The following is a 57,671-nucleotide window of genomic DNA, read 5'->3' as shown; positions in this document are numbered from 1 at the left end:
GCTGCAGAAAAAGCAGTTCGTGCTGCATTACCAGCCACAGGTTGACACCCAGCGCCGCATTTTTGCTACCGAGGTTCTGCTGCGCTGGCAACATCCGGAACATGGCCTGGTCCCCCCGGGCAGATTCATCCCGCTGGCCGAGGATACCGGGCTGATCGTTCCGATCGGGAAATGGGTGCTGGAAACTGCCTGCGACCAGCTCAAGGCATGGTCCGTCGATGCCCGCACCCGCGAACTGCAGGTGGCAGTCAATGTCAGCGCACGCCAGTTCCGTCAGGCCGATTTCATCGAACAACTTCACGAACTGCTGGAGGGTAGTGGTGCCGATCCGACCCGTCTGAAACTCGAACTGACCGAAAGCCTGGTACTCGACAACGTGACCGACACGATCGCAAAAATGAATGCCATCAAACTGCTCGGTGTCACCTTCTCGATGGATGATTTCGGGACCGGCTATTCCTCGCTGTCTTACCTGACACGCCTGCCCCTTGACCAGCTCAAGATCGACCGCGCCTTCGTCAGTAGACTGCCTGACAACCAGAGTGATGCGGTCATCGCGCAAACCATCGTCACCATGGGGCGCAGCCTTGGCCTGAAGGTGATTGCCGAGGGCGTGGAGAGCGAGGCGCAGCGCCAGTTTCTTGACGCTCATGGCTGTCACGGCTATCAGGGGTTTCTCTTTGGTCGCCCCTTACCCGTCGAAGCATTTGAACAGTTGCTGCAATCAGGCAGTCCTTGGGTTACCCGAGGATCAGCCTGACAAACCAGGCGACAGGAGCAGCTTCCTGATTGGCGCCGGCAGCGCTGCAGCAGAGACATCCTCCAGAGGCAACCATTCCCACCGTGCTTCGCCGGCCACAAGCCCGATAAGGTCAACGTCGCAGCGCAACACGCTGATCGTCAGACGAAAATGGGTAAAGACGTGCCTGATCGACGGTAGCAGCGACCTGGCCAGGATCCTGCAGCCCTGGCGCTGGGCAAAGTCGTCGGCAGACTCGCCGACCACCACCGGCAAGCTAAGCAAACCGCCCCAGATGCCGCTCGGCGGCAGGCGCTCGAGTAGCACTCGTCGGCCATTGGTGAACAATAGAACGCTGCTGGCACGTTCAGGAAGGGCTTTTCTCACTACCCGCTGCGGCAGTTCAGCCTGCCGACCATCCCGACAGGCGACACAGAGCAACTTCAGCGGACAGGCATCACAGACGGGTTTGTCCCGGGCGCAAACCGTCGCGCCCAGATCCATCATGCCTTGCGCGTAGGCCTCGATGCCGTTTTCCGGGAGCAGCGCTTCCGCGAGTGCCCACATCTCGCGTTCATGCTGCGCGGCGGAGTCGCCGCGCTCGACCCCGAAGCAGCGTGCCAGAACACGCTTGACATTGCCATCGAGGATGGCCGCCCGGCGACCGAAGGCGAAGACGCTGATCGCCGCCGCGGTAGAGCGCCCGATGCCCGGCAATCCCGCGTTGTCGTCAGGATCAGCAGAGAACTTGCCGGCACGATCGGAGAGGACGGTTTGCGCGCAGCGGTGCAGATTGCGTGCCCGCGCGTAGTAGCCGAGACCAGCCCACATTTCGAGGACGCTTTCGATGGGCGCTTCAGCGAGCGCTTGCAGCGTGGGAAAACGCGCCAAGAAACGATCGTAGTAGGGAATGACAGTCTGCACCTGCGTTTGCTGCAGCATGATTTCGGACAACCAGATGCGGTAGGCGTCGCGAGTCTGCTGCCAGGGAAGGTGATGGCGACCCTTCGCCTGCTGCCAGGCGATCACCCGACTGGCGAAGTCCAGCCCTACTGTCAGCCGAGGTTCAGCAACCATGCGCAGCACAATCGTGTCGACAGGCGAAAGCTGCGCGGTGATAATTGCGCTCTCAATCTACTTGCCCGCCCCGGACAGTCTGTGGTGTGAAGCGACCTGAATGAACGGCGCAAAAAGCTTGCGATGCGTTTTTTGCTGGCACCATGGCTATGAGTGGCATCGTGGAACTTTCGGATTGCGTTACCAATGGTGAATCCTAGCACGCCCGAACAGCGCATCCGGTTCGCCTGATGCGCCCACCTCTCGACTCTCCCGAAAGCTCGGAAACCGCAGCGACGATTGCCGATCTGCCCTGCCTCGACACCAGGACTGACCCAGCGACAGCGGCGAGCGACCAGATCTGCCGCGACTTCCGCGATGCCCTCGGAAGCTTTGCCACCGGCGTCACCGTGCTTACCACGCTGACACCAGACGGCAGACCGATCGGCGTCACCATCAGTTCCTTCAACTCGGTTTCCCTACAACCGCCGCTGATCCTCTGGAGCCTTGCCTGCGATTCGCCGCGGCTTGAAGCCTTCCGCAATGCCAGCCATTACGCGGTCAACGTACTGGCGGCCGATCAGGAGTGGGTCTCGGACTCTTTCGCCAACCGTGAGGACAATCGCTTCAGCGGCGTGAGAGTAAGCAAAGGACTCGCCGATGTGCCGCTGATCAAGGGCTGCGTGGCCTGGTTCGAGTGCAGCAACGAAGCACGCTATCCAGGGGGAGACCACCTCATCTTCCTGGGTCGCGTCCAGCGCTTTGCCCGCGGAGAGGTCGCAGAGCCGCTGATTTTCCATGCCGGTCGCTATCGGCGATTACGCGGCGACTCTGGCCAATAGAATCACAACGTCAGCAATCGACTTTCCGGATACCACCGTCGAACACGCTCGCTGGGGTGTTCAAGCGCAGCCTTTGTTTTCGACTGGGTATGCTCGCCATTATCTCTCGCCCACAATCACCAATGCCCCCTGGGCCACCGCTTCCGAAGCGCGTGAATGTATTTCCGTTTTAGTGTATAAGAGCGATTTTGTTCAAGGAGGAATCGTCAATGGCAAGCTACAGGGAACTACTCGCACAGCGCGCGGTGTTGGAAAAAGAAATAGAACAAGCTCGGCAAGCGGAATTGGCGGATGCCATTGGTCGGGCAAAGCAGTTGATTTCCGAGCATGGTTTAACGGCAGCGGATCTCGGCTTCAAAATGGCCGGCTCGACAGCAGGAACGGCGATTGAGAAAAAGCGGACCACGGTTGCCGTCAAATACCGAGGTCCCAATGGCGAAACCTGGTCGGGCCGCGGCAAGGCGCCGAACTGGCTGACAAGCCAGGAAGGACAGGGGCGGCATCGGAACGAGTTTCTCGTTTCCCCGTGACAACGTTCTGTACAAGACATCCAGGGGCCGAAAGCTGAAACGACTCAGCATTCCCGGTGATACGGCTCTGTTCCCGGCCTGCCGAAGCACACCACGAAATAATAATCAGCGGACCACGGCTGAAAGATGAATATCCTGGTTACCGGCGGTAGCGGCTACATTGGCTCGCATGCCTGTGTCGCCTTGCTTGGGGCAGGCTACGCCGTGACCGTCGTCGATGATCTCTCGAACAGCCGGATCGAGGTTATCGATCGTGTGGCACAGATTGCTGGCCAACAGCCGTGCTTTTTCGAGGGAGATGTCCGGGATCGCGAGTTGCTGCGACGGGTATTCTCGGCATCGCGAATTGATGCGGTCATGCATTTTGCCGGCTTGAAGGCGGTCGGTGAATCAGTAGCGCAGCCTTTGCGTTATTACGACTGCAACGTCGGTGGCGCCATTGCACTTTGCGAGGTAATGGCCGAGGCGGCAGTCAAGACCCTGATTTTCAGTTCCTCGGCAACCGTCTATGGCGACCCGGCTTCGGTCCCGATCCGCGAGAATTTCCCGCGCTCGGCGACCAATCCCTATGGCGCCAGCAAACTGATGATTGAAGACATCCTGGCCGACGTCTCGCAGGCCGATCCCGAATGGCGGATTGCCCGCCTGCGCTATTTCAATCCTGTGGGTGCACATGAGAGCGGCCTGATCGGCGAGGAGCCGACTGGCATTCCCAATAATCTGTTGCCCTATGTCGCGCAAGTGGCTGCAGGACGGCGCCCACAATTGCATGTTTTCGGCAATGATTATCCGACGCCTGACGGTACCGGCGTGCGCGATTACATTCACGTCATGGATCTGGTTGAAGGCCACCTCGCTGCGCTGAATTATCTATTTGACCAGGGCGGTCTGCTGACGGTCAATCTGGGTACGGGTTGCGGCTACTCGGTACTCGACATGGTGCGTGCTTTCGAGGCTGCCAGCGGCCGGCCGGTCCCGTACGCGCTGGCGCCACGCCGGCCGGGTGACGTGGCGGCATGCTATGCTGATCCGCAGCTCGCCGCCGACCTTCTCGGATGGAAGGCCCGGCGTGGCTTAGACCAGATGTGCAGTGATGCCTGGCGCTGGCAGCAGCAGCGCGCAGCGACCTGATTGCCGACCATGGCGACCTACGCGATTGGCGACATCCAGGGCTGCTTCGACTCGTTCCAGCACCTCCTGGAAAAATGCCGCTTCGACCCGGCAAGAGATCGACTGTGGCTGGTTGGCGATCTGGTCAACCGCGGACCCCGGTCGCTCGACACCCTGCGCTTCGTGCGTGATCTCGGCTCAGCAGCGATCACCGTCCTCGGCAACCACGATCTCTACCTGCTCATGGTTGCCGCCGGATCCGGCCGGCGCAGCAAGGGCGATACACTGGACGAGATCCTCAAGGCAGCGGACTGTGAGGAGTTGCTGGACTGGCTACGGCAACGACCGCTCTGCCACCGCGAAGGCGGGTTCTGCATGGTGCACGCCGGGCTATTGCCGCAGTGGACAACCGCCCGGGCACGCGCGCTGGCTAGAGAAGTCGAGGCTGTACTTGGTGGCCCGACCTACCGCGATTTCCTCGCCAACATGTGGGGTAGCGAACCCGCCGCGTGGAGCGAAGACCTCGCGGGCTGGCCCCGTTTGCGCGTGATCGTCAACGCGATGACCAGAATGCGCTTCTGTTCGCCAGAAGGCGTAATGGAATTCAAGGCCAAGGGCGAGTTGTCCGACGCGCCGGCTGATCACCTGCCATGGTTCGAAGTACCCGGCCGGCGCAGCGCCGCTGACGTCATGGTGATTGGTCATTGGTCAGCACTCGGACTGAGGGTTGAGCCCAGACTGCTGGCACTCGATTCGGGTTGTTTCTGGGGCCGTCACCTGACTGCCGTGCGCCTCGGTGACCGCGCGGTCTTCCAGGTTGACTGCTCGACCCGTGAGGCCCAGGACCAGACCAAGCGTGACCCCGGCGAGGACGCCTCGGCTCGCCTCTGACAGCGCTCATCGCTTGCCGGCTTGCACCCTCTCTGCCAACACGGCTAGAGATCGCGGGTTGCCGCTTGACCATAGCCTGCTAGAATCCCTTCAGCATTTCCCCCGGAGGGTCGCATGGGCATCGGAAGACCAATCAGACAACGCGGACTGACACCGATGGTCGCCCTGGCGGCGGCGGTCGTGCTGGCAATTGCCGGCTTTCTCGCCATCGGCCATCTGCCAGGCGATGGCAACAAGGAGCCAGGCAGCGATGGTGTCCGCTTCGAGGTCGTCGATGGCGCGCACCGGGACCTCGATGGTTCCCCGGCGCTGGCCCTCTCGTTCAGCCTGCCGCTCGACGCCAGGGCCGATTACGACCGCTTCGTCCAGGTTTTTGAAATGCCGGTCGACGCAGCGAAGACGCCGGCGGCGCACGACGGCGAGGACGAGGCCGCGGACGACCAGGGCGCGGTCTCGGCGTCCGAGATGGTCGGTACCAGCAGCCGGACGCCGGCGGACACCGCACTAGAAGGTGGCAAGCCGGTGGCCGGCGCGTGGGTGGTCGGCGAAAACCCACGCCTGCTGTTCTTCCCGCACATCAAGCCGCAGACTCGCTACGTGGTGCGCGTCCAGCCCGGGTTGCCCGCCAAAGACGGCAGCAAGCTGGACGAGGAATCGCGCTTTTCGATCAGGACCGCAGCCGTTGCGCCGGCGTTCTACTTCACCAGCCGAGGCATGGTCCTGCCGGCAGCCCAGAGCGGTGGCCTGCCAGTGACGACGGTCAACGTGCCGGAAGTAGACATCCAGTTCCTCAAGGTCGATCCCGCTCAGCTCGCGAAGTTTCTCGAAAGGGTCGCCGCCCGACCCTTTCGCGGAGCATCTGCTGAGGCTGGGTCGGGCGAAGAAGGCGACGGCGAGGACAGCAATGCCGACGGCTATTTCCACAACCCGGGCAGCCGTCTGAAAGGCGCGGTCAACAGCTGGGAGCTTGATCAACTGCACAAACTGACCAGCAGCGTCTTTGTCGGCCGCTTCCTCACCGAACAGAAGGCCAATCGCCGCAGCGTAACCTTCATTCCAGTCGAGACCATCCCGGCGCTACGCGAACCCGGGGTCTACGTGGCAGTGATGTCGCAGCCCAACCGCTTCCGTGGCGACTACCAGACGACCTACTTCTACGTCAGCGATCTTGGCCTGCATCTGCGGCAGTATCCCAGTCGCGGCGCCGACGCCTACGTCAGTTCGCTGACCGACGGCAAGGCCCGGCCTGGCGTCGAGGTGAGCTGGGTCGATGGCCAGGGCAAGACGCTGGCCCGCGGCGAGAGTGACCGTGATGGCAGGGTGGCGCTCGCCGAGCGGCCAACAGGCGCGCATGTGGTAATCGCCAGGAAGGACGGGCAGATGTCGCTGATCGCCCTCAGGGAGCCGGCGCTCGACCTGGCGGAGTACGACATCGCGGGTATGCCCTACGTCGCTGTACGCCTGTTTGCCTACAGCGGCCGCAACCTCTACCGGCCAGGGGAGCGCTTCGAGGTCTCGGTGATCGCGCGTGATGCCGATGGCCACCCGGTCCCGCCGCAGCCGATTCAGGCGATTCTCCGACGCCCCGATGGCAAGGCGCAGTGGACAGCAAGCTGGCAGCCCGACACCGCCATTGCCGGCTACTACCGGCACACGATGGAACTGCCGGCCGATGCTGCCACCGGCTCGTGGAACCTCGAACTGCGTGCCGACCCAGCGACGAAGCTTGCCGGCACCAACATGCAGTTTGCCGTCGAGGAGTTCCTGCCGGAGAGAATGCAGCTCGACCTGACCACCACCAGCGAACGCCTGAGCGGTGAAGCACCCTGGCCATTCGATGTCAGTGGCCGTTACCTCTACGGTGCACCGGCCGCTGGCAACCGCTTGCTCGGCGTGGTTACCAGCGAGCGCAACCGCAATCCGCTGGCGCCCAAGCTGCCTGGCTTCATCTTCGGTGACGCTGACGAGGATGCCGTCAGGACGCGGGGCGAGCTGCCGGAAAGACAGCTCGACGAGCAAGGCAGGGCCAAGGTCGAGGTCGACGTGGATGCAGTCGCCAGGCGCCACTCACCATTCACCGTGCGGGCGACGCTGAGCCTGCTTGAGAGCGGTGGCCGGCCGGTGGTGCGCAGCATCGAGCGGGTCTACTGGCCAGCACCGGTTCTCGTCGGGCTGCGGCCGTTGTTTGTCGGCGCCTACGCGCGCGAGGCTGCGCCGGCCGATTTCGAAGTCGTGCGCGCGGCTGCGGACGCGACGCTGAAGGCCGGAACAGCGCTGCCGGTCCGACTTTTCCGCGAGAACCGCAATTACTACTGGCGCTTTGACGATCAGCGCGGCTGGAATTCGGGATTCACCGAAACCGACGAGCTGGTGACAACGACACTGGTTTCGGTACCCGCCGGCGGGCGCGGCAAGCTCAGCCTGCCGGTCAAGTACGGACGTTACCGGGTCGAGATTCTCGACCCCGAGACCCGGCAGACGATGCGCTACCGCTTCTATGCCGGGTGGTCGGCAAAGGACGACGAGACCCAGGGTGTACGCCCCGACCGGGTAGCGCTCAAGCTCGACAAGGCGGCCTATGCCGTCGGCGACACGGCCCGCCTGACGATCACGCCGCCGCATGCCGGCGAAGCGCTAGTAACGGTCGAGGGCGACCGGGCGCTATGGGTCCGCCGGCTGGCGGTCGGCGCCGACGGCGCGACCATCGACATCCCGCTCGACAAGGCCTGGACGCGTCATGATCTCTATGTCTCGGTGATGGTGCTGCGACCCGGCAACAGCGGCGAGAAGGTAACGCCGGCGCGTGCCCTGGGACTGCTCCACATACCGCTGGATCGCGGCGCCCGAAAGCTCGCGGTCAGTCTTGAAGCCGTGCCGACAATGGAACCCGAGCAGCCGCTGAAGGTCAGGGTCAAGGTTCCCGAAGCCAAGGGGCAGCGAGCAATCGTGACGCTATCGGCAGTCGACGTCGGCATCCTCAACATCACGCGTTACGCCAGTCCTGATCCTTTCGGCTTCTTCTTCGCCAAGCTGCGTTACGGCGCCGACGCCTACGACGTCTATGGCCGGCTGATCGAAAGGATGGATGGCCAGAGAGGCAAACTCAAGTTCGGCGGCGACGCCGCGCCGAAGCCCACCCGCAGCCTGCCGAAGAAGGTTCGCCTGGTCGACCTGTTCAGCGGCCCGGTAGTACTCGATGACCGGGGTGAGGCCGAGATCTCGCTGGCAGTGCCCGATTTCAATGGCAGTCTGCGGCTGATGGCGGTCGCCGCGACCAATGACCGCTTCGGCATGCAGGAAGCCGAAGTCACCGTCGCGGCACCGCTGGTCGTCGAACTGGCGATGCCACGCTTTCTCTCGGTCGGCGACAGCGCCGTGCTGGCACTCGATGTGCAGAACCTCGCCGGCAGCCCGCAGGAGGTAAGGATCGCACTGAGCAACCGTGACGGCCTGTTGATCAAGGGCGGGGAGCAAGTACTAACGCTCAAGGATCAGGAGAAGCGGATCCTGCGCTTTCCGGTCGAAGCGGGTCGCGCCATTGGCCTCACCGAGGTGCAGGTCCAGGCCGACAGCCCGCGGGTGAAAATCCGGCGCAGCTTCCCGCTGCAGGTGCAGGCGCCAACGCCGCGACAATCGGTGGTCAAGCGCCTGGGCGTCGCCGCCGGCGAAACGGTCGAGTTGCGTGATGCCGAGCTCGGTGGCTTCCTGCGCGAAAGCGTGTCGGCGACGCTGGCGATTTCGGACCGCGCGCCGATCGACGTCCGCAGCGCCGTCCAGGGCCTGCTGGCCTATCCTTACGGTTGTGCCGAGCAGACGACGAGCAGCGCCTACCCGCATGTCTTCATCGATGAAGCGGCGGCCAGGCAGTTCGCTCTCAAACCCTTCTCGCGGGCCCAGCGTGCCGAGATGCTTGACAAGGCAATTGGTCGACTGGCCGGCATGCAGGCGCCCAATGGCGGCTTCAGCCTGTGGGGCAATCCGGGGGAATACCAGTACTGGCTCTCCGCCTATATCAGCAACTTCCTGCTCGACGCGCGCGAACAGGGCTTCGACGTCCCGCCTGCAGTCGAGAAGCGGGCGCTCGAGTTCCTGCTCAAGGGGCTTCAGGAGGGGATTGCCGGCCTGCCGACGGCAAACGTCAAGTACAACCAGAACTCGATCTGGAATGACACCCGTTACGCCGGTTCCGGTCGCTTCGCGGTACTCGCCTATGGTGCCTATGTGCTGGCGCGCCAGGGCAAGGCGCCGCTGGCGACGTTACGCCAGTTGCACGAGTCCGAAGCGGCGGCCTACTCCGGCCTGTCGCTGGTACACCTTGGTCTGGCGCTCAAGCTGATGGGTGACGAGACACGCGCCAGGAGTGCGATCGAAGCAGGCATCAGGAAGCCACGCGCCGGCCCGGAGCACGCCTGGTGGGGCGATTACGGCAGCAATCTGCGCGACTGGGCGATGATCTACAGCTTGCTCGAGAAACATCAGCTCAAGCCCGAAGGGCGCGAGGATCTCGTCAGCCAGGTGGCTGGCGCTATGGCAAGCCAGCGCTACTACAGCACGCAGGAGAGGCTTGCGCTGTTCCTGCTCGGGCGCAGTTTCGTCACCGACGCGGGCAAGGAGTGGAACGCCGAGCTGCTGGCGAGCGGGCAGGCTCAGCCGATCGCCGGCAAGGGCACGCAGTTCAAGGCCCTGTCAGCCGGCGAACTGGCCGCCGGGATCAGGATCAGGAACCCTGGCAAGGAGCGCCTGTTCGTCGAACTCACCTTCACCGGCCATCCGCTCAGGATGCCTGCCGCGCGGCGTGATGCCTTCGATCTGCAGCGTGACTGGTTTACTGCCGACGGGCAGCCACTCGGCAATCGCCCGCTGCGCGTCGGAGAAACAGCCATCGTGCGCTTGCAGGTGAAGACCGCCGGACGCCACGCCAACGGCCTGGTGGTGGACCATCTGCCGGCCGGACTCGAGATCGAGAACGCCAACATCGTTCAGGGCGAGCAGTCGGTGGTGACCGTCGGTGGCATTGATCCGCGACAGGCGATGCAGAACAGCAACATCCGTCACGTCGAGTTCCGCGACGACCGCTTCGTGGTCGCCGCCAGGCTCGCCGATCAGATGCCCTTCTTCTACCGCGTGCGGGTTGTCACCCCCGGTCGCTTTGTCGTGCCGCCGAGCTACGCTGAAGACATGTACCAGCCGCAAATATACGGTCTCGCTGGTGGCGACGAGGTGCTGCTGATCAGCGACGGCAGCGCGGAAAAAGACGCTGGCACGAAGAAGTGAGACGGGCTTTGCGGCTGGCGTTGGCCGCCACGCTGGCGCTGTTGCTGATCGCCGACCAGCTTTTTCCGCCACCGCTTCCCCGAGGGTCAGCGCCGAAAGCGCAGGTTGTGGTCGCGCGCGACGGCACGCCATTGCGTGCGTTTCCGGACCGGGCGCACATCTGGCGCCACCCGGTGCAGCTCGCAGAGGTGTCGCCGCGTTATCTTGAAGCGCTGGTGGCTTACGAGGATCGCAGCTTCTGGTGGCATCCCGGAGTCAATCCCTGGGCCCTGCTGCGTGCCGGCGCGCACTGGCTGGAGCATGGCCGCGTCATCTCCGGTGGCTCGACGCTGACCATGCAGGTTGCCCGCCTGCTCGAACCGATGCCGCGCACCCCGGTCGGCAAGCTGCGCCAGGTCGCCCGCGCCCTGCAGATTGAGCTGCGCTGCTCGAAGCGCGAAATCCTCCAGATCTACCTCAGCCTCGCGCCGATGGGCGGCGTTCTCGAAGGGGTCGAGGCAGCCAGCCGGGCCTACCTCGGCAAGCCGGCACAGCGCCTGACAGCAGCCGAGGCGGCGCTGCTGACGGTGTTGCCGCAGGCACCGTCGAGGTTGCGACCGGACCGCTACCCGCAACGCGCGCGGAGCGCGCGCGACAAGGTGCTGGAACGGATGGAATCACGCTGGGGAGCAGCAACCGTTGCCGACGCCAGGCGCGAACCCGTGATCGCCCAGACCGTTCGCGAGCCATTGCTGGCGCCGCTCTTTGCCGAACGCCTGCGGCGGCTGCAGCCAGGCGTGGCAAGGATCGAAAGTACCCTCGATGCCGGCATGCAACAGACCGTCGAACAACTGCTGTCATCCCGCCTGGCAGTGCTGCCACCGCGCGTGTCGATGGCAGCGCTGGTAGTCGACAACGGCACGCTGGAAGTTCGCGCCTACGCCGGCTCGGCCGATTTTGCCGACGAGGCGCGCTTCGCGCACGTCGACATGGTACAGGCGGCGCGCTCGCCCGGTTCGGCACTGAAGCCGTTTCTCTACGGCCTGGCGCTCGACGAGGGCCTGATTCACTCCGAATCGCTGCTGGCCGACGTACCGCAGTCGTTCTCGGGTTACCAGCCGGGCAATTTCCAGGCCAACTTCAGCGGTCCGGTCAGCGCCTCGGAAGCCCTGCAGAAATCGTTGAACGTGCCGGCGGTCGAGGTTCTCGAGCGGCTCGGGCCGCAACGCTTCGTTTCCCTGCTGCGCCGTGGCGGCCTGAAACTCGAGCTGCCGCGGGGCACCGAACCTAATCTCAGCGTCATCCTCGGCGGCGCAGCGGTCAGGCTCGAGGGCCTCGTCGGCGCCTATACGGCGCTGGCGCGTGGCGGGATCAGCGGCCGACCGCGCTTTCTGCCCGACGCCCCGCACGAAGAGGCGCGGATGATGAGCGAAGGTGCGGCGTTCATCATCCGTGACGTCCTCGAATCGGGAGGCCCGCTAGCTCGGCAGGTCGAAGGCGGCGTCGGCACGCGCCGCGGCATCGCCTGGAAAACCGGTACCAGCTTCGGCTTCCGCGACGCCTGGGCAATCGGTGTCAGCGACGGGTTTACCGTCGGCATCTGGGTCGGGCGCCCTGACGGCACACCGAATCCCGGCTTCTTCGGCGCCAACATCGCGGCGCCCTTGCTGGTCGATGTCTTTTCGGTGATCGACAATTCGCCACCACCGGCGAGAATTCAGCCGACCAGCGTCTCGTCGGCGAAAATCTGCTGGCCACTAGGCGCCCGTAGCGAGACCACACCGCCGGAACTGTGCCATCAGGAAAGGACCGCATGGCTTCTCAACGACACGGCGCCACCAACCTTTCCCGACAGATTGCGGGGCAGCGCCGCGCGCTACACCGACTACCTCGATGCCGCCAACGCAATGCGCGTACGCGCCAGTTGCGCCACCGGCGAGATGCAGGCGGTGGAAATGGCACGCTGGCCGGCAGCCCTCGAACCCTGGCTCGATACTGCAACGCGCAGGAAGGCGCTGCCACCCGCCTGGGCGCCGACCTGCAGCAGCACACCGGCTCCCGAAGGTGGCTTGAAGATCGTTGGCGTCAGTGACGGTGAAACGATCCGTCGCGCCGCCAACGGGTCGGAGCCACAACTGCGTCTCGAAGCGCGCGGCAGCCAGAACGACCTGATCTGGTTGCTCAACGGCCGCCAGCTCGGCCGTCTCCCGGCAAATCGCGCCTTGCAGCAAGAATTCGCCGAGGCGGGACGCTACCGGATCACGGTCATGGACGACGCTGGCCGCTATGACCGGGTCGAGATCAGTGTACGCTGAGCGCTGTCGCCCCCGCGCAAGGCGGGCGCGGCGCCAGGCTTTCGGCGGCCAGGCAAACGATCAACCACTGTTTACCGGATCATTCGACGGACTCTGCCTTCTTGCCGGTGCGCGCAGCCCATGGTGGATATCCTGGACGTATGACGTGCCGTCAGCTTTCGTCCGCGGAACCGAGCGGGCACACCGATTTTGGCAAACACTTTCCCTAGGCTAACACGTGTTCGAGGTCGTACTGGTACACCCCGAAATACCGCCCAATACCGGCAATATCATCCGGCTTTGTGCCAATACCGGGGCGCGGTTGCACCTGGTGCAGCCACTCGGCTTCGAGCTGACGGAACAGCGGCTTCGGCGCGCCGGCATGGACTATGCCGAGCTGGCAGCGGTGCACGTTCATCCCAACTGGGCATGCTGCTGCAAGGTGCTGGCCGAGCTCTCACCACAGGGTCAACGCTTTGCGCTCACCACCAAGGGCACCCGTCATCCCGCCAACGCGGACTTTCGGGCGGGCGACGTGCTGGTCTTTGGCTGCGAGACGCGCGGGCTGCCAACGGAAATTCTCGCCGAGTTCGGCGCCGACCATTGCCTGCGCCTGCCAATGCTGCCGGACAATCGCAGCATCAACCTGTCGAATGCCGTCGCCGTCACAGTCTATGAAGCCTGGCGCCAGATCGGCTACCCTGGCGCGACTTGACAGCGCAGGCTACTCGCCGGGCGCTTCTCCCCTACTCGTCCTCGAAACCAATGTCGCGCGCCATCAGGGCGGCAACCCCTTCAATCGGCGTCATGCTGCCGTCGAGAACGGCACACACCCAGTCGGTAATCGGCATCTTGATGCCCAGCGCAGCAGCACGGCGCTGCACTTCGCGTGCGGCGGGCACGCCTTCCGCCACATGGCCCAGTTCGCCGGTGATCTGGTCAATCGGTTTACCGGTCGCCAACAACAAGCCAACGCGCCGGTTGCGCGAAAGATCGCCGGTACAGGTGAGAATCAGGTCGCCCATCCCGGACAAGCCCATGAAGGTGTCAGCGCGTCCGCCCAGCGCCTTGCCAAAACGGGTGATCTCGTGCAGTCCGCGAGTCAGCAAGGCGGCACGGGCATTCATGCCCAGCCCGAGGCCATCACAGACGCCGGTGGCGATTGCCATGACGTTCTTTACCGCGCCACCGACTTCAGCGCCGACGACGTCATCGCCAGCGTAGATGCGCAGGCGTGGACAGCGCAGATTTTCGGCGCAACGGAGCGCGAAGCCGGCGTCGGCCGACGCGATCGTCACCACCGTCGGCAGGTTCCGTGCCAGTTCATCGGCAAAACTGGGGCCGGTGAGAACGCCACACAGACGCTCGCCGAGCACTTCGCGCACCACCTGGTGGGGCAACAGTCCGGTACCTCTTTCCAGGCCCTTGCAAAGCCACAGAAAGGGCGTCCCGATCCGCGCATCGCGCAGGTGCTGTAACGTCGTACGCAAACCGGCGAGCGGAGCGGCGATCAGAACCAGGTCGGCGCCATCGGTGGCCAGGGTGAAATCGGCGGCCAGCGCCAGCGAGGCAGGAAAGCGATGCCCCGGCAGGTAGCGGCTGTTTTCACCGGCAGTTCGCATGCTTGTAACCTGGTCAGGATCGCGTGCCCACAAGACGACGGAATGTCTGTGGGCGAAAGCGATGGCCAGGGCAGTGCCCCAGGCCCCGGCACCTAGAACCGCGATGCGCATTGATCTTCCTTTCCTGCAATGGCGTTGTCTGGTGACTCGCTGCGGCGCGCGTCGGTGGCCCCAGATCGGACCGTGCTGGCGGTGCTGGCGGGGTCAGACGTATCGAACTGAAGCAGGGTCGGCGAGAAAACTTCGGTCACCAGAACTGATTGCGCACCGAAGCCGAAATGCGAGCGACGAGCCCAAAGGGTAAACGGAGCCGGATCGGCGAATTGCAGGGCGTTCAGCGCTGGCAAGAAGAGCGCATGCCGGCAGTCGAGCCGCCTGAAGTTCATCGGTCCTCGGGTGAAACCAGCATCGGCGAAGAGCAGGGCGCCGAGCGAGCGATTGCCAAGGCGCGCCAACCAGAGGGTCAACGGGCCACGCGGTCGACAGGGTAGAACCGTGTGGGCGAAGACGACGACGCGATCCTCACAACTCAGCGCCACTTCACGGACCCAGGCCTGTGCGCCACGCTCAAGGCCGAGCGCCAGCGCTTCATCGTCCGTTGCTGCGCCCAGGCCCTGGCGCAGCACCCGCACAGCGAAGCTCCCTCTGGCCTGGATGCGTGCCGTCAACGAACCGCGGTGGCGCAGCCAGGGGATGAAGGGGCTGCTGTCGGCTGTGCGCAGCAGACTGCTGCGCCACTGCCGGTTTTCCGCAACGCTCATCATGACAAGCCGGAGGGCTACCTTTCAACTACTGTGGAGCCGGGGATTTCTCGATCCCGCCAATGCGCGCCCCCGGCTTGATGCCCTTGCTCGAAAACCAGCCAAGGTTCATTTCCAGCGCAAAGCGCGCGGCCTTCGCAGCGCAGTGGTTATCTTCGGTCTCGGGCTGCATGTTCTCGATGTTGATAATGCGCCCTTCCTGGTCAAGAAAGGCCACCGAGAGCGGCAGGTACGTGTTGCGCATCCACATGCAATGACGGCCCGCCTGGGAGAAGACGAACAGCATCCCCTGGTTGGTCTGCATGGTGCGGCGATGCATCAGACCCTGTGCCCGATTCGGCTCGTTCGCGGCCACCTCCGCGTCAATCCGGTAGAAACCGGCACTCAGCTCGATGCGCGGCATTTGCGCCGAAGCGACTGGCGCGGTGAGGAGCAGCCAGAGAGCGATCAACGACAGAGACGTGTGGGCCATCAGAGACTCCGGAAGGACTGCGATCAGGAACCAGAACAGACGATCCACCTGACGACGACGGTCACTATTTCTTCCCTGCCTTGCCTTTGGGCTTGGCCTTCTCGGCAGCCTTCGTCGGCTGGGGAGCCTTGGAGGTCGAGGATGAAGCGGCTCTTGCCGGCTTCGCTGATCCGCTCTTCTTCTTTCCGGTCGGCTGCCCGGCTTCCTTGGCCACGGGTTGCCCTGCGGCCTTGCTTCCCTTGTTGGGCGGCTGCGTGGCGAGCTTCGCCGCGGGCTTCGGCGGCGCCCCGACGGCGCCGCCGAAGGTCACCTCGGCATCTTCATGCTCGGCAGCCCTCGGTACGGCCAAGGTGGCCGCACAGGACAAGGACAAGCCCAAGGCGAGAAGGTATCGCAACAGCCTGTGGGTGGTTTTTCTCATAGCCAGCTTTCTCGACGGTCCCGGTCCTGATTATCGCATTGCCTCAACAGGCGGCGAACTCGCCTCCTGGCGCCCCGATGAAACCCGCCTCGCCGTCGACCGGTGAAGCGTACGGGTGCGAGTGGCACCCGACCGATCCGCCCCGTGCTGCCGACCTGATCAGTGGCTGGTGCCTTCTGAACGCGATATTTTATTCCAGACGTTGTACTTGCCGACCGGTTTCTTCGCCGGGATGCGCTTTACTTCCTTCAGCGTCCGCGCATCGATCACCACCAGCGCGCCATCCATTTCCCACAGGCTGGCAAGCGCGTAACGGCCATCCCGGGTGAACTCGACATGCGCCAGCGTCTGTCCGGGCTCAGCCTTGATCTGCGCCACGACTTCGAGCGTCTGTTTGTCGATTACCTGCAGCGTGTTCTTGTGTTCCTTGCTCATCATCGAGTCGGTAAAGGCATAGCGCGTGTTCTCGTGGCTGCGCATGAAGAATCCGGGTCCGAGCGTCCTGATCTGCTTGACGGTCTGGTAGTTGCCCAGGTCGATCACGGTCACCAGGCCTTCATTGAGATTGGGCGAGGCCATCACGGTTCGCTCGCGCCCCGACGGGTCTTTCCACTTCCAGGTAATCCCCGAGCCAAGATGCGGCATGCCGGACAGGTCGAGGTCGGCGATTTTCCGGCGCAAGTCGAGGAGAATCACTTGGCCCCTGGGCGCCGAACGAGACGAACCCAGGACTGCGTCGTAACCCTGGGTGAAGAAAAAATCATCAAGACAGTCATTGAGCATCGTCCGGCGCGGGTGGAACATGGCCGGCTTGAAGTGGCCTTCCTTGTACCGGTAGTCGTGTACCAGCCCATCGGCAATCGGCTCCGCGTCGGGATCATAGCTGATCTCCCAAACCTCCGGCACGTCCTTCAGCGCTGCGACGAAGCTCCTGCGCGGCGCAGCATCATAAACGGCCGACACCCGAGAACTCGTGCTACCGGCGGCGTTCAAGGTCGGAATCACCTTGACCAGCGAGAGATCCCTTGCGTCGAGCAGAACCAGGCTGTGCGGCAGGTAATTGGCGACCATGACCCACTTGCCGTCGCCCGAAACTGCTGCATTACGTGTGTTCAGGCCGGCGCGTATCTCGGCGACGACGACCAGGTTGTAGATGTCGAACTTGGTGATCCAGCCGTCGCGCGAGGCGAAATAGACGAAGCGGCCGTCCGGCGAAAACTTCGGCCCGCCATGCAGGGCATAGCGGCTGGGAAAGCGGTGCAGGCGCTCGAACTTGTCACCGTCGAGGACGGACACATGATGGTCGCCGGTCTCGACGACAATGAACAGGTTCAGCGGATCAGCTCCCTTCAGTCCCGCGCCGGGGTGCGCTGGCAGCTTCGCGGCATCGGCATTGACGACCTGCGACGCGCGGATCTGTGCTTCACCCCATACCGGCGCCGGGCTGACCTTGCTGTAGATCCATTCCGCCAGTTGCTGGGCCTGGTCGGCATCCAGCTTGTCGCCGAAGGCCGGCATCTGTGTCGCCACACGCCCCTCCCGGATGACCTTCAGGGCGTCTGGCCGGCGCAAGCGCTCGAGGTTCTCCGGCAACAGCGCCGGGCCGATACCGCCCAACCGCGATTCACCATGACAGGCAGCGCAGTGCTCCTGGTACAAGACCTTGACGTCGGCGGGACCGGCAAACGCCGGAGCGCCGACAAGAATGACTGTCAGACAGAAAGCTGAGAAGCCCGCATGCCATTTCATGACGTTCTCCGTATCCGGATGTGCGGTGTGACCGTCAGGCGCTCACGGCCGGGGGCGACACCGATTTCCTCGTCGTCGAGATAACAGCCGGGGTCCTCAGCCCACGCGTCGCCCGTCAGTTGCTGCGCACGGACGCGGGTGTTGCCGTTGCAGATGTCGAAGTGCTGGCATTCGCCACAGCGCCCTGAGACACTGCGCGGGGACTGCTTCAAACCCGCCAGCAGCGGGTCCGAGAGGTCCATCCAGATTTCCGAGAAGGGACGCTGGCGAACGTTGCCGAGAGTGTAATGCCACCACATGGTGTCGGGATGGACGTTGCCGAGGTTGTCGATGTTGGCGACGTTCACGCCCGATGAATTGCCACCCCACTGGACGAGGCGAGCGCGAATGTTGGCTGCCTTGTCGGGAAAGCGCCGCTGCACCCAATGCAGGAAATACACGCCGTCGGCATCGTTGTTACCGCTGGTAAACTCCTTGTGCAGTCCCCGCTGCTGGTACTCCCAACAAGTTGCGAAAAGCAGATCCATTGCCCAGCGGGTCAGTCGGTGCTGGGCGTCATCCTGACGGTTCTTGTTGCCACGGCCGGCATAGTTGAGGTGCGAGAAATAGAAGCGGTCGATGCCTTCGTCCTCGACCAGTTCGAGCAGGTGCGGCAGGTCGTGCGCGTTGTCCTGGGTCATCGTGAAGCGGACACCGATCTTCATGCCGAGGTCACGGCACAGGCGGATGCCTCGCAGCGAGGCTTCGAAGGCGCCCTTCATCTGGCGGAAGCGGTCGTGCGTTTCACCGATGCCATCAAGCGAAACACCGACGTAGTCGAAATCACAGTCCGCGATGCGAGCGATGTTCGAAGCGTCGATCAGGGTGCCGTTCGACGATAGACCGACGTAGAAGCCCATCGATTTGGCCCGGCGGGCGATAGAAAAGATGTCCGGGCGCAACAGGGGCTCGCCACCGGAGAGGATCAGCACCGGCACGCGGAAGCGCTGGAGATCATCCATCACGGCAAAGACCTCGTCGGTCGTCAGCTCACCCGGGAAATCCTTGTCGGTGGAGATGGAATAGCAGTGCTTGCAGGTGAGATTGCAGCGCCGGATGAGATTCCAGATCACCACTGGCGCCGGTGGGTTTCGCTTGGGCCCGGGTAGTGTCGGCGCCAAGAGCTCCTGCATGTACTGCGATATGCGAAACACCGTGCAATCTCCAGCAGAAATTGGACCATTAGAGAGCAGGCTCGTCAGGGTGGCTTTGACTTGGATCAAGGGCTCCGACGTCACCTGCCTGGAAGCAGCACCGAAGAGGATATGCGGCACGCGCGCACAGGCCGGCGAATGCGCGACGGTGAAAGTATCTATGCGCTGACGCCAGCGCGTGCCCCGAGGGCTTGCGCGGTCGACAGGACAATGGGAAACTGGCTGACCTTCAACGGATAGGAGAAACTCATGAATGCGCAGGACATCTCTCGCTGGCAGGAAATCGTACTGCAAACCGGCTCGGAACTTGGGATCAAGGTGCTCGCGGCGATTGCCTTCTGGATCATCGGTCGGTGGCTGATTGGCGTCGTTGGACGTCTCGTGCAAAACGCACTGGGCCGTCAGAAGGTCGATGCGACCTTGATGCGCTACCTCGGGACGGTCATCAATGTCACTCTGAATATCATCCTGGTGATTGGCATCCTGGGCTATTTCGGCATCCAGACCACCAGCTTTGCTGCCCTCTTCGCTGCTGCCGGCGTGGCCATCGGCCTGGCCTGGTCGGGCCTGCTGGCCAACTTCGCCGGTGGCGTCTTCCTGATCATCCTGCGACCGCTCAAGGTGGGTGATTTCGTCACGGTTGGCGGCATCACCGGCACGATCAAGGAGGTCGGCCTGTTCACCACGGCACTCGATACGCCAGACAACGTGCTCACGCTGGTCGGCAACAGCAAGATCTTCTCCGACACCATCCAGAACTTCTCGACCAACCCTTATCGGCGGGTGGATCTGAAGGCACAGCTGTCCGGGGCGGCTGATCATGCGGCAGCGATGGCACTGCTCAAGGAGAAAATCGCGTCTATTCCCAACGTGATGAAGAGCCCGGCGGTTGATGTCGAGATTCTCGAATTCAATCTCGTTGGCCCGGTGCTGGCCGTACGTCCCTACTGCCACACGGACCACTACTGGCAAGTCTATTTCGACACCAACCGGACGATCCGTGAATCGCTCTCGGCAGCTGGCTTCCCGGCGCCGATGCCAGCGCAGGTGGTGTTCGTCAATCAGCAATAGACTCGACGGCGACCGGGTCGCGAAACTCCGTGCCGGGGGTTGCCTGCCGCCAGGCAGCGCAGCACGATGGCGCCTAGGTTCCTGCCCGGCAACCGCTTGACGCTGTTGAACAGCGGCGCGGAGTACTTTCCGGCACTGATCGCGGCGATCAACGAAGCTCGGCATGATGTCCATCTCGAAAGTTACATTTTCGCGGACGATGCGACCGGGCGGGCTGTTGTCGATGCGATGACCAATGCCGCTCGCCGCGGCGTTACGGTGCGGGTGCTCGTCGATGGCTTCGGTGCCCCCGAGTTTTCTGATCGCCTGCAGCCGGGAATGGTGTCGGCTGGCGTCCAGACAATGGTTTACCGACCGGATATCGCACGTTTCCGCTTGCGTCGCCATCGCCTGCGTCGCCTGCACCGAAAACTGGCGGTCGTTGATGGGGAGATTGCCTTCGTTGGTGGTATCAATATCATCGACGATCTGAACGGCCCGCAGCAGATGCCGGCGCGCTACGATTATGCGGTGCGTGTCGAGGGCCCGCTGCTGACGCCAATTCAGCTGGCGCTGCACAGGCTTTGGGAGATGGTGCTGTGGGCGAAGCTGAATCGCCGCTACCGACTGACGAAAACGTCACGCCACGAGCCGATACCGCGAGGGGACCAGACAGCAGCCTTTCTGATAAGGGACAACATCCGCCACCGGCGCGACATCGAGGAGGCCTACCTTGAGGGAATCGCCGCGGCTGAGCACGAGATCATCCTCGCCAATGCCTACTTCCTGCCCGGCCGCCGCTTCCGGCGAGCCCTGCGCGATGCGGCAGGGCGTGGCGTACGGGTGATCATCCTGCTGCAGGGACGCGTCGAGTACCGCCTGATGCATTACGCCACACAGGCGCTTTACGGCAAGCTACTCGGTGCTGGCATACGGATATTCGAGTATCGGCGCAGCTTCCTGCACGCCAAGGTCGCGGTCATCGACAGCTACTGGGCGACCGTCGGTTCGTCCAATATCGATCCTTTCAGCCTGCTGCTCGCCAGGGAAGCGAACGTCGTCACTCGCGATGCAAAGTTCGCCACGGAGCTGCGGCGCAGTCTTCGCCAGGCGATGCAGGATGGCGCCCGCGAACTACCTGTCGACAGCTGGGAGCAACTGGCATGGCATTCCCGCCTGTTGCGCTGGGTAAGCTACAATCTGGTCCGCATGCTGGTAGGCCTCGCCGGTTACGGCGGCAAACACTGATCCGGATATACACCGCGCCGTGCCGGCACCCGCCCGATAGACCAGGCGGCGATGGCCCAACGCCACAGATCGACCAATCGGCCATCGCGGATGTCCTGCGGTACGGCGTGGCCAAGAAAATGCAGGGCAGCTGCAAGCACCGCGCTGCCAGCCGAGGGATCGACAGCTCTTGCCCGGGTCTGCTTGGAGAGCTTCTCACCGGCAGCGTTGGTCACCACCGGCAGATGTGCATAACTGGGCCGAGCCAGGGCAAGGCGTTGTTGCAGCCAGATCTGGCGCGGCGTCGAGTCGAGCAAATCGGCTCCGCGGACGACGGCAGTGACCCCCTGCGCAGCGTCGTCGACAACAACCGCCAACTGGTAGGCAAACTGTCCGTCGGCACGCAGGAGAATGAAATCGCCAACAGCTTTCTGCAGATTCTGCCGCACGCGCCCCTGTACCCGATCCTGAAAAGACAGCTCATGATCCGGCACGCGCATTCGCCAGGCGCGCGCCGCCCGTCCCGCGGCGAGTCCTGGACGACAGGTTCCCGGGTATAACAGCCCGCCATCTACCGCTAGTAGCGGTAAGCAGGCCGCAATCTCGCGCCGTGAACAGGCGCACGGATACGCCTCGCCGTCGAGTTGAAGCCGGGCCAAGGCCGCACGATAGGCATCCAGACGCCGGCTCTGAACCATGACCTCACCATACCATTCAAAACCGAATCCCTCGAGCGTACGCAGGATCCCGTCTGCCGCTCCGGGGACAGTGCGCCGCTGATCAACGTCCTCAATGCGCAGCAGCCACTCGCCGTCGCTGGCCCGCGCATCAAGATAGCTTCCGACCGCTGCAACGAGCGAACCAAAATGCAAAGGACCGGTCGGCGAAGGTGCAAAACGTCCACGGTAAAGGAGACCACGACTACCGTCCCTTGACTTTGCGACGCTCATTCTTGATCACAATCAGAGACCGAGGCGCTGGCGGCGCCGATCAGGACGCGGACCGACGCCAGCCGCCTTTGTAATTGCGCAGGCGCCGGGTAAAATCTCGAGGTCATTAACAGGATTCCCCCCATGAGCGATCGCGCGATCACCCCAGCCGACGAAGCCGCCATTCTCGCCGAGGCACTTCCCTACATCAAACGTTTCCACGGCAAGACCATCGTTGTCAAGTATGGCGGCAATGCCATGACCGACGAGAACCTGAAACAATGCTTCGCGCGCGATGTGGTTCTCCTCAAACTCGTCGGGATGAACGTCGTGGTGGTTCACGGGGGTGGCCCGCAAATCGAGAATCTGCTCAAGCGCGTCGGCAAGAAGGGGCGGTTCGTCCAGGGCATGCGCGTCACCGATGGAGAGACGATGGAAATCGTCGAGATGGTGCTCGGTGGCCAGGTCAACAAGGACGTTGTCAACCTGATCAATCAGGCAGGCGGCAAGGCGGTAGGCCTGACCGGCAAGGATGGCAGTTTCATTCGCGCCAAAAAGCTACTGCTGGCCAACCAGGACAACAGCGAGGATCTGATCGACGTCGGCCAGGTCGGAGACATCATGCAGATCGACCCCTCGCTGATCGGACATCTGGAGTCGGGAGGTTTCATCCCGGTCGTCGCACCAATCGGTGTCGGCAAGAATGGGGAGACCTACAACATCAACGCCGACGTCGTGGCCGGCAAGATTGCCGAAATACTCAAGGCCGAGAAGCTGGTCCTGCTGACCAACACGCCGGGCGTCCTCGACGATACAGGCACCCTGATCACCGGCATGACACCAAAGCAGATCGACGACATGGTCACCAACGGCTCGCTCTCCGGTGGCATGCTGCCGAAGATCAGCTCGGCGCTCGACGCCGCGCGCAACGGCGTCAAGAGCGTACACATCATCGATGGTCGCGTCGAGCACGCGCTGCTCCTGGAAATCCTGACCGACCATGGCGTCGGGACGATGATCAAGTCGCATTGATCGGACATTGGCCCTGAAAGTCTCGTCCCGGGTCTGGCTTTTCGACCTTGATAACACGCTGCACAACGCGACCCCGCACATTTTCCCGCACATCAACCGCTCGATGGTGAGCTACATCTGCGAGCATCTGAGCGTTGACGAATTCGAAGCGACTCGCCTCAGGCAGGAATACTGGCAGCGCTACGGCGCCACGCTGCTTGGCCTGATGCGTCATCACGGCACCGATCCGCACCATTTCCTCCGGCATACCCACCAGTTCCCCGACCTCAAGCACATGCTGGTCCTCGAACGCGGCCTGAAGGCCATGCTGCGGCGGCTACCGGGACGCAAGTTCGTCTTCTCCAACGCACCACTGCGTTATAGCGAGGCGATACTCGAACTCGCCGGCATCGAGACCTGCTTCGACGCGGTTTACTCGGTCGAACGCATCCGCTTTCAACCCAAGCCGGCCGTTGGCGGGTTCCGCTACCTGTTGCGCAGCGAGCGCTTGCATGCCCATCGCTGCATAATGGTCGAAGATTCGCTGGCCAATCTGCAGACCGCCAAGCGGCTGGGAATGAAGACCGTCTGGGTAAGCGGAAGCACACGCCAGCCCTCCTGGGTCGACCAGCGGCTGGTTTCCGTGCTCGATCTGCCAAGACATCTGCAGCGTCTGTAGGCGCTGGGTCGGCTGCTTGCGGCAGGACGATCGAGGTCACCCCCGGGGCAAGCTACCCCGGGCGGCCTTAGTCATGTAGACTTCGTTCGAAGGAGCTTTTGGTCCGTCGCCATGCAAGAGTCTGATTCACTCGAACAGCAGTTGCTCGAATTTAAGGCAATCCTTGATCACTCAGGGATCGCCGTGGTGTGCATGCGAGACCGCCGGGTCTACCGCTGCAACCCACGTGCCGAAGAACTCTTCGGATGGGCCGCGGGATCTTTGGTGGGCCAGCCAGACCTCGTTTTCTACCCGACCACCACCGCCTGCGAAGCACTGCGCCGGAAAGTGCGCGCGCAGTTGCGGGTTGGGCAGATCGTGGACCTCGAGACAGAGATGGCGCATCGCGACGGCGCCACCTTCATCGCGCACCTGATCGCGCGGGCAATCGACCCATCGGCGCCGCGCCAGGGAACCGTCTGGATCGTTCGCGACATCACGCAGGAAGTTCAGGTCCGAGAGGCCAATGCTCGTCTGCTGCGCGAGCAACACCTCATTTTCGAGAACGCGGAAACCGGCATCGTGATCCTGCGCGATCGCGTCATCCAGCGCTGCAACCGACGCTTTGCCGAGATCCTTGGTTACGCGCCAGCCGAGCTGATTGGCCGCTCGACGCGTACCTACTACCCGAGCGAAAGTGCCTGGCTTGAAACCGGCCGGCGGGCGTACGCCGCGATTGCCGAAGATGGCATCTACCGCGGCGACACGATGTTCCTTCGACGCGATGGAACACCGATCTGGACTCACATCACCGGGAGCATGATCAACCCGGATAACCCTGACGATGGTTACGTCTGGCTGTATGAGGACGTGACCGAGAAGCGCCAGGCCAGCCGTGCCATGGACGCCCTGCTGCGAGAGCAGACCCTGATATTCGAACGTGCGCCGATCGGGATTGCCTTTCTCCGCAATCGCGTCATCCACCGCTGTAATCCCAGCCTGGAAGCAATGTTCGGCTATCTGCCGGGGCGACTCATCGGTCAGTCGAGCCGCGTCTGCTTCGCCAGCGAAGCAGAATGGCACGATGCCAGTGAGCGCGCGCACACGGCCATCAACGCGGCCGGAAAATTCGTCGGCGAACTACCATATCGCAGAGCCGATGGCACACCGATCTGGTGCCAGATCACGGCCAGCCTGCTTGACCCGGAAAACCCGGACGAGGGCCATATCTGGCTATTCCAGGACGTAACCGCCAGACGAGCCGCTGAGGAAGCTCTGGTGGAGAGCCTCTGGGAACAACAGCTGATCTTTGACAACGCCATGATAGGCATTTCCTATCAGCGAGAACGCCGGATCCTGCGCTGCAATCGCCGCTGCGAGGAGATTTTCGGCTACCCGGCGGGTAGCCTGAGGGAACACTCGACCCGAGTTCTTTTTTCCAGTGACGAGGCCTGGGAGGAGGTCGGACGCATGGTCTATGGAAGTGGCGCCACGACGGGTACCTTCGACGGCGAGATCCTTTATTGCCGCCGCGACGGCACACCGATCTGGGTGCACGCGATTGGCCGCACCCTTGGCGAGCATCAGGATGACGACACCTGGATCTGGACCTTTGAAGATGTCACCGCCCAACACGCTGCCGAGCAGGCGCTGCGGCAAAGCCACCTCGAACTCGAGCAACGGGTGGCCGAGCGGACCCGCGAATTGTCACACCAGCTCGATTTCATGCGTCAGCTGATCGAGGCCATTCCCGGTCCGGTGTATTACCAGAACCGCGAAGGGCGTTATCTCGGGTGCAATCAAGCCTTTCTCGAAATGGTCGGCAAACCGCGAAACGCCGTGGTCGGTGCCACCGTCTACGATCTTGCCCCCCGCGACCTCGCCGAGCGCTACAGGAGTGCCGACGACGATCTGTTCCAGCACCGCGGCTCCCAGGTCTACGAGTCCAGGGTCCAGCACGCCGACGGCAGTTACCGCGATGTGGTCTTCCACAAGGCTACCTATGGCAGAAGGGGGGACCCGGGCGGCGGTCTGGTTGGCGTGATGCTCGACATCACCGATCGGAAGCGGATGGAGGCGCGCCTGCAACAGGCCGCGACGGTTTTTGACAGTAGCGCCGAGGGCATTACCATCACCGCGCCAGATGGCTGCATCATCGCCGTCAACCGGGCGTTTACCGATATCACCGGTTACAGCGAAGAGGAGGTCATCGGACGAAACCCCCGAATCCTGCAGTCCGGGCGTCAGGATCGAGGTGTGTATATCGAGATGTGGCGGACTCTTGGCAATTGCGGGCGGTGGCAGGGTGAACTCTGGAACCGGCGGAAGGATGGCCAGACCTTTCTGCAGTCGTTGACGATCAGCGCCGTCAAGGACCGCGGGGGTCACGTGACGCATTACGTCGGCGTCTTCTCTGACATCACCGAACTGCGGGACGCGCACGATCAGCTGGATCACCAGGCTCACCACGACCCCCTGACCGGTCTGCCCAACCGCCTGCTGCTTGGCGACCGATTGCACAAAGCCATTCAACGTGCGCACCGTGATGAGACAGGACTGGCCGTCCTTTTTATCGATCTCGATCGCTTCAAGAACATCAACGACACCCTTGGCCACCAGGTCGGTGACCGCGTTCTCTGCGAGGTGGCGGGGCGCCTGGGCAAACTGATGCGGGAATCCGATACGGTTGGCCGCCTGGGCGGTGATGAGTTCCTGATTGTCATCGAGGACATTGGCGCAGCGATCGCCGTCTCGCATATTGCCGAAAAGATCCTCGATGTCCTGGAGAATGCACCAGTCACCGTCGGACAGGAGTTTTTCGTCGGCGCCAGCATCGGCATCAGTATTTATCCTGAGGATGGCGGTGACGCCGAGACGCTGATGAAGAATGCCGATGTGGCCATGTACCGTGCCAAGGAACGCGGCCGCAACACCTACGAGTTCTTTACCAAGGAGCTGACCCAGTCTTCGCTGGCGCGTCTGCAGATGGAAACCAACTTGCGACATGCCATCGATCGTGCGGAATTGAGGGTCTACCTCCAGCCGCAGTTCTGCCTTGCCAGTGGCAGGGTGGTGGGGGCCGAAGCGCTGGTGCGCTGGCTACGGCCCGAGCAAGGATTGGTCCTCCCCGGCGAGTTCATCAAGGTTGCCGAGGAGTCGGGACTGATCGTCCCGATCGGTGGGTGGGTTCAGCATGACGCCGCCTGCCAGTGGGCGGCATGGGTGGCCGCAGGTCTCGATCCCGGCGTATTGTCGGTCAATGTTTCCGGCGTGGAATTCGCCCGCGGCCGAATTCAGGAAACCGCGCGCCAGACACTGGAGGCATCGCGACTGTCGGCGCAGTTCCTCGAATTGGAAATCACCGAAAGTGCGATCATGAGCCATGCCGAGGACAGCACCCAGGTACTGGACAACCTGCGCGCCATGGGCCTGAGCCTGGTGATCGACGACTTTGGGACGGGCTATTCCTCACTCGCCTATCTGAAGCGCCTGCCGCTCAACAAGCTCAAGGTGGATCAGAGCTTCGTGCGCGGGCTACCCGGCGACACGGAAGACTGTGCCATCGTGCGCGCGGTGATCGCGCTTGCCCACAGCCTGCAACTGACGGTGATTGCCGAGGGCGTCGAGACCGAGGCACAGCGTGAGTTCCTTGCGCGGGAGGGCTGCGACGAAATGCAGGGTTACCTGCGCGGCCGACCGATGCCTTTCGAGGAGTACGCCATGCGCTTCCTCCATGCATGAGGCTCCCCCGACTGGCGCCACTTCACGGCTTGCCTTCATCGACACGCTGAAGGCCCTGGCCTGTCAGTTGATCGTCCTGCATCACCTGGCCTTCTACGGACCCATGTCCGACCACGCCTACTCGCTGGCGCCGACCCTGATCAGTTGGCTGAGTCAGGACGCGCGCATGGCGGTGCAGGCCTTTCTCGTCATCGGCGGCTTCCTCGCGGTACGCGCTATCGCGCCATTCGGCACGATGCTGTCGAGCAAGCCGCTCGTGCTCTTGCTGAAGCGCTATCTGAAACTGGTGGCGCCCTATCTGGTCGCCGTGCTGATCGGCATCGCCTGCGCGGCTCTCGCTCGCACGCTGATGACGCATGACTCTGTCCCGGACCGGCCCACCCTGCCTCAAGTCCTTGCCCACATGCTGCTGCTGCAAGGCATTCTCGGCTACGAGGGACTATCGGCAGGCGTCTGGTACATTGCCATCGACTTTCAGCTCTTCGCGCTCCTCGTCGGCGCCCTCTGGCTCGCGCGTGGCATCAGTCGCCGGCGCGCGGCGGTACCGGTCGCTGGAGCCTTGCTGGTTACGACACTGGCGCTGTCATCGCTTTACTACTTCAATCGCGACGGCGACTGGGACAATTGGGGAGTGTACTTTTTCGGTGCCTACGCGCTGGGGATAGCCAGCTACTGGGCGACGAACCAGCGACGGACGTTTTCCTGGCTAGTGCCTGTACTCGCCTTGGTCATCAGCGCGCTGCTGCTCGACTACCGACCACGTATTGCCGTGGCGCTGCTTGTCGCGCTGATGCTCGCCTTCGCTGGCCGCTGCGGTTTTATCGAACACTGGCCGAAATCGCGCCTGATTGCCTATCTTGGACAGATTTCCTATTCAGTCTTTCTCGTTCATTTCCCGATCTGCTTGATAATCAATGGCTTGTTCGCGCGTTTCGCTTCACGCGACCCTTGGGTCAATCTGGCTGGCATGATCATCGCGTGGCTGGCAAGCATCGCAGCCGGTGCACTTTTCTACCGCCTGGTCGAAAGTCCGGCGCAACACGGGCTTCTCCGAACGCGCTCGGCGTCTGTGGTCAAGCAGACGCTTTGAGCCAGCCTGCCGCGGCGAGCGCAAAGTAACTCAGGATGCCGTCAGCCCCAGCCCGTTTGAAGGCAAGCAGGCTCTCGAGAACACAAGCCCGCTCGTTCAGCCAGCCGTTCAGTCCGGCTGCCTTGAGCATGGCATACTCGCCGCTGACCTGATAGACGTACGTCGGCACATTGAACTCCTCTTTCACGCGCCGAACAACGTCGAGGTAAGGCATGCCGGGTTTGACCATCACCATGTCGGCACCTTCGGCAAGATCAAGCGCCACCTCGCGCAGCGCTTCGTCCGTGTTCGCTGGATCCATCTGATAGCTGTGCTTGTTGCCCCTGCCCAGACTGCCGGCGGATCCGACCGCGTCGCGAAATGGGCCGTAGAAGCTCGATGCGTACTTGGCCGAGTACGCCAGGATACGCGTGTGAATCTGCCGGGCGCGGTCAAGCTCGCTGCGTATACGCCCGACACGGCCGTCCATCATGTCCGAGGGTGCGACAATGTCGGCGCCGGCCTGCGCGTGCACCAGCGCCTGCCTGGCGAGTACCTCCAGCGTCTCATCGTTCAACACGTAGCCGGCGGGATCGTCAGCATCAATGAGCCCGTCCTGACCATGGCTGGTATAGGGATCAAGAGCGACGTCAGTCATTATGCCGAGTTCGGGAAACTCCTTTTTCAGTGCGGCGACCACCCGCGGTACCAGGCCATCAGGGTTGAGTGCCTCTTCGGCTCCCGGCGTTTTGCAGGCGCTGTCGACCACCGGGAACAGCGCCAAGGCGGGAATACCGAGCGCAAGCGCCCTCTCGGCCGTCTTCAGCAGCCGATCCAGGCTCTGCCGTTCCACTCCAGGCATCGAGGGTATCGGCTCCACGCGCTTGACGCCTTCTAGCACGAAAACCGGGTAAATCAGATCATCGGCAGTCAGCCGGGACTCGCGCATCAGGCGCCGCGAAAAATCGTCACGACGCATGCGGCGCATGCGTGTCGCGGGGAAGCGTGCTTGGTCATCCATGGAATTTTCCCGGCTCATAGATACAATTGATAACAAAACCTACACTGACGGGGAACTGTTGGCAAGCTTTGGCCGTCTCAATGCGCAGATGGCGACGCCGTCTCCCGCTTCACCTCCCTGAGCGGGTGCCTTATTCCTGTAAGGCATGTCTCGCCCCCGGCCCCCCCTTTGCCGGGGGCTTTTTTTTAGTGCTTGTCGACGTCCCCCCCATGACGGGCACTCCAGCCAATAGCGCTTCGCTTCTTCTGGCGGGCCGTTCTCTCGCTCGGCAGGCCGATCGGCGGCGCCTCATCGCTGATTTCCAGGCCGAGCCAGCGGCTCAGAACTGCCTCTGCCTCGCCAACTCCGGACTTCTTCAAGCTTGAAAACAGTTGACAGGTGCAATTCCCGCCAACGTCCTTCAGTACTGCCTGAACCTGACGCAGTGAGAGCACCTGTTCCTGACGAGTGAGCTTGTCGGCCTTGGACAACAGCACGTGAATCGGCTTACCTGTCGGCGCAAACCAGCCGAGCATCTGAAGATCGAGCTCGGTGAGCGGATGACGGCTATCCATGATCAGGACCAGGCCATGTAGCGCCTCACGGTAGCGCAGGTAAGGTGCCAGCAGACCTTCCCATTGCGCGCGGATCTCCTCGGGCGCCTTGGCAAAACCATAGCCCGGCAGGTCGACGAAGTACTTGCCCGCGGCGAGCCGAAAGTAGTTTAGATGCTGGGTTCGCCCAGGCGTCTTGGAGACAAAAGCCAGACGCGTGTGGTTGGCCAGCGTATTGATCGCCGACGACTTGCCGGAGTTCGAGCGTCCGGCAAACGCGACTTCACATTGCGCGTCGGTCGGCAAATCACGCAAGTGGGCAACCGTAGTATGAAAAGCCGCCTGCTGGAAAAGGGGCATGGCAGAACCTGAGAGTAGGTGGAGAGGACAGGCACGCGGCCGGCAAACTGATATAGAATATCAGCTTTGTTGCTTCACTTCTCCGGCCTGAGATCAGTCATTGTTGTCAATGGGAGTTTGGACATGATTCGTACAACGGCACTCGCGGTTCTCCTGGCCGCCAGTTTCCCCGCCTTCACAGCAGAACAGGCGAAAGCAAAGGTTGACCTGGCAAAGGCCAAGGAAATTGCCGAGGGCGTCTGCGTTGCCTGTCATGCTGCCGACGGCAACAGCCCGACGTCAGCGAATCCCATCATCGCCGGCCAGATCCCCGAATACCTGTACAAGCAGCTCAGCAATTTCAAGGCCGTCGACGGCAAACCGGCGGTACGCAACAACGCGATCATGGGCGGCATGGTGGCGGCGCTGTCAGACGAAGACATGAAGAGCCTGTCGGTTTATTTTTCTCGGCAGAAGATGAAGCCGTCGGTCGCCAAGGAGGAAAAACTGCTCGCCGAAGGAAAGACCCTTTGGCGCAAGGGTGACTTCGACAAGGGCGTCCCGGCGTGTGCCGGTTGCCACGGTCCCGCCGGCGCCGGTCTGCCCGTGCAATACCCACGGCTGGCAGGGCAGTATGCGGAGTACACGGCCAGCCAGTTGAGGACCTTCAGGAGTCACGAACGGGCCAACGATTCGGAAAAAGTGATGCGGCAGATTGCCGGCAAGCTTTCCGATCAACAAATCAACGCTGTCGCCGAATACGCTGCAGGTCTGCGCTAGACCTCTTTCGGACGACCGGCGCCGGTCGTTGATCCTCGTATCGGCCCGGCCCTGTTACCCCTTGGCAAGAAGCGGCAGACGCTCTAGCATGTTGGTGAGTTCCTGACCAGAAAGGACGCATCATGAAGACACTCAGGCAAATCCTTGCCAGCAAGAGCGGACCACTCGCCACCGTCTCCCCGGACGACCCCGTTTTTCATGCTCTCCAGGTGATGTCCGATGCCAACGTCGGTGCGGTCCTGGTTCTTGAAGGGGAACGACTCGTGGGCATTTTCTCCGAGCGCGATTACGCGCGGAAGGTAATTCTGCGCGGCAAGGCGTCAAAGGACACCCGGGTTTGCGAAATCATGACCGACAAGGTGCTCTATGTGACCCCCGAGCAGACGGTTGACGAGTGCATGGCAATCATGACCGAAAAGCACTTCCGCCACCTGCCGATACTCGACGAGGGAGGAAAAGTCGTCGGTATCGTTTCGATCGGTGACGTGGTCAAGGAGACGATCTGCGCGCAGCAGTTCATCATTGAGCAAATGGAAAAGTACATCACCGGCTGAGATTCACAGAATCGTCTCTGGATGCCCTGGTGCAAGCCACCAGGAGCGTCCCGGCCCACTGTAAGTGGCTCTCGTTTGTTCGATGCTCGCGCCTGCCGCCCGCTTTTCCTGGCGGCTGGTCCGGTAGCAGCCCGGCGGGGTGCATGCCTGGGACGCGCCGCCAAAGCGCTTCAGGACTCAAACCCGGTCACGGCCTTGCTGTTCGCCGACGCCGGCAATGAGAGACACAGGGCCGCCCTCGTGGCGGGAGGAGAACCCTTGCCTACTCCAGGGCATTTGGCTGCTGCGCCCAGATGTCGCTCAGAGGGCCTTGAGTGATCCCTCCCTTGCGGACCGATACCATGCTGGAAGCGAACATGGCGATGCGAATCGGGATAGACCTTGGCGGTACCAAGATAGAACTTGTCGCTCTCGACGGATCGGGTCGGGTATTGCTTCGCCGCCGTCGGCCGACGCCGCAAGGCGACTACGAAGCGACTGTCAAGGCCGTCGCCGAACTGGTTGGAGCGGCCGAGCGGGAGCTTGGGCAGCCGGGCAGCGTTGGTATTGGCATACCCGGTGCCGAGTCTTCCCTGAATGGCAGAATTAAGAACGCAAACTCGACCTGGCTTATTGGCAATGCTTTGCGGCATGACCTCGAGGAGCTGTTGCAACGCCAGATTCGCCTGGCCAACGATGCCAACTGCTTTGCCCTCTCGGAGGCCATTGACGGCGCCGGGCGCGGTGCGGAAGTTGTCTTCGGGGTCATTCTCGGTACCGGCGTTGGTGGTGGCATCGTCGTTGCTCAGCGCGCACTGGCTGGCGCCAATCGAATTGCCGGCGAATGGGGCCACAATCCACTGCCGTTGCTGGAAGACGAAGACCAGACACCGCCGCAATGTTACTGTGGGCGCTTCGGTTGTGTCGAAACCTGGCTCTCCGGTCCCGGGCTTTGTGGCGACCACCAGCGTCATGGCGGCGAGTCAATCACTGCGGAGGAAATAGCTGCCCGAGCCGGTGCGGGCGATAGTGTCTGCGAGGCGAGCCTCCGCCGCTATGAAGGACGCCTGGCAAGAGCGTTGGCCCTGGTGGTCAATATTCTCGACCCTGACGTGATCGTCCTCGGTGGCGGCCTCTCCAACATCGAACGGCTGTACCTCACGGTGCCGGAGCTGTTGGCAACACATGTCTTCTCTGATCACGTCGATACTCGACTGCTGCGTAACCAACACGGCGACTCGTCCGGCGTGCGTGGCGCCGCCTGGCTCTGGGATGCGCATTACAACGCTAGCTTTGCCAGCGGTTGATTGCGCTCACCGGACGGGAATCGACCAAGCGAGTCAATGGCCGGGCAGAACGGGGCGAAGGAGCACCATACAAACCATGCTGTGGCTGAAACTCTTCCTGCCCTTCGCCGGCGCCTATTTCCTCTCCTACCTCTATCGAACGGCGAATGCCGTCATTGGACCGGTACTCAGCGCCGAGCTGGCCCTGGGCGCAGCTGGCCTTGGCCTGCTGACCAGTGCCTACTTTCTCTCCTTCGCTGCTGCCCAACTGCCGCTCGGCATGTTGCTCGACCGCTTCGGGGCTCGACGCGTCGAATCCGGGCTGCTGTTGATCGCAGCCGTCGGCGCGGCCGTCTTCGCCCTTGGTCAGGGGATCGCTGAACTGGCGGTCGGCCGTGCGCTCATCGGACTGGGTGTTTCGGCATGCCTGATGGCTGCCTTCAAGGCCTTTTCACTGTGGTTTCCGGCCGAGCGGCAGGCTTCGCTAACCGGCTGGATCATGACCTCGGGTGGCCTCGGAGCGCTGGCTGCCACGGCCCCGCTCGAAGCAGCCCTGCAACTCGCCGGCTGGCGGGAGATCTTCTTCGCCTTGGCCGGACTGACCCTGGCTGTCGCCTTCTGGCTGTTCTTCAGCGTCCCCGAGCACAGGGACGGCGGTCAGCCGGCACCGCTGGCCGCTCAGTTCTCCGGCGTCAGGGCGATCTTCGGCAGTGCGCACTTCTGGCGCTTTGCGCCAATGGGATTGATGCTCACCGGCGGATTCATGGCAGTGCAAAGCCTGTGGTCGATATCCTGGCTCATGCAGGTCAATGGCTATACTCGCGCCAGGGCGGCAGAGCACATGGCCGGGATGAGCATCGCGATGCTGGCGGCCTACATGCTCATCGGGCTGCTGGCCACCGGACTGGCCCGCCGCGGTATCAGACCCGGCATGCTGCTCGGTGGTGGGCTAGGCCTTTCCTTGCTGACGCTCGCCTTGATCGCCACCGAGGCCCTGCCACAAACCCATCTGCTGTGGGTCGCTTACGGCACCTTTTCAAGCTTTGGAACCCTGGCCTATCCGCAGGCGGCCGCCGGCTTTTCCGTCGCGCTCTCCGGCCGGGTCAACACGGCGCTGAACCTGATGGTTTTTGTTGGTGCCTTTGGCGTGCAATGGGGCATCGGTCTGCTGATCGACGTGCTGCAAACGCTGGGGCACAGTATGGCAACGGCCCACCGCTACACGTTCCTTGCCTTGCTTGCCACACAGGTCATCGCTTACGCCTGGTTCTGCCTCTCGAGCCACCGAGCACGTTGATTGGGGAGGGAAATCGGGTGGTGCCCGCTTTGCGAAAGCCGCGCGGGAGCCCGCAACCGACGCTCAGCGGTACAGCGGCAAAGCTGCCAAACGGCGCTCGATCTCTGTCGTCACCTGCCGATAGGCGGCGTTGTCACCAGCGCCAAAGCGCTGTTCAAAGTCGGCTGCAGCCAAAGGCTCGGGCAGCCCATCCAGCGAGGGCGCCAGGTCGGCGTCGGTCAGTGTTCTGCGGAGAGCGTTCTCGAGGTGCGGCGAGCCGCTGGCAACCAGTTCGCCAAAGCGTGTGCCGGCACGATCTGCCGCCAGATCCGCAAAGGAGAAACCGCTACCGCCTCGGGAATCCTGGATCTCCTTGAACAGGCCGACTGCATTTGCCGCGGGCTCGCCAGCCCAGGCCGCCAGGGCAGCTGAAACGATAAAGTGCTGAGCACTGTCGTGACGCCCGAACAGGGTCAGCTTCACTCGCCGTGGACGAGGCCACTTTGCTGATTCCGGCAACACGACGGCGAGGTTGCTTCCGGTCAGATAGGTCGCCAGCACCAGCAGCGCCGCGCGGCCCTCCTGTGGGGTGGGGTCACCACAGCATGCCATCAGCGGCGTCAGAACCTTGCTCACCGGAACGTTGGCGCGGTGGGCGTAGGGATCAAGAAGACGTGCCAACGCTCTTTGGGCAGCCTCGATGCGAACGATCTCTTGCGGTGTAAAGGCGAGCCTCCGCGCCTGTTCAAGAAGGTCCGGCTGCCAGGTGTAGCGGACCTCCACGTTGCCCTGATCCGGCTCGAACACCAGGTGACGGATGGCCTGCCTCGCCACTTTCCAGTCGTCGGCAAAGCCGGCGCTTCTGATCGCCGAGGCGATAAGCCATTCGGCGAGCCCGGCCGGAATCGGCAGGGAGGAAATCGAGGCCTTGACAACCCGCGGCTCACCCGCAACCGCCTCGAAAGCCGTGCGCAGATTCAGGTAGCGGGGTCCAGGCACGCCGGGAATGCGGACAGTCAGGCGCACTTCAGCGGTATCGTCGGCAAGGAAGAAGGCGCCGCGGGCGCCCAGACTACGGCTTGCCAGATGGTTTATGGCGGCATCAAGCAACGCCGCGGGAATGACGGCTGTCCGCTCATCCCCCTTTTGGAGATGACGTGGGTCGTTGCTTGCCAACAGGCGTTTGGCCTCGGCAATCGACGATTGCGAAATGGTCTCGCCACGGCTGACCAGCGGCACCTGATCGAGCGCGGAGAAAAACAGGGTCGCTGCGAGCAGGAGCGGCAAGAACAGCAGCGCCGTCGTCACCGCCGCCCGGAACAGCATACGGCGCACGGTCACGATTGGGGGGCGCCTCCTGCTGCCGGCGTTGGCTCGATGCCGGCAGCACCACTGCCAAGCCGCAGGTCAAAACCTGCTTTTCGGAGCAGCCGTGCTTCCATCTGGAGGTCTGCGCGAGTCAACGGGTGCGCCGTCAGCCAACCCGAAGGAAAAACCAGGTGCATCCGCTGCCCATCGACACGCAGGCTGATCGCCGGCAGTGGTTCGTTGCTGCGGCTACGATGCAGTACCACCGCCAGGCGGAGGAGTGCGCAGAGACGGCGAGCCGTCCGCACACTGTCCTTTGGCAACTCGGCAAACGCATCATCAGGAAACGACCGCCGATGTCGCCTGACCAGAGCCGCGAGCAGCTGCTGATCATCGCGCGAGTAGCCCGGCAGATCAGAGTGTTGCAGGACATACGCCCCGTGTCGGTGATACTGGTCATGGGTCAGCAGCAGGCCGATCTCGTGCAAGCGGGCAGCTCGTTCGAGGACGTCGCGTGACTCCTTTCCCGTCAATCCCCATTTCGCTCTCACCTGTCGCAGCAGATCAAGCGCCGAAGCGCTTACCCGCGCGGCCTGGGCCTCGTCGAGACCGAAGCGGCGCGTGACATCCGCGATGGTCCGATCACGTACATCCTCGTGGCGGATGCGACCGAGAAGATCATAGATCAGCCCTTCGCGCAGGGCCCCTTCGGATACCTCCATCTGCTCGATGCCGAGCGCCTCGCACAAGCCATGCAGGACGACGAAGCCGCCAACGAAGACGCGGGCGCGGGCAAGATCCAGCTGCCAACGGCTGGCCAAGGCCGCGGTATCTCGCACCTCGAGCAAAGCCGCCCGCAACCGCCGCAATCCTTCGAGCGAGATTCCCTCGCGACTCCAGCCCTCGCTGTTGAGGACCCCCTGGATGGCCTTGATCGATCCGGAAGCTCCGGTGGTCACCTCCCAACCGCGCGCCAGATACTCTTCACGGAACGGTTCAAGGTTGAGCTGCACCAGCAACTCCGCCTCGCGCAAGCGCCCCGCCGTCACCCGACCGTCGGCGAAACAGGAACGGCTCAGGCTGACGCAACCCATCCGCAGGCTCGCCAAGTGCAAAGGATCAAACTGTTCCCCGACGATCAGTTCGGTACTGCCACCACCAATATCGATCACCAGCCGCTGCCCGGCGACGTCACCGACGCTATGGGCGACACCAAGGTAAATCAGGCGGGCTTCTTCCTGTCCGCTGACGATCTCCACCCGATGGCCAAGGAGCTGCTCGGCTCGGGCGACGAACTCTGCACTGTTTCGTGCCTGGCGCAGAGTATTGGTGCCGACGATACGCAGTCGGGCCGGCGGGATGTGCCGCAACCTCTGGCCAAAACGAGCCAGACAATCAAGCGCCCGCTGTTGCGAAGCGGGCGAAAGCCGGTTTCGGCCATCCAGTCCTGCGGCCAGTTGGACCATCTCGCGCAATCGGTCGAGAATCTGAACATGCCCGTTCGCAATGCGCGCGACAATCATGTGAAAACTATTCGAACCCAGGTCAATCGCTGCCACAAACTCGGAAGGCACAACAGGACTCCTCAAAATGATAGGGAAAGAACGCGGCCCGCCTCGCGGCTGCGAGCCGGAAACCGGCCTCACGTTCCATGGCCAGACCGCAGCGCGCCGCGCTTACCGCCGCGCCAGAAGCCAGGTCCGCGCTTCTTTGCCGGTACCATTCCGCGCTGCATGCAGGCGGTGCCAGGCCCCGTTTCTCCTGGCGACACAAACGATAGCTGCTATGGTTGCCAAACGCTGTGCGATGCTTCACGTGGCAAGGGAAAAGCAGCTACGGCGGAAGTATCCTAGCGCTGGGTGCCCCAGTCAATCCTGGCGTCGACCCGTCCTGAAGCACTCTGTTGTAAACCGCCAGAATGCGAGTACTCGGCGATGGCAGCGGGTTGGAAGGACAATTCACCCGCGGTTGGGATCAGAACTCGAAGGGGTCGACTTCCAGATGCCAACGCAGTCGCGAGGGCGACTTGATGGCGTCGAGCTGGGTGACCCAGTGGCCAAGAAAGCGCTGCAATGTACGCCGTGACGACGACTCGACAAGTAGCTGGCCACGTTCCAGGCTGGCTCTGCGGGACAGACGCATCGGTACCGGGTCGTAGAAGGTCACCAGAGGTTCCTCCTTGGGCAATGGACAGCCGCGCGCAGCAGCAAGAAAGCACAAAGCATCGGTCATTCGGGGCGCCTCCGCACGCAACATGGCCTGATAGGTGTAGGGCGGGAAACCGGCCTGCTGCCTTTCCCTGAGCTGTGCCGCCGCGAAGGCCTGGTAATCATGTCGAACCACAGCGTCGTAGAGCGGATGGTCGGGAAATTGGGTCTGCAGCAGCATCTCACCTGGCCTCTCGGCTCGCCCAGCGCGGCCGGCAACCTGCATCAGCTGGGCGAAAAGACGCTCGGGCGCGCGCCAGTCGGCAGCGAACAATGCCGCGTCAGGAGCAATCGCACCGACCAAAGTAAGTTTGGGAAAATCATGGCCTTTGGCCAGCATCTGAGTCCCGACGAGAATGTCCGCCTCGCCGCCCTCTATTCTTGCTACCAGTGCTTCCCATTGCCGGCGGCTGCTCGCCGAGTCCCGGTCGACGCGGAGGATGCGCGCCTCTGGGAAGCGCTCCGTTAGCGCTGCCTCGATACGTTGGGTACCGCGACCAAAAGCGCTGATGTCCTGGTTACCACAGGTAGGGCAGTGCATTGGTACCCGCGCCTCGAAGCCGCAATGGTGGCAGCGCAGGCAGTGGTCAGCGAGGTGGAGAACCAGATTGGCAGCGCAACGATGACAGTGTGACGTCCAACCGCAGGCAGGACAGGCCAGTACCGGCGCATAGCCGCGCCGGTTGAGGAAGACGAGACTCTGCTCGGCCCGCTCCAGACGTTCCTCGATGGCCACCAGCAAGGCCCTGGAGAGTCCTTCCTCCGGCTTGTCGACGCGCGTATCTATGGTTCGGACCAGCGGCAGGCGCGCACCTTCTACCGCTCGCTGCTGCAGCGAAAGCAAGCGGTAGCGTCCACCTCCATCAGTGCCGGTGGCATTGGCCCAACTCTCCAGCGAAGGTGTTGCCGAGCCAAGGACAATCGGGATGTGACTGTCGCGCGCACGGAAGACGGCAAGGTCGCGTGCCGAGTAGCGAATCCCGTCCTGCTGCTTGAACGACGAATCATGTTCTTCATCAACCACGATCAGGCCCAGTTCGGGCAAGGGGACAAAAACTGCCAGGCGAGTGCCAAGAACGATCCGTGCCCCACCGGTCAAAGCAGCCCGCCAGTTGCGGCCACGCGCTGCGTCCCCCAACTCGCTATGCAGGCTGACCAGGCCGGCATTCGGAAAGCGCGCCGTGAGACGGGCTTCAAGTTGCGGCGTCAGGTTGATTTCCGGCACCAGGAGCAACGATTGCTGCCCGGCAGCCAGCGTACGCTCGATCAGACGAAGGTAGACTTCGGTCTTGCCGCTACCGGTAACACCGTGCAGCAGATAGGCACAGAAGCCGCCGGCGCCTTCTGCCATTGCCCTCAGCGCGGCTTCCTGTTCGAGCGTCAGCGCCGGAGCTTGCTGCGCCAAGGTCTGCGGAATCGCCTGCCGGCGCGCCCGAGCCTTGACCGGTGCAAGCGAGCGCAACCCCGTGGGTAACGTCGAAAGCATGACCTGGCCAAGCGGTGCATGATAATAGGCTGCACAGAATTCAGTCAGGTGAAACCAGGCGGCCGGCAGGCGAGGCACATCGCGCAGAACCGCAGTAACTGGTTTGAGCTGTGCGAGCGGCAGTTCGCTGGCTGCTGCCAATTCGACGATGATACCGACCTTCTGGCGTTGACCGAAGGGAACACAGACCCGATAGCCAATGTCTGCCGTCGATAACTGCTCGTGGTCAGGAAGGCGGTAATCAAACAGGTGGCGCAACGGCACATCAAGCGCTACGCGGACGATTTGCAGCAGCAAGGAGTGGTCTGGCATCGTTGAATGCGGGGGAATAGTGATATCACTTACCGCCGGAAGCTCGCGCCACTTCTGGTAATAGCGGTTAAGGTGTTCAGTTATCAGCGCTTTTTTTGCATTCACCGCGCCTGTGGATAACTCTGTGGATGAGCCTATCAACAAGTCGCTGGAAAGCTCATACCGCAAGGGTTTGGAGGCATCTGCCCAAAAAATAAGCGATTTATAATCCTCTATAAATCATAGGCTTATAAATAGTTAGCTGATTCTAGTCAGAGCCTCTGGTCGGCGCAAACGGGTAACCCAATTTCTGTGAATAAGTCAACGGGGCAGGGGTATTCAATGCATTTTTTTTTGCGACTTCCGGCTGTGTTCATGGACGGCATCGACCAGCGCGGTGACGTTCTCCGGTGGCGTAAACTGCGAAATCCCGTGACCTAGATTGAACACATGGCCGGTGTTGTCAAAGCCGTAGCTGTCCACGACCGTCCTGGCCTCGGCGGCCACCCGACCCGGCGAGGCGAAGAGCACCCCTGGATCAAGATTGCCCTGCAAGGCGACCAGGTGACCAACTCGCCGACGCGCCGCGCCGATGTCAATCGTCCAATCCACACCGATGGCATCGCATCCGGTCTCCGCGATCGATTCCAGCCACAGGCCACCGCCTTTGGTAAACACGATGGACGGTACCCGTTCCCCATCCCTCTCTCGAATCAAACTGGCAACGATACGTCGCAGGTAGGGCAACGAGAACTCATGGTAGGCTGCCGCAGAGAGCGAGCCGCCCCAAGAGTCAAAGATCATGACAGCCTGTGCGCCGCAGTCGATCTGGGCATTGAGATAACTGCTCACCGCATCGGCGGTAACTGAAAGAATACGATGCAGCAGATCGGGGCGCTCGTAGAGCATCCGCTTGATGTGGCGGTAATCGCTGCTGGAAGCGCCTTCGACCATGTAGCAAGCCAGGGTATATGGACTGCCGGCAAAACCGATCAGTGGCACCGAGTTGTTCAACGCCCGCCTGATTTCAGACACTGCATCCATCACGTAGCGCAGATGATCCCAGGGATCCGGTGCGCTGAGGTCGCGAATTGCCCATTCCTCGCGCAGCGGACGTTCAAAGCGGGGCCCTTCGCCATCGGTGAAGTAGAGCCCTAGCCCCATGGCATCAGGCACGGTGAGAATATCGGAAAAAAGAATTGCGGCATCCAGGTCATAGCGGGCAAGCGGTTGTAGTGTCACCTCACAGGCCAGAGCAGGGTTCCTGCACAACTGCAGAAAGCTGCCGGCACGCCGGCGGGTTTCGCAGTACTCGGGCAGATACCTGCCGGCCTGCCGCATCAGCCAGATAGGTGTCTGGTCGGTAGGCTCCCTGAGCAGGGCGCGCAGAAGACTGTCGTTGCTGGGTCGGGTCACGTCAAATTCCGCCAGAAAAAGGAGAGGCGCCGGAAAAGGAAGATTATCCGCCTTTAGCCCCTACTTGCGCCAGAAAGCCGGCGTCAGGACAACCAACAAGGTAAAGATCTCCAGCCGACCTAGAAGCATGGCGAAGGTGCATACCCAGGTCTGAAAGTCGGTGAGTACACCGAAGTTCGTCGCCGGTCCGACCTGGCCCAAACCCGGTCCGGTATTGTTGATGCTGGCAACCACTGCCGAGAATGCACTGATGATTTCGAGCCCCGAAAGTGAAAGAGCCAGTGTCATCGAAACGATGCACACCATGTAGATGAAGCCGAAGGCAAGCACTGCGAAGAGAATATTGGAAGGTACCACCGCCCCCCCGATCTTGATCGGATGCACGGCGCTCGGGTGCATGGCGCGCGTCAGCTCCCGATAAACCTGCTTGTAAAGGACGATGGCGCGGATCATCTTGATGCCGCCACCCGTCGACCCGGCGCTGGTCGCAAAGCTCGACAGGAACAACATCCACAACGGCGCAAAGAATGGCCACAGGGCGTAGTCGGTGTTGGCATAACCCGTGGTCGTTGCGATCGAGACGACGTTGAACGCCGAATAACGTAGCGCCTCCAAAAATGTCGGATAAAACTCGTGCACATCGAGAAAAATGGCGATGCCGATCACACTGCCAAGGGTCACCAGCAGGAACCACCCGGCTTCCGGATCCGAGGCGTACGGGCGCAGCGATCGACCGGAAAGGACCACATAGTGGGTCGCAAAGTTGCAGCCGGCAATCAGCATGAAGACAATACTGACTGCTTCGATCGCAGGCGAATCGAAAAATCCAAAGCTCGCGTCGTGGCTGGAAAAGCCGCCAAGCCCCATGGTACTGAACATGTGCATGATCGCATCGAGCCAGGTCATTCCGGCCCAGCCGTAGCCAAGAACACAGCAGACCGATATCAATGTATAGACCACCCACAGCCCCTTTGCCGTTTCGGCTATGCGCGGGGTCATTTTCGAGTCCTTCATCGGCCCCGGCGTCTCCGCCTTGAACATCTGACGGCCACCGATGCCAAGCAAGGGGAGGATCGCCACAGCGAGAACGATCAAGCCCATGCCACCCAGCCAGACAAGCTGGCAGCGCCAGAAGTTGATCGAGACCGGATACCCATCAAGCCCCTCGAAGACCGTCGCCCCGGTCGTTGTCAGCCCGGAAACGGCTTCAAAATAGGCATCGGTAAAACTGGCGTCGAGTTGTATTATCAGAGGAAGGGCGGCGTACACCGGCAGCACTGTCCACACCAGGGCGACCATGAGGAAACCGTCGCGAATCGTCAGATCGCGCTTCTCCTTGCGCGTCGCATACCACAGCCCCAGGCCGGTGCCAACCGTGAGCAGGAAGGCTTCGTCGAAAGCGCTCTCGGCGCCGTCGTGCATGGCCCACGACAGAAGCAACGGCACCAGCATCGTCAGGCCAAAGATGACAATCACCAGCGAGAGAACCCGGATCACCGGGTAGTAGCGTTGCATGGTGGCGCCCCCTCAGAAGAAATGGAAGCCGACCGCGAAGAGTTTCTCCACCTGCTTGACCACCTTCTTGTCGAGACAGAAAACGATTACGTGGTCATCCGTCTCCACCAAGACGTCCTTGTGGGCGATCAGCACCTGCCCCTTCTTCTTCTGCTTGGTCAGACCGAGGAAGCCGATATCCCGGCTCTTGTCGAGATCGCGAACGATCGCAGCGATGAATGCGCCAGCGATCTCCGGCAGTTCGCCGATTCGTCGTCCAACGACTTTCGAGGTCTTCTGGTCGCCATGGGCGACGATCTCGAGCGCTTCGGCTGCTCCCCGGCGCAGACTGTGAACCTGCGCCACATCGCCGTGGCGGACGTAAGTCAGCAGGGTGCCGATCGACACCTGCGCCGGCGAGAGCGCGATGTCGATCGGCCCACCCTGGACGAGTTCGGCGTAGGCGCGGCGGTTGATTAGCGCCACCACCCGTTTGCAACCCATGCGTTTGGCCAGCGAGGCGCCCATGATATTGTCTTCGTCATCGTTGGTCAGCGCGAGGAAGAGGTCCATCGCGTCGATCGCTTCCTGCTGCAACAACTCCTCATCGGTGGCATCGCCGCAGAGCACCAGCACCGACTTGACGGTCGTAGCAACGAACTCGGCGCGGCGCCGACTGACTTCAATGAGCTTGACCTCGCACTTACCCTCAAGTGCCTGGGCGACGCGCAGGCCGATATTGCCCCCACCGGCGATCATGACCCGCCGGACGGGTTCGACCGAGCGTCGCAACTCGCGCATCACAGCCCGAATGTGTTCCTCGGCTGCCAGCAGGAACACTTCGTCGCCGTCTTCGATGGTCGTCTCGCCGGTCGGCGTCATGGCTCCGTCGCGGCGATAGATGGCAGCGATTCGGCCATCGATCTCTGGCGGCAGATGGTTGCGCATTTCCTTGATCGGACTGCCGACCAGCAGCCCTCCGGCGTAGGCGCGAACGGCAACCAGCACCAAGCGGCCTCCCCCAAAATTCAAGACCTGCAGTGCTTCGGGGAAGTCGATCAGACGCGCGATGTACTCGGTGATCACCTGTTCTGGACACAACGCGTAGTCGACGGCGAAGTTCTCTGGGGCGAGCAGAGTCTTGCTGTCAAGAAAGTCGCGCGCGCGCAAGCGGGCGATCCTCGCCGGGACGTTGAAGACGCTGCGCGCAACCTTGCAGGCAACGAGATTGGTCTGATCGCTCTGCGTTACCGCAATCAGCAGGTCAGCGTTCTCCAGCCCGGCACTGGCCAGCACCGAGGGGTAGGCCGCATTACCGACCACCGTCTGCACGTCGAGGCGATCCTGTAAGTGCGCCAGGCGATCCTGGTCGCTATCGACCACCGTGATGTCGTTGTTTTCAGACGCCAGACTTTCGGCGACGCTGGCCCCGACCTGACCAGCGCCGAGAATGACGATGTGCATTTTCCCTGATCTCCCTGACCGGCTGCCGGCACGAAACCCCCCTGCTACTCTCGTTCATCGCCTCGCCGGCCGACGTTCAGACCGAGTTGCTTCAACTTCCGATAGAGATGTGTTCGCTCGAGGCCCGTCTTTTCCGCCAAACGCGTCATACTACCCCGTTCTCCGGCCAGATGGTATTCGAAGTACATCCTCTCGAAGGCCTCACGGGCCTCGCGCAGCGGTTGATCAAAGAACATCGGCGGCAGCGGCAGCGGGGCGCCGAGCTGCCCACCGTCGCTCTGCAGAATCAGCGCGACGTCGTCGGCGCTGATCTCCTCCTCCAGCGCCGAGAGGGCAAGATTTTTCACCGTTGTTAGCAGCTCCGCCCACTCGCCGTGCCAGCGGTGAAGACGGAGCGCGTTCTGTGCCCCACTGGAAAAATGCCTCAACGGCACTTCGCCACGCTCGGCGAGATGAGCGAGCAGCAAGGAGGCGATTTCCGGAACGTCGTCGCCATGTCCGGAGATCTGCGGCAGCGCCACCCAGACCTCACCAAGCCGGTTCACCAGGACAGGATCCCAGCCGGCCTCGACGAGCCCCGCCATTGGACGAGTCGAGGCAGCCACCAGCTGCAGATTATGTCTATCGAGCCGCTCAAGCGCGAAGACAAGATTCATCTGTTGCAGTTTGCCCAGCTGCGCCAGATCGGAGATGAAAACAATGCCGCCACTGGCGTTCTGCAACATCTCCTGCGTCAAGGGCGCGCTCGAGGTCGATAGATCCAGCCACGGTGTCAGATTCGTCTGCAGGGTACGCGCGCAGATTTCTGCGATGCTGCCCGAAGCGCTTTTGAGCAGCAGAACAGAGGTTTTTGCTGCCGCCTGTTCGAGACGTCGCTTGAGATCCTTGAGTAACGGCGAGCGCGCGAAGGCATCAAGCGTCAGCGGCTTCTTGACCAGTACGGTTTCATGCTTGAGCGCCTTCTTCACGGTGAGCAGCAGCTTTTGCAGCGCAATCGGCTTCTCGAGGAAATCGGTGGCACCGATGCGTGTCGCTTCAACCGCTGAGTCGATGGTGCCGTGACCCGACATCATCACCACCGGCATCGTCAACAGTCCGCTCGCTGCCCACTCCTTGAGCAAGGATATGCCGTCCGTATCAGGCATCCAGATGTCGAGCAGAACCAGATCGGGCCGCTTGTCAGTCCGAATCCTGCGCGCCGCTGTCGCATTCTCGGCCAGCCAGACCGAGTGACCTTCGTCAGCAAGAATCTCGGACAGCAGTTCTCGAATGCCCATCTCGTCATCAACGATCAGTATTTGCGCCATACTCAGGCCTCGGGAGAAAGTTGGCTTACGCGTCGCTTGGGGGTCGACAGGGAAGCCAGCGGCAGCATGATGCTCACCTCGGCGCCGACCGGCTGACGGTTGTTTATTCTGATGCCGCCGTGATGTTCGTCGACGATCTTCTTGACGATCGCCAGGCCAAGACCGGTCCCACGCACCTTGGTGGTGACATAGGGTTCAAAAACCCGTGCAATGATCTCAGGCGGAAAGCCTGGCCCGAGATCGCTCACCACCAGTTCGGCCATGTCCTCTGAACGGCGCGTACTTATCCGGATTAGCGGAGCGTCGACGGCTTCCTGCGCGTCTTCCGCGTTGCGCAGCAGATTGTGGATGATTTGCCGCAGCTGGGTGCTGTCGCCCCAGACGGGCGGTAGCTTCGCCGCGAGTTTCGGCTCGATCTTGGCCCGGGAGGTTTCATAAAGGCCAAGCACCTCACGAACCAGTGCGTTGAGGTCAACGGCGGCCAGTTCGGGTGCGGGCATGCGCGCGTAGTCGCTGAAGTCATTGACCATTCGCTTCATCGCCTGCACCTGGGTAATGATGGTCTGCGTCGAACGAGTCAGCATCTCCGCTTCGGCGCCGCTCAGGCGATCGGCAAGCTTCATCTGCAATCGCTCGGCAGACAACTGGATCGGCGTCAGCGGATTCTTGATTTCGTGCGCCAAGCGCCGTGCGACTTCACCCCAGGCGGCACTGCGCTGGGCGGCGATCAGCCGCGTCACGTCGTCAAAGACGACCACATAGCCTCCATGGGGTCCGGCAGGCAGCTGCGTGCCGCGCAGGAGGAGCGTCTGCGGCAGGCTACCGCTACGATCAAGCTCTATCTGTTCCTGCCATTCGATTCTGTCGTCTTCGGCAAAGGCCTCACGAATGGCCTGCCCAAGCGCCTGCTGGCGCGGCCAGACATCGGTCTCCTCGCCGAGCAGGCCAGCGAAGTCGTCCGCGAGGATGGCCAGCGCGCCCTCATTGACCGTTCGTAGAACGAACCGCCGATCGAAAACCAGGACGCCAGCGGAGAGGTTGGCCAGGATCGACTCCAGATAAGCGCGCGCAGCCTCAAGCTCGCCACGGTGACGCTCGTTGTCACGCCGCGCCTCGTCAAGCTGACTGGTCATCTGCTTGAACGATCGGGTCAGGATGCCCAGCTCATCGCGACTGTAGACCGCCTGCTTGGGGGTGTAGTCGCCAGCTGCCACAGCCTGGGTTCCCTCGGCAAGGATCGACAGCGGTGCCGACAAACGACGGGCAAGAACGAAAGCCAGAGCGATTGCGGTAAACAGGGCGAGCAGCACGGTCAGCGTCAGGGTCATCGCGTAAATCCGGGTCAATCCCTCGCGACCCAGCGAGAGCTCCTGATAATCAGCATACACTGTTTGAACACTGTCCGCGTTAAGTGCGAGGGCACTCGGTACCGGTTCGACCAGCTGCAGAATGCGAGTCTCGGCGCCAAGACCTTGGGGCATCACGGTCACCAGAACGCGCAGGGTCAGATCCTTCTCGCCGGTGCTTTCAATGACCGCGTATCTGCGTTCGCTGCGCGCTCGGCGCAACTGCTCGGCTGCCGGCTGCGACGGCAGCCGACTTGTCAGGTCGGCGGCGGCCGTTGCCAGCAACTCGCCACTGGTTGAGAAAAGCGCCACAGATTGCACCCCGTTCTGCTCGCGCAAACGGTTGAGCTCAAGTCGGCGCTGTGCCTCGGAACGCTCGCCCAGTTCCAGCGCCATCGCCTGTCCCTTGGCCGCCAGGTCCTCAAGCAGTGAATCGAGAGCGCCGCGGCCGAGATTCAGCCCCGCCTCCAGGGCCTTCTCGACGCGAACATCAAACCAGGTTTCAATACTCTTGGTGACAAACTGCACCGAGACGGCATAAATCAGCACTCCCGGCAGTACCGCCATCAGACCGAACATCAACATCAGGCGCAGCTTGAGGCGTGAGCCGAAGACCTGCGCCCGGTGTTCTCGCCACAGAGCATGCAGTTGCCACGCAATCAGCGCCAGCAACGAGAGGGCAACGACCGCATTCAGACCAAGCAGCCACGGGTAGTGGCTGGCAAACAACGCCGTGTTGGCACTTGCCGAAGCCAGCAGGAACAGGAGGATGCCGCCAAACGACGCAGCGGCAACGATCAGACTCTTCATTTGCCTTCAGCAGTGGCAACCGTCAAGGTCGATATTCCGGCAGCAGCAGAGGAGGCGGATTCGGCTGGGGTAAACAGCCAGCGCGCCCACTCTGAAGAGAGGTTCCAGTCCCGGTTGGCCAGCGCATTGACCTGAAAGGTCTTCGGCATTTGTGTCAGATCAAGGCGCATTCGCACGGCCGCGAGGTAACTCTGATCTGCCTTGACCGCTCCCTTGTCGAGGACCTGCCAGTGCCGCAGTCGCGAAAGAATGCGCTGTGCATCGTCGAGCGAGGTGAAACTCTGATGCAGCGCACCGCTTGACAAACGATACTGGCGCGTCAGCGCGTGGTATGAAAGCTGATAGGTCTGACTGCGACTGACCACCTGTTCGTCCAGCCAGTACCAGCGAGAACGGGTCAGTTCGAAGTCGACCACAAAGTACAGGGTAACGCCCCTGGCGATGGCCTCTTCAAGCCGGGCATTGAGATTGATGTTGAAGTCTGCAGACAGCGTGTAGCCGTCGTCGCCCTGTGAAAGGGTCGGGTTACGGACGGTAATGTCGGCAGCCTGCGCGCCAAGCGAGGCGAGTAACAGCAGCAGACCGACAAGAAAGCAGCTAAACAGATTTCTGCAACAAAGCATAAAAGAATCCGTCATGTTCTTCCTGAGGCAGAAGCCTTTCCTCGACCAACCGGCGAGCAGCCGGTTGGCGAACGAGGAAGGCATCAATCTGCGCGCCATTCTCTTCCGGGAAAACCGAGCACGTAGCGTAGAGCAGCTTGCCGCCCGGCTTCAACAGGGGCCAAAGCGCGTCGAGAATTTCCGTCTGCAAACGAGCGAAACGCCGAATGTCACTCTCACGGCGCAGGTACTTGACATCCGGATGGCGGCGAACAACGCCCGACGCCGAGCAGGGCACATCCGCAAGAATGACGTCGAACGGCAGACCATCCCACCACTCATCACTGGCTCTGCAATCCGCCACAGTGACCGTAGCCGAAAGGCCAAGCCGCCGCACGTTCTGCATTATCAGCTGTGTCCGACTGGCATCGCTATCAAGCGCCAGCAAATCGATATCCGCAGCTTCCAGAAGATGGCAGGTCTTTCCGCCGGGTGCTGCACAGGCATCAAGGACGCGCTGGCCAGCAGTCGGATCAAGGATTTGCACCGCGCGCTGGGCACCCGCGTCCTGGATCGAGACCAGGCCATCGACGAAGCCCGGCAACGACTCGACAGCAACGGGCGTTTCCAGTATCAGCGCATCGCCTCCCGGCTGCTTGGCTGACAAGCCAACGTCCTGCAAGCGCGCCACATAATCAATCAGCACAATACGGCGCCGATTCACGCGCAGGGTCATCGGGGGCTGGGAATTGCCCACCTCGACAATCTCCTGCCAACGATCCGGATAGGCACGACGAAGGCGACTCAACCACCAGTGCGGGTGTTGGTGCGCAGCCTCGTCGTCATCGGCAATGGCTAGATGCAGAGTCTCGCGCTGACGCAAGTAATTGCGCAGCACGCCATTCACCAAGCCACGAAATGCGCCACCAGCCAGTTCGCCGGCGGCCGCCACCGCCTGATCTACCACCATGTAGGGCGATTCGGGCCGAGTCTGCAGACGATAGAGGGCGCCAAGCAAGAGAGCCTCCACTTCCGGGTGAGGCAACGCCCTTTCCAACAAACGTCGCAGGACAAACTCGCCACAGGCGTAACGGCGCAAAGTGCCATAGGCCACATCCTGAGCCCCCGCGCGGGCAGCGCCGGGCGCCGTGCTCAGGCCGGTGAGTGCCTGCGTCAGGCTTCGCCCCGCCCGCACCTCGGCAATCACGCGTCCAGCCAATAACAGGCTCAGAGCGAGCGAGTCCGGTGGTAGGTGGCAGGGCGTAACGGCAGCCGCCGGGAGGGACGATGCTTTGCCGGTGTGTGCCGGTCTACGCACGCGTAGCGCACGCGGCGAGGGGAAGGAGGGGGTAGGCGACAAGGCCACGATCCGCTGGTATAGAAGGGATGGGCGAGTTTAGCACGACGCCCGGTGATGGCGAGACCGTCCCTATGGGATGATAATGTGCACATGGATTCCTCCTCGCTCAAGCCCTGCGCATCGCTTTCGGTCACAGCCGCTTTGGCAACGGTTCCGCTGAAGGGGATTGCCTGGCTTGTCGCAGGCTCTGTCGGACGCCCTGGGGAGGGGCATCAGTGAACGATATCGACCTTGACCGCTGATCGACAAGCGATGTTGAGACTTCTTCAGCAATTTTTCCGGCTGACCCTGCTGCTTCTCATCACATCGCCGGCATTCGCCTGGAATGCTGCCGGGCACCGGATCAGCGCCATGATTGCCTGGGAGCAACTGGACGCCGACACCAGGGCGGCAGTGACCGCACTCCTGCGCCAGCACCCGGACTTCGATCGCTGGCAGACACGCGGCAAGGGCGTCGACCAAGGCCTGACGGCCTTTCTCGAAGCGTCGACCTGGCCGGACGACATACGGAAGGATCAGCGCTTCTATACCGCCGGCATCGAGGAACCAACGCCAACCCTTCCTGGCTTCCCGGATATGGAACGGCGACTCGATTGGCACTACGTCGACCGTCCGCCGAATCCTGCCGGCACCTTGCAATCCTCGCCAGGCAAGATCGATCGACAACTGGAAGTACTGGCGCAGACGTTATCGAGTCGCAAAGCAACGCCCAGTGAGCAGGCCTATGCCCTCCCCTGGTTGATTCACCTCGTGGCGGATGCCCACCAGCCGCTGCACGCTGCCAGTCGCTATGGAAGGGACGGGCGGAGCGACAACGGGGGCAATGCGCTGGCCATCATCAATCCATACAGCACGCGCCACCCGTCGATGAACCTGCACCGCTATTGGGACGATTTGCCGGGTCCGCCCTGGCTGCGCACTAGCCGGCTTGAAAGCGCGGTCAAATGGCTGACGGAACGGCACCCGCCTCCGGCATCAGCGGGAACCCCAACGCTATGGCTCGACGAAAGCTGGCAGATTGCCCGCGAACACGCCTATCCGCCGGGGGAAGACTCCGTACCAACGATCAGCGCCGCATTCCATGAGCGCGCGCTGGAGATCGCGAACCGTCGTGTTACGGCCGCCGGCTATCGCTTGGCCGGGCTGCTGCAACACCTCCTGCGCGGCGCGAAGAAGCCTCGGGGCACAGGTACGAACGACCCGCCTGCGCCTCGCAATGTTCCACGTGAAACAGAATCATCCCTCTATCCCCCTGATCCTGGCTGCGTTCACGATGGCGACAGGCGACAGTGGGAACCCTCTATAACCTGCGTTCCGAACAGGAACTGGGCCGCGGAGAGTCGCTTGCCGCCAGATCGCTGAATCTCCGTCAGCCGCAGCGCCCCTTGGCCACAGGCCACGACCAATCCGCTCTGGTCAGCCGCAAGAATCTCGCCGGGTAGCCCGCGGCCGGCGACGAGTTCAGCGCGCCAGACCTTGAGCAAATTGTCGTCAAGAGAGAACGTCGCACCGGGATAGGGGTTGAAAGCACGCACCTGCCGTTCCAATTGTACTGCTGGCAGACGCCAATCCAACGGCGCCTCCGACTTGCTGACCTTGGCGGCGTAGCTGATCCCGGATATCGCCTGCGGGCACGCCGCCATTGGCAGCCGCGCCAGCACCTCTACGATGAGGCGGGCGCCCTGCTCAGCCAGCCTGTCATGCAGGGTAGAAGCGGTATCGTCCAGCGTGATCGGCTGCCGAGCCGAAAGCAACACCGGTCCGCTATCGAGCCCGGCATCCATCTGCATGATGCACACGCCGGTTTCCGTGTCGCCAGCCAGAATCGCCCGCTGAACGGGTGCCGCACCGCGCCAGCGAGGAAGCAGAGACGCATGAATGTTGATGCAGCCAAAGCGCGGCATGTCAAGCACTGGCTGTGGCAGAATCAGACCGTAGGCTGCGACAACGACCACCTCGGCACCCGCAGCACGAATCCGGTCCTGTGCCGCGGCATCCTTCAGCGTTGGCGGTTGAAAAACCTCGATCTCTGCGGCTGATGCCAGTTGCTTGACCGGCGAGGCATGGACCGCCATCCCCCGCCCCGAGGCCCGATCAGGCTGTGTCAGTACCAGCACCACCTCATGGCCCGCAGCGACAAGCGCCCGCAGGGCAATCGCAGCGAACGCGGGTGTGCCTGCGAATACCAGTCTCATGCGGTAATTCGCGCTTGCTTGGCCAGCTTGTTCTTGATCCGCAGCTGCTTCAATTGCGAGAGGTGCTCGACAAAAACTCGCCCGTCCAGATGGTCGATCTCGTGCTGCAGGCATACCGCCAGCAAACCAGTCGCCTCAACGGTCTGCTCTCGTCCTTCCAGATCCAGATAACGGACGACAACATGTTCGGCACGCTCAACCTTGTCGTAAATCCCGGGCACTGACAGGCATCCCTCCTCACAGACCTGCAGGCCATCCTTCTCGATGACTTCCGGGTTAATCAGAGTCAGGAGCTGATCCCTGGTTTCCGAAGCGTCAATCACTATGACCCGTTTGTGCACGTCGACCTGTGTTGCCGCAAGACCAATCCCAGGCGCCTCGTACATTGTCTCGGCCATGTCACGCGCCAGGCGACAAATGCTTCCGTCAACCTCTTCGACGCGTGCGGCAATTTTCTTCAGGCGCGGATCGGGAAAGCGAAGTATCGGTAATAGAGACATAAAAAGCTTGATCGAAGAAGTAACTACGTGCAAAATCTAACGCAGTGTCTTGAGAATGCCGACGTCGTTTGCACGGCGGGTTGGACAAACTGGATAACAGACTTGCGTAACCAACGAAAAGGGACAAACGCCTGCAGCGGGAGTTCCCTGACCGCCCCGCCCCCGCGTCTGCGACTATTCGTACGAGGATAAAACGATGATCCGCATTATATCCGCGTTCATTCTGGCCATGGTCAGCTCGCTCTCCAGCGCTGCCGGGCAGGAACTTCGGCTCGTCGACGGCGCCCCCCAGCGGCACGTCGTTGTGCCGGGAGACACGCTCTGGGGAATCTCGGGTAAGTTTCTAAAGGACCCCTGGCTCTGGCCAGACATCTGGCGCATGAATCGCGAGGACATCAGGAATCCACACCGCATCTTCCCTGGAGACGTCATTCTCCTCGACCGCGATGCGCTTGGCAAGCCACGACTGCGGCTTGAGAGGACCCGGATGGTCCCGCAGATCCATGTCGAAACAATGGCGCAGGGAATTCCTGCGATTCCGCCAAACGTCATCAGGCCATTCCTCTCCGACCCTCTGATCGTCGAAGCGCACAGTCTTGACAGCGCAGCACGCATCATCGCCACGCCCAATGATCGGGTCTATATTGGCAACGGTGATCTTGCCTATGTAGCCAATGCCGATCCTGCCAAACTCGATTGGCAGGTCTACCGCAATGGCAAACCGTTGCTGGACCCCGAAAGTGGCGAGATTCTCGGCTATGAGGCCTTCTATCTGGGTACCGCCAGGCAAATAGAGGCCGGCAACCCGGCAACCTTCGAAGTCGTGACCATGAAGCAGGAGATCGGCCGTGGCGATCGTCTCGTGCCGGCCATTCGACCCCCGCTGGTCGCCTATGTCCCGCACAGGCCAGATTTTCTGGTTGATGGTCGCGTGATTTCGGTATATGGCGGTGTCGACGCGGCAGGGCGTGGGTCGATTGTCTCGATCAATCGCGGTACCCAAGACGGCATCGAGATCGGCCACGTGCTCGTCCTGGAGCGCAATCGCACGGTGATTGAGCGTGACGAGCAGGATCAGAAGGTGGTCGTGCCGATCCCCCCCGAGCGAATCGGCCTGCTTTTCGTGTTCCGACCGTTCGAACGTATCTCCTACGGCCTCATAGTGCAGTCGGACGGTACCGTCGACGTCAACGACTTCGCCCGCACTCCCTAGCGATGGGTGTGGCCGAGTCGCTGGCTGACTGGCTACGACTGACGCTGATTCCGGGTATTGGCGGTGAAACGCAGCGCAAGCTTCTAACCGCCTTCGGGCTGCCGGAAACGATTTTCTCTGCTGGCCGAGAGGCGCTGACCTCGATTGTCGGCGACAAGGCCGCGAGACTCCTGCTCGACACCGACAATCACCCCGCCGTTGAGCAAGCGCTTGTCTGGTCGGACGCACCCGGCCAGCACCTGGTCTGTCTGGCCGACCCCGACTATCCCCAAACGCTGCTTCAGATTCCCGACCCACCGACGCTACTCTACGTCCGCGGGCGGCTCGATCTCCTCAACTCGGCAGCTTTGGCGATGATCGGTAGCCGCAACCCCACGCCCCAGGGTAGCCAAAACGCCCAGCGCTTCTCTGCAGCCCTCGCCCAAGCCGGCCTCACAGTCACCAGTGGGCTGGCCTTGGGCATAGACGCTGCAGCGCACCGCGGTGCCCTGACAGCCTCAGGCAACACCGTGGCGTTCATCGGAACGGGGATTGACCGCATCTACCCCGCCACGAACAGGCAGCTAGCAATCGAGATAGCTGCCAGAGGCTCGATCATATCGGAGTTTCCCCTTGGCACACCGCCTGTCGCCGCCAACTTCCCCCGCCGCAACCGCCTGATTGCGGGCTTATCACTCGGTGCGTTGGTCGTCGAGGCAACCGTAGACAGCGGCTCGCTGATTACCGCCCGCTTGGCCTCCGAGCAAGGGCGGGAAGTCTTTGCCATCCCCGGCTCGATCCACTCGCCGCAATCACGGGGCTGCCACAAGCTGATCAAGCAGGGTGCAAAACTGGTTGAAACGGTTCAGGATGTGCTTGACGAGCTGCACTGGAAGAGCGCTCCGGCCGAGTTTCCTTTGCAGTCCGAATCGGCTCAGGATATCCCGGGCCTGCTGCACAGCATGGGTTTCGATCCCTGCAGCGTGGACGAGCTCGCCCACCTCAACGGCTTGACGGCTGGCATCGTTTCGGTGATGCTCCTTCATCTGGAGCTGGATGGCCAGGTCGCCAGTCTCCCGGGCGGCCGCTATCAACGGATTTCCCAAGCCTGAGAACCTGTACGATGATCGACATCCTTGTTTACCTGTTCGCGAACTATCACGATTTCAACGCCCGACCGAAAACCAAGACGCTCAAGCGCAAATTGAGCGCCGTTGGCTTCAAGGACGAGGCCATCAGCGTTGCCCTGCGTTGGCTGGATGGCCTGAAGGCCACCGCAGTCGTTGATTTGCCAGCCAGCCATCGTGCGCTACGGGTCTACCTAGCGCCGGAACAGCAAAAGCTTGGTCTCGACGGCCTGGGGTTCCTCGCCTTTCTTGAAGCAGCCAACCTGATCACGCCCGCCTTGCGGGAACTGGTCATTGAACGCGCGATGATTCTCGACGATGACCCCGTGCCACTTGCCAAGTTCAAGATTATCGTCTTGATGGTTCTCTGGAGTCACGAACAAGACCTTGAACCACTGGTTGTCGAGGAACTGCTCGACGCCGGCGACTCTCGAATGTTGCACTGACCACCGTTCAGGCACCCGTCCGTATGCGTCCACCATGCGCGTGCGAACGAGCGGGTCACTGGCAGCCGCGGCGGAAGCGCCTCCGCGACCAGGCTATCCCGGCGAATTGCCGGGTGCTGCTGAGCCGCCACTGATTGGCCGGTATTGGTGACACCAGCGCGTTTGACAACAAGCTCTTGATTACCGCCAGCGACGCCCTTGCTTGCCAAGTACGGTAGAGTGCTCTTATCATGGCCTGCGGGATGCCGGCCATTGATCATCCTCTTACCTTTCCTTTGCCACTCTCCCCGGTTGATGAATGCCCCCCATGAGCAAGAAACTGATCATCACCGAGAAGCCGTCCGTTGCCGCCGACCTTGCTCGTGCCATCGGCGGATTCGTTCGACAAGACGACTATTACGAGAGTGAAGACTACGTTCTTTCCTCCGCAATTGGTCATCTCCTGGAACTGGCCTGCCCAGAGGAATATGAAGTCAAGCGTGGCAAGTGGTCTTTCGCTCATCTTCCAGTGATTCCACCTCACTTCGCGCTACAGCCGATTGCGAAGACTGAATCACGCCTCAAGCTTCTGGTTCGGCTGATCCGGAGGAAGGACGTCGTCGGTCTTATAAACGCCTGCGATGCTGGCCGCGAAGGCGAGCTGATCTTCAACTACATCAACCAGCACGCGGCGAGTGGTAAACCCGTCGAGCGCTTGTGGCTTCAATCGATGACCCCGTTATCCATTCGCGACGGCTTTTCCCGACTGCGCAGCGGTACCGAGATGCTCGGCCTCGCCAATGCCGCTGTCTGCCGATCGGAATCGGACTGGCTGGTCGGCATCAATGGCACGCGGGCGATGACCGCTTTCAACTCGAAGACTGGCGGCTTCCACCTGACGACCGTCGGCCGCGTCCAGACGCCCACGCTGGCGCTGATTGTCGACCGCGAGGACCGGATACGCAAGTTCAAGCCTCGCGACTATTGGGACCTCGAGGGCCGCTTCACCTGTGTTGCGGGGGAATACCGGGGCAAATGGTTCGATGAGAACTTCAAGGGAAGGGATGACGACGAACATGCGCGCGCCGACCGGCTCTGGGATGAAGCCCGAGCAATCATGCTGCAGCAAAAATGCGTCGGCAAGGACGGTGAAGTCAGCGAGGAGTCAAAGGCTTCAACCCAGCTTTCGCCTCTGCTCTACGATTTGACCAGCCTGCAACGCGAGGCCAATGGCCGCTTCGGTTTTTCCGCCAAGGCAACGCTCGGTTTGGCACAGGCGCTTTACGAGAAACACAAGGTACTGACCTATCCTCGTACCGACGCCCGTGCGCTACCGGAAGACTATCGCCAGACCGTCAACAGTACGCTCGCGATGTTCACCGGGGAGGGTATCGGCAAAGGCCACGATGAGGCCACCCTGGCTCGCTACGCACCTTTTGCACAGCAGATACTTGCTCGCAACTGGGTAGTTCCAAACAAACGCATCTTCAACAATGCCAAGATCTCCGATCACTTCGCAATCATCCCGACGCTGCAGGCACCAAAACACCTGTCTGAGCCCGAGTTCAAGCTCTACGACATGGTCGTCAAGCGCTTTCTGGCGGTTTTCTATCCGGCAGCGGAATACCTGATCACGACCCGAATCACCCGCGTCGAGAGTGAGCCGTTCAAGACCGAAGGCAAGGTACTGGTCCAGCCGGGTTGGCTGGCGGTCTATGGCCGCGAAGGGCAGCAAGGGGAAGAGGGTAATCTGGTCGCTGTGGACCCGAACGAACGGGTGAACGCCGAAGAAGTGGTCCTCTGTGCGCACCAGACCAAGCCGCCGGCCCGCTATTCGGAAGCCAGCCTATTGACGGCTATGGAGGGTGCCGGCAAGGCAATGGACGACGAGGAACTACGGGCAGCGATGGCCGGGCGCGGTCTGGGCACTCCCGCTACGCGTGCCCAGATCATCGAGAACCTCCTTGCCGAACAGTATCTGCTGCGTGAAGGCCGCGAGCTTGTGCCGACCGCCAAAGCCTTCTCGCTGATGACTCTTCTCAACGGACTGGGCATCCCGGAGCTGACTGCCCCAGAGCTCACCGGCGAATGGGAGTGGAAGCTTGCCCGCATGGAACGGGGAGAGATGTCGCGAAGCGAGTTCATGAAGGAAATCGCGGCGATGACACAACACATTGTCGACCGCGCCAAGAGCTACGATAGCGACAGCATCCCGGGCGACTTCGGTGAGCTAACGACGCCCTGTCCACGGTGCGGTGGTTTGATCAGGGAAACCTACAAGAAATTCCAGTGCCAGGCCTGCGACTTCGCTCTCTGGAAAATCGTTGCCGGTCGACAGTTCGAAGCCAAAGAGATCGAAGAGCTCCTGGCGACGCGACGGGTTGGTCCGCTGACCGGCTTCCGCAACAAGATGGGCCGCCCCTTCAGCGCCCTGATCCAGCTCAACGCCGAGAACGCCCCGGAGTTCGACTTCGGACAGTCCAGAGATGGCGACGACCGCGTCAGCGAAGAGGTTGATTTCTCTGGAAGCGAGGCGCTAGGGGCTTGCCCAAAGTGCGGCGCTCAGGTCTTCGAGCACGGAATGGCCTATGTTTGCGAGAAGTCCGTAGGCTCGGCCAAGAGTTGTGACTTCCGCTCGGGTACTGTCATCCTGCAGCAGACAGTCGAACCCGAACAGATGCGGAAGCTGCTCAGGACCGGACGTACCGACTTGCTCGGCCATTTTGTCTCCGCCCGCACTCGTCGCAAGTTTTCC

At 62.0% G+C, this 57,671-nt stretch carries 46 protein-coding genes and 1 pseudogene (2 of these 47 cut by a window edge); 25 read left to right on the top strand and 22 right to left on the bottom strand.

From position 1 onward, the window contains the following. A protein-coding gene (locus V5B44_RS23160; protein ID WP_332361403.1) for a PAS domain S-box protein crosses the window boundary here: on the top strand, positions 1-760 show its final stretch. It extends 2,117 nt beyond the left edge of the window; the window shows 760 of its 2,877 coding nt (coding positions 2,118-2,877); the start codon falls outside the window, past its left edge; the stop codon is at positions 758-760. Here the strand turns inward: V5B44_RS23160 and mutY are convergent. Further along, positions 752-1,816 carry an A/G-specific adenine glycosylase gene (mutY, locus tag V5B44_RS23155; RefSeq protein WP_332361402.1) on the bottom strand — a complete coding sequence of 355 codons (1,065 nt, stop codon included), beginning with the start codon at positions 1,814-1,816 and terminating at the stop codon, positions 752-754. The two genes, V5B44_RS23160 and mutY, sit on opposite strands and share 9 nt — an antisense overlap. A 230-nt stretch (positions 1,817-2,046) precedes the next feature. Here mutY and V5B44_RS23150 point away from each other — a divergent pair, with 230 nt between their 5' ends. From V5B44_RS23150 to V5B44_RS26900, 5 genes and pseudogenes are all read left to right on the top strand, one after another. Continuing rightward, a complete protein-coding gene (locus V5B44_RS23150; protein WP_332361401.1) occupies positions 2,047-2,637 on the top strand; it encodes a flavin reductase family protein in 591 nt (196 codons plus the stop codon). Positions 2,638-2,846: 209 nt separating this feature from the next. Then, positions 2,847-3,167, top strand: a complete 321-nt coding sequence (locus V5B44_RS23145) for an H-NS histone family protein (protein ID WP_332361400.1) — start codon at positions 2,847-2,849, stop codon at positions 3,165-3,167. Positions 3,168-3,293: 126 nt separating this feature from the next. Then, positions 3,294-4,298, top strand: coding sequence for a UDP-glucose 4-epimerase GalE (gene galE / locus V5B44_RS23140; protein WP_332361399.1), 1,005 nt, complete (start codon positions 3,294-3,296; stop codon positions 4,296-4,298). Between the two features lie 9 nt (positions 4,299-4,307). After that, on the top strand, positions 4,308-5,168 hold the full coding sequence (locus V5B44_RS23135) for a symmetrical bis(5'-nucleosyl)-tetraphosphatase (RefSeq protein ID WP_332361398.1): 861 nt from the start codon (positions 4,308-4,310) through the stop codon (positions 5,166-5,168). A 114-nt stretch (positions 5,169-5,282) separates the two neighbouring features. Beyond that, a pseudogene (locus V5B44_RS26900) lies at positions 5,283-8,588 on the top strand (MG2 domain-containing protein); the annotation flags it as partial. 57 nt (positions 8,589-8,645) lie between these two features. On the opposite strand, the gene V5B44_RS26895 reads toward V5B44_RS26900, so the two are convergent. After that, positions 8,646-9,005 (bottom strand): hypothetical protein, encoded by a 360-nt coding sequence (locus V5B44_RS26895; RefSeq protein WP_434735522.1) that lies wholly within the window; start codon positions 9,003-9,005, stop codon positions 8,646-8,648. Between V5B44_RS26895 and V5B44_RS26890 the strand changes: the two genes are divergently transcribed. The 3 genes from V5B44_RS26890 (at position 8,886) to V5B44_RS23120 (ending at position 13,430) form a co-directional block, all read left to right on the top strand. Further along, positions 8,886-10,442 carry a hypothetical protein gene (locus V5B44_RS26890; protein WP_434735521.1) on the top strand — a complete coding sequence of 519 codons (1,557 nt, stop codon included), beginning with the start codon at positions 8,886-8,888 and terminating at the stop codon, positions 10,440-10,442. The genes V5B44_RS26895 and V5B44_RS26890 overlap by 120 nt on opposite strands. Continuing rightward, positions 10,439-12,736 carry a penicillin-binding protein 1C gene (pbpC, locus tag V5B44_RS23125; RefSeq protein WP_332361396.1) on the top strand — a complete coding sequence of 766 codons (2,298 nt, stop codon included), beginning with the start codon at positions 10,439-10,441 and terminating at the stop codon, positions 12,734-12,736. The genes V5B44_RS26890 and pbpC overlap by 4 nt, the downstream gene beginning before the upstream one ends. 217 nt (positions 12,737-12,953) lie before the next feature. Beyond that, positions 12,954-13,430: a tRNA (cytidine(34)-2'-O)-methyltransferase gene (locus V5B44_RS23120; protein ID WP_332361395.1), complete on the top strand. Its 477-nt coding sequence runs from the start codon at positions 12,954-12,956 to the stop codon at positions 13,428-13,430. Positions 13,431-13,461: 31 nt separating this feature from the next. Here V5B44_RS23120 and V5B44_RS23115 read toward each other — a convergent pair whose 3' ends face one another. From V5B44_RS23115 to V5B44_RS23105, 3 genes are read right to left on the bottom strand one after another with little or no spacing between them, the layout of a single operon-like run. Continuing rightward, a complete protein-coding gene (locus V5B44_RS23115; protein WP_332361394.1) occupies positions 13,462-14,448 on the bottom strand; it encodes an NAD(P)H-dependent glycerol-3-phosphate dehydrogenase in 987 nt (328 codons plus the stop codon). Continuing rightward, the gene (locus tag V5B44_RS23110) at positions 14,430-15,101 is read right to left on the bottom strand and encodes a chorismate--pyruvate lyase family protein (protein ID WP_332361393.1); all 672 of its coding nucleotides are present in this window, start codon (positions 15,099-15,101) and stop codon (positions 14,430-14,432) included. The genes V5B44_RS23115 and V5B44_RS23110 overlap by 19 nt, the downstream gene beginning before the upstream one ends. A gap of 25 nt (positions 15,102-15,126) precedes the next feature. Then, positions 15,127-15,570: a DUF192 domain-containing protein gene (locus V5B44_RS23105; RefSeq protein WP_332361446.1), complete on the bottom strand. Its 444-nt coding sequence runs from the start codon at positions 15,568-15,570 to the stop codon at positions 15,127-15,129. 92 nt (positions 15,571-15,662) lie between these two features. Here V5B44_RS23105 and V5B44_RS23100 point away from each other — a divergent pair, with 92 nt between their 5' ends. Beyond that, positions 15,663-16,097, top strand: a complete 435-nt coding sequence (locus V5B44_RS23100) for a hypothetical protein (RefSeq protein WP_332361392.1) — start codon at positions 15,663-15,665, stop codon at positions 16,095-16,097. A 53-nt stretch (positions 16,098-16,150) separates the two neighbouring features. Here V5B44_RS23100 and V5B44_RS23095 read toward each other — a convergent pair whose 3' ends face one another. Together V5B44_RS23095 and nirJ are read right to left on the bottom strand one after the other, a co-directional pair. Then, positions 16,151-17,740 (bottom strand): cytochrome D1 domain-containing protein, encoded by a 1,590-nt coding sequence (locus V5B44_RS23095; RefSeq protein ID WP_332361391.1) that lies wholly within the window; start codon positions 17,738-17,740, stop codon positions 16,151-16,153. Continuing rightward, entirely contained in the window at positions 17,737-18,933 is a 1,197-nt protein-coding gene (gene nirJ, locus V5B44_RS23090; RefSeq protein ID WP_332361390.1) for a heme d1 biosynthesis radical SAM protein NirJ, read from the bottom strand. Before nirJ ends, V5B44_RS23095 begins: the two co-directional genes overlap by 4 nt. A gap of 249 nt (positions 18,934-19,182) precedes the next feature. Here nirJ and V5B44_RS23085 point away from each other — a divergent pair, with 249 nt between their 5' ends. Then, positions 19,183-20,004 (top strand): mechanosensitive ion channel family protein, encoded by an 822-nt coding sequence (locus V5B44_RS23085; protein ID WP_332361389.1) that lies wholly within the window; start codon positions 19,183-19,185, stop codon positions 20,002-20,004. A 66-nt stretch (positions 20,005-20,070) separates the two neighbouring features. Beyond that, complete coding sequence (clsB, locus tag V5B44_RS23080; RefSeq protein WP_332361388.1) at positions 20,071-21,231, top strand: cardiolipin synthase ClsB; 1,161 nt, start codon at positions 20,071-20,073, stop codon at positions 21,229-21,231. Here clsB and gluQRS read toward each other — a convergent pair. Further along, positions 21,213-22,160, bottom strand: a complete 948-nt coding sequence (gluQRS, locus tag V5B44_RS23075; RefSeq protein ID WP_332361387.1) for a tRNA glutamyl-Q(34) synthetase GluQRS — start codon at positions 22,158-22,160, stop codon at positions 21,213-21,215. The two genes, clsB and gluQRS, sit on opposite strands and share 19 nt — an antisense overlap. A 123-nt stretch (positions 22,161-22,283) precedes the next feature. Here gluQRS and argB point away from each other — a divergent pair, with 123 nt between their 5' ends. From argB to V5B44_RS23055, 4 genes are all read left to right on the top strand, one after another. Further along, positions 22,284-23,171 carry an acetylglutamate kinase gene (argB, locus tag V5B44_RS23070; protein ID WP_332361386.1) on the top strand — a complete coding sequence of 296 codons (888 nt, stop codon included), beginning with the start codon at positions 22,284-22,286 and terminating at the stop codon, positions 23,169-23,171. Positions 23,172-23,178: 7 nt separating this feature from the next. Further along, complete coding sequence (locus tag V5B44_RS23065) at positions 23,179-23,829, top strand: pyrimidine 5'-nucleotidase (RefSeq protein WP_434735519.1); 651 nt, start codon at positions 23,179-23,181, stop codon at positions 23,827-23,829. 111 nt (positions 23,830-23,940) lie between these two features. Further along, positions 23,941-27,549 (top strand): bifunctional diguanylate cyclase/phosphodiesterase, encoded by a 3,609-nt coding sequence (locus tag V5B44_RS23060; RefSeq protein WP_332361385.1) that lies wholly within the window; start codon positions 23,941-23,943, stop codon positions 27,547-27,549. Beyond that, complete coding sequence (locus V5B44_RS23055; protein ID WP_332361384.1) at positions 27,542-28,639, top strand: acyltransferase family protein; 1,098 nt, start codon at positions 27,542-27,544, stop codon at positions 28,637-28,639. Before V5B44_RS23060 ends, V5B44_RS23055 begins: the two co-directional genes overlap by 8 nt. Here the strand turns inward: V5B44_RS23055 and hemB are convergent. Then, a complete protein-coding gene (gene hemB / locus V5B44_RS23050; RefSeq protein ID WP_332361383.1) occupies positions 28,623-29,639 on the bottom strand; it encodes a porphobilinogen synthase in 1,017 nt (338 codons plus the stop codon). The two genes, V5B44_RS23055 and hemB, sit on opposite strands and share 17 nt — an antisense overlap. 185 nt (positions 29,640-29,824) lie before the next feature. After that, complete coding sequence (gene yihA, locus V5B44_RS23045) at positions 29,825-30,532, bottom strand: ribosome biogenesis GTP-binding protein YihA/YsxC (RefSeq protein ID WP_332361382.1); 708 nt, start codon at positions 30,530-30,532, stop codon at positions 29,825-29,827. A 123-nt stretch (positions 30,533-30,655) separates the two neighbouring features. Here yihA and V5B44_RS23040 point away from each other — a divergent pair, with 123 nt between their 5' ends. The 4 genes from V5B44_RS23040 to V5B44_RS23025 all read left to right on the top strand — a co-directional run bounded on the left by V5B44_RS23040 (position 30,656) and on the right by V5B44_RS23025 (position 34,407). Next, the gene (locus tag V5B44_RS23040; RefSeq protein WP_332361381.1) at positions 30,656-31,291 is read left to right on the top strand and encodes a c-type cytochrome; all 636 of its coding nucleotides are present in this window, start codon (positions 30,656-30,658) and stop codon (positions 31,289-31,291) included. 122 nt (positions 31,292-31,413) lie between these two features. Next, positions 31,414-31,845: a CBS domain-containing protein gene (locus V5B44_RS23035; protein WP_332361380.1), complete on the top strand. Its 432-nt coding sequence runs from the start codon at positions 31,414-31,416 to the stop codon at positions 31,843-31,845. Between the two features lie 362 nt (positions 31,846-32,207). After that, positions 32,208-33,131: an ROK family protein gene (locus V5B44_RS23030; protein ID WP_332361444.1), complete on the top strand. Its 924-nt coding sequence runs from the start codon at positions 32,208-32,210 to the stop codon at positions 33,129-33,131. A 76-nt stretch (positions 33,132-33,207) separates the two neighbouring features. After that, the gene (locus tag V5B44_RS23025; protein WP_332361379.1) at positions 33,208-34,407 is read left to right on the top strand and encodes an MFS transporter; all 1,200 of its coding nucleotides are present in this window, start codon (positions 33,208-33,210) and stop codon (positions 34,405-34,407) included. A gap of 63 nt (positions 34,408-34,470) precedes the next feature. Here the strand turns inward: V5B44_RS23025 and V5B44_RS23020 are convergent, their stop codons facing one another. The 10 genes from V5B44_RS23020 to rsmB form a co-directional block, all read right to left on the bottom strand. Next, positions 34,471-35,727 carry a hypothetical protein gene (locus tag V5B44_RS23020; RefSeq protein WP_332361378.1) on the bottom strand — a complete coding sequence of 419 codons (1,257 nt, stop codon included), beginning with the start codon at positions 35,725-35,727 and terminating at the stop codon, positions 34,471-34,473. Beyond that, complete coding sequence (locus tag V5B44_RS23015; protein ID WP_332361377.1) at positions 35,724-37,268, bottom strand: Ppx/GppA phosphatase family protein; 1,545 nt, start codon at positions 37,266-37,268, stop codon at positions 35,724-35,726. Before V5B44_RS23015 ends, V5B44_RS23020 begins: the two co-directional genes overlap by 4 nt. Positions 37,269-37,668: 400 nt before the next feature. After that, entirely contained in the window at positions 37,669-39,699 is a 2,031-nt protein-coding gene (locus V5B44_RS23010; RefSeq protein WP_332361376.1) for a primosomal protein N', read from the bottom strand. A 318-nt stretch (positions 39,700-40,017) separates the two neighbouring features. Then, positions 40,018-41,094, bottom strand: a complete 1,077-nt coding sequence (gene hemE / locus V5B44_RS23005) for a uroporphyrinogen decarboxylase (RefSeq protein WP_332361375.1) — start codon at positions 41,092-41,094, stop codon at positions 40,018-40,020. A gap of 60 nt (positions 41,095-41,154) precedes the next feature. Further along, the gene (locus V5B44_RS23000) at positions 41,155-42,609 is read right to left on the bottom strand and encodes a TrkH family potassium uptake protein (RefSeq protein WP_332361374.1); all 1,455 of its coding nucleotides are present in this window, start codon (positions 42,607-42,609) and stop codon (positions 41,155-41,157) included. A gap of 12 nt (positions 42,610-42,621) precedes the next feature. Further along, on the bottom strand, positions 42,622-44,052 hold the full coding sequence (gene trkA / locus V5B44_RS22995) for a Trk system potassium transporter TrkA (RefSeq protein ID WP_332361373.1): 1,431 nt from the start codon (positions 44,050-44,052) through the stop codon (positions 42,622-42,624). Between the two features lie 44 nt (positions 44,053-44,096). Further along, complete coding sequence (locus V5B44_RS22990; protein WP_332361372.1) at positions 44,097-45,359, bottom strand: sigma-54-dependent transcriptional regulator; 1,263 nt, start codon at positions 45,357-45,359, stop codon at positions 44,097-44,099. Between the two features lie 2 nt (positions 45,360-45,361). Further along, positions 45,362-47,515 carry an ATP-binding protein gene (locus V5B44_RS22985; protein ID WP_332361371.1) on the bottom strand — a complete coding sequence of 718 codons (2,154 nt, stop codon included), beginning with the start codon at positions 47,513-47,515 and terminating at the stop codon, positions 45,362-45,364. Further along, the gene (locus V5B44_RS22980) at positions 47,512-48,153 is read right to left on the bottom strand and encodes a DUF4390 domain-containing protein (protein ID WP_332361370.1); all 642 of its coding nucleotides are present in this window, start codon (positions 48,151-48,153) and stop codon (positions 47,512-47,514) included. The genes V5B44_RS22985 and V5B44_RS22980 overlap by 4 nt, the downstream gene beginning before the upstream one ends. Continuing rightward, positions 48,113-49,324 (bottom strand): 16S rRNA (cytosine(967)-C(5))-methyltransferase RsmB, encoded by a 1,212-nt coding sequence (rsmB, locus tag V5B44_RS22975; RefSeq protein ID WP_332361369.1) that lies wholly within the window; start codon positions 49,322-49,324, stop codon positions 48,113-48,115. The genes V5B44_RS22980 and rsmB overlap by 41 nt, the downstream gene beginning before the upstream one ends. Positions 49,325-49,729: 405 nt before the next feature. On the opposite strand from rsmB, the gene V5B44_RS22970 reads away from it, so the two are divergent. Then, complete coding sequence (locus V5B44_RS22970; RefSeq protein ID WP_332361368.1) at positions 49,730-50,839, top strand: S1/P1 nuclease; 1,110 nt, start codon at positions 49,730-49,732, stop codon at positions 50,837-50,839. Here V5B44_RS22970 and fmt read toward each other — a convergent pair. Together fmt and def are read right to left on the bottom strand one after the other, a co-directional pair. Then, positions 50,746-51,672 (bottom strand): methionyl-tRNA formyltransferase, encoded by a 927-nt coding sequence (gene fmt, locus V5B44_RS22965; protein WP_332361367.1) that lies wholly within the window; start codon positions 51,670-51,672, stop codon positions 50,746-50,748. The genes V5B44_RS22970 and fmt overlap by 94 nt on opposite strands. Further along, positions 51,669-52,172 (bottom strand): peptide deformylase, encoded by a 504-nt coding sequence (gene def, locus V5B44_RS22960; RefSeq protein ID WP_332361366.1) that lies wholly within the window; start codon positions 52,170-52,172, stop codon positions 51,669-51,671. Before def ends, fmt begins: the two co-directional genes overlap by 4 nt. A gap of 196 nt (positions 52,173-52,368) precedes the next feature. On the opposite strand from def, the gene V5B44_RS22955 reads away from it, so the two are divergent. The 4 genes from V5B44_RS22955 to V5B44_RS22940 form a co-directional block, all read left to right on the top strand. Further along, positions 52,369-53,385 carry a LysM peptidoglycan-binding domain-containing protein gene (locus tag V5B44_RS22955; protein ID WP_332361365.1) on the top strand — a complete coding sequence of 339 codons (1,017 nt, stop codon included), beginning with the start codon at positions 52,369-52,371 and terminating at the stop codon, positions 53,383-53,385. 2 nt (positions 53,386-53,387) lie between these two features. Then, complete coding sequence (gene dprA / locus V5B44_RS22950) at positions 53,388-54,476, top strand: DNA-processing protein DprA (protein ID WP_332361364.1); 1,089 nt, start codon at positions 53,388-53,390, stop codon at positions 54,474-54,476. A gap of 11 nt (positions 54,477-54,487) precedes the next feature. After that, entirely contained in the window at positions 54,488-54,937 is a 450-nt protein-coding gene (locus V5B44_RS22945; protein WP_332361363.1) for a DUF494 family protein, read from the top strand. 307 nt (positions 54,938-55,244) lie between these two features. After that, positions 55,245-57,671: the 5' portion of a DNA topoisomerase III gene (locus V5B44_RS22940; RefSeq protein ID WP_332361362.1), read on the top strand. It continues 165 nt past the right edge of the window; only the first 2,427 of its 2,592 coding nucleotides appear in the window; it begins with the start codon at positions 55,245-55,247; its stop codon lies off the right edge, out of view.

Source organism: Candidatus Accumulibacter necessarius, assembly GCF_036625085.1.
The sequence above is the reverse complement of the archived record's forward strand: the minus strand, read 5'-3'. Positions and strand labels throughout refer to the sequence as shown.

Bases quoted from the DNA above. Each gene is read 5' to 3' on its own strand.
- mutY (WP_332361402.1), bottom strand. From the start codon at position 1,816: ATGGTTGCTGAACCTCGGCTGACAGTAGGGCTGGACTTCGCCAGTCGG.
- fmt (WP_332361367.1), bottom strand. From the start codon at position 51,672: ATGAGACTGGTATTCGCAGGCACACCCGCGTTCGCTGCGATTGCCCTG.
- V5B44_RS23010 (WP_332361376.1), bottom strand. From the start codon at position 39,699: ATGCCAGACCACTCCTTGCTGCTGCAAATCGTCCGCGTAGCGCTTGAT.
- V5B44_RS26895 (WP_434735522.1), bottom strand. From the start codon at position 9,005: ATGCGGGTAGGCGCTGCTCGTCGTCTGCTCGGCACAACCGTAAGGATA.
- V5B44_RS23035 (WP_332361380.1), top strand. From the start codon at position 31,414: ATGAAGACACTCAGGCAAATCCTTGCCAGCAAGAGCGGACCACTCGCC.
- V5B44_RS23145 (WP_332361400.1), top strand. From the start codon at position 2,847: ATGGCAAGCTACAGGGAACTACTCGCACAGCGCGCGGTGTTGGAAAAA.
- V5B44_RS23095 (WP_332361391.1), bottom strand. From the start codon at position 17,740: ATGAAATGGCATGCGGGCTTCTCAGCTTTCTGTCTGACAGTCATTCTT.
- V5B44_RS22955 (WP_332361365.1), top strand. From the start codon at position 52,369: ATGATCCGCATTATATCCGCGTTCATTCTGGCCATGGTCAGCTCGCTC.
- V5B44_RS23150 (WP_332361401.1), top strand. From the start codon at position 2,047: ATGCGCCCACCTCTCGACTCTCCCGAAAGCTCGGAAACCGCAGCGACG.
- V5B44_RS23110 (WP_332361393.1), bottom strand. From the start codon at position 15,101: ATGATGAGCGTTGCGGAAAACCGGCAGTGGCGCAGCAGTCTGCTGCGC.
- V5B44_RS23055 (WP_332361384.1), top strand. From the start codon at position 27,542: ATGCATGAGGCTCCCCCGACTGGCGCCACTTCACGGCTTGCCTTCATC.
- clsB (WP_332361388.1), top strand. From the start codon at position 20,071: ATGGCGCCTAGGTTCCTGCCCGGCAACCGCTTGACGCTGTTGAACAGC.
- gluQRS (WP_332361387.1), bottom strand. From the start codon at position 22,160: ATGAGCGTCGCAAAGTCAAGGGACGGTAGTCGTGGTCTCCTTTACCGT.
- hemB (WP_332361383.1), bottom strand. From the start codon at position 29,639: ATGGATGACCAAGCACGCTTCCCCGCGACACGCATGCGCCGCATGCGT.
- V5B44_RS23000 (WP_332361374.1), bottom strand. From the start codon at position 42,609: ATGCAACGCTACTACCCGGTGATCCGGGTTCTCTCGCTGGTGATTGTC.
- V5B44_RS22985 (WP_332361371.1), bottom strand. From the start codon at position 47,515: ATGAAGAGTCTGATCGTTGCCGCTGCGTCGTTTGGCGGCATCCTCCTG.
- V5B44_RS22980 (WP_332361370.1), bottom strand. From the start codon at position 48,153: ATGACGGATTCTTTTATGCTTTGTTGCAGAAATCTGTTTAGCTGCTTT.
- V5B44_RS23135 (WP_332361398.1), top strand. From the start codon at position 4,308: ATGGCGACCTACGCGATTGGCGACATCCAGGGCTGCTTCGACTCGTTC.
- V5B44_RS23025 (WP_332361379.1), top strand. From the start codon at position 33,208: ATGCTGTGGCTGAAACTCTTCCTGCCCTTCGCCGGCGCCTATTTCCTC.
- V5B44_RS23060 (WP_332361385.1), top strand. From the start codon at position 23,941: ATGCAAGAGTCTGATTCACTCGAACAGCAGTTGCTCGAATTTAAGGCA.
- dprA (WP_332361364.1), top strand. From the start codon at position 53,388: ATGGGTGTGGCCGAGTCGCTGGCTGACTGGCTACGACTGACGCTGATT.
- V5B44_RS22990 (WP_332361372.1), bottom strand. From the start codon at position 45,359: ATGGCGCAAATACTGATCGTTGATGACGAGATGGGCATTCGAGAACTG.
- V5B44_RS22970 (WP_332361368.1), top strand. From the start codon at position 49,730: ATGTTGAGACTTCTTCAGCAATTTTTCCGGCTGACCCTGCTGCTTCTC.
- V5B44_RS23030 (WP_332361444.1), top strand. From the start codon at position 32,208: ATGCGAATCGGGATAGACCTTGGCGGTACCAAGATAGAACTTGTCGCT.
- argB (WP_332361386.1), top strand. From the start codon at position 22,284: ATGAGCGATCGCGCGATCACCCCAGCCGACGAAGCCGCCATTCTCGCC.
- V5B44_RS23105 (WP_332361446.1), bottom strand. From the start codon at position 15,570: ATGGCCCACACGTCTCTGTCGTTGATCGCTCTCTGGCTGCTCCTCACC.
- V5B44_RS23040 (WP_332361381.1), top strand. From the start codon at position 30,656: ATGATTCGTACAACGGCACTCGCGGTTCTCCTGGCCGCCAGTTTCCCC.
- V5B44_RS23115 (WP_332361394.1), bottom strand. From the start codon at position 14,448: ATGCGCATCGCGGTTCTAGGTGCCGGGGCCTGGGGCACTGCCCTGGCC.
- V5B44_RS22945 (WP_332361363.1), top strand. From the start codon at position 54,488: ATGATCGACATCCTTGTTTACCTGTTCGCGAACTATCACGATTTCAAC.
- trkA (WP_332361373.1), bottom strand. From the start codon at position 44,052: ATGCACATCGTCATTCTCGGCGCTGGTCAGGTCGGGGCCAGCGTCGCC.
- V5B44_RS23085 (WP_332361389.1), top strand. From the start codon at position 19,183: ATGAATGCGCAGGACATCTCTCGCTGGCAGGAAATCGTACTGCAAACC.
- def (WP_332361366.1), bottom strand. From the start codon at position 52,172: ATGTCTCTATTACCGATACTTCGCTTTCCCGATCCGCGCCTGAAGAAA.
- galE (WP_332361399.1), top strand. From the start codon at position 3,294: ATGAATATCCTGGTTACCGGCGGTAGCGGCTACATTGGCTCGCATGCC.
- yihA (WP_332361382.1), bottom strand. From the start codon at position 30,532: ATGCCCCTTTTCCAGCAGGCGGCTTTTCATACTACGGTTGCCCACTTG.